This is a genomic window from Corallococcus sp. BB11-1, from assembly GCF_026626625.1.
GTDB classification, from domain to species: domain Bacteria; phylum Myxococcota; class Myxococcia; order Myxococcales; family Myxococcaceae; genus Corallococcus; species Corallococcus soli.
This window is the reverse complement of sequence record NZ_JAPNJY010000007.1, coordinates 522,501-579,669: the sequence shown is the minus strand read 5'-3', so window position 1 is coordinate 579,669 and position 57,169 is coordinate 522,501. Positions and strand designations below refer to the sequence as shown.

48 protein-coding genes and 2 rRNA genes (2 of these 50 only partly in view) are annotated in these 57,169 nt (G+C 68.8%); 18 read left to right on the top strand and 32 right to left on the bottom strand.

Going from position 1 to position 57,169, the window contains the following annotated elements; genetic code table 11:
- On the bottom strand, window positions 1-9 hold the 5' portion of the coding sequence (locus tag OV207_RS09115) for a hypothetical protein (RefSeq protein WP_267554260.1). The gene continues 387 nt to the left of window position 1, outside the view; the window shows 9 of its 396 coding nt (coding positions 1-9); its start codon is at window positions 7-9; its stop codon lies beyond the left edge, outside the window.
- Window positions 6-614 carry an imm11 family protein gene (locus tag OV207_RS09110; protein WP_267554257.1) on the bottom strand — a complete coding sequence of 203 codons (609 nt, stop codon included), beginning with the start codon at window positions 612-614 and terminating at the stop codon, window positions 6-8. The genes OV207_RS09115 and OV207_RS09110 overlap by 4 nt, the downstream gene beginning before the upstream one ends.
- Window positions 615-1,973: 1,359 nt before the next feature.
- On the opposite strand from OV207_RS09110, the gene OV207_RS09105 reads away from it, so the two are divergent.
- Window positions 1,974-2,705 (top strand): NADPH-dependent F420 reductase, encoded by a 732-nt coding sequence (locus tag OV207_RS09105; RefSeq protein WP_267554255.1) that lies wholly within the window; start codon window positions 1,974-1,976, stop codon window positions 2,703-2,705.
- 144 nt (window positions 2,706-2,849) lie between these two features.
- Here the strand turns inward: OV207_RS09105 and OV207_RS09100 are convergent, their stop codons facing one another.
- Both OV207_RS09100 and OV207_RS09095 read right to left on the bottom strand, forming a co-directional pair.
- Window positions 2,850-3,176, bottom strand: coding sequence for a hypothetical protein (locus OV207_RS09100; protein WP_267554253.1), 327 nt, complete (start codon window positions 3,174-3,176; stop codon window positions 2,850-2,852).
- Window positions 3,177-3,545: 369 nt separating this feature from the next.
- Window positions 3,546-3,992, bottom strand: coding sequence for a hypothetical protein (locus OV207_RS09095; RefSeq protein WP_267554251.1), 447 nt, complete (start codon window positions 3,990-3,992; stop codon window positions 3,546-3,548).
- 200 nt (window positions 3,993-4,192) lie between these two features.
- Here OV207_RS09095 and OV207_RS09090 point away from each other — a divergent pair, with 200 nt between their 5' ends.
- Window positions 4,193-4,354, top strand: coding sequence for a hypothetical protein (locus OV207_RS09090; protein WP_267554249.1), 162 nt, complete (start codon window positions 4,193-4,195; stop codon window positions 4,352-4,354).
- 63 nt (window positions 4,355-4,417) lie between these two features.
- On the opposite strand, the gene OV207_RS09085 is transcribed toward OV207_RS09090, so the two are convergent.
- Window positions 4,418-6,184: a malectin domain-containing carbohydrate-binding protein gene (locus tag OV207_RS09085; protein ID WP_267554247.1), complete on the bottom strand. Its 1,767-nt coding sequence runs from the start codon at window positions 6,182-6,184 to the stop codon at window positions 4,418-4,420.
- Between the two features lie 94 nt (window positions 6,185-6,278).
- Here OV207_RS09085 and OV207_RS09080 point away from each other — a divergent pair, with 94 nt between their 5' ends.
- Together OV207_RS09080 and OV207_RS09075 are read left to right on the top strand one after the other, a co-directional pair.
- Window positions 6,279-7,163 (top strand): LysR family transcriptional regulator, encoded by an 885-nt coding sequence (locus tag OV207_RS09080; protein ID WP_267554245.1) that lies wholly within the window; start codon window positions 6,279-6,281, stop codon window positions 7,161-7,163.
- A gap of 343 nt (window positions 7,164-7,506) precedes the next feature.
- On the top strand, window positions 7,507-8,850 hold the full coding sequence (locus OV207_RS09075; protein WP_267554243.1) for a hypothetical protein: 1,344 nt from the start codon (window positions 7,507-7,509) through the stop codon (window positions 8,848-8,850).
- A gap of 125 nt (window positions 8,851-8,975) precedes the next feature.
- Here OV207_RS09075 and OV207_RS09070 read toward each other — a convergent pair whose 3' ends face one another.
- On the bottom strand, window positions 8,976-10,400 hold the full coding sequence (locus OV207_RS09070) for a cytochrome P450 (protein WP_267554241.1): 1,425 nt from the start codon (window positions 10,398-10,400) through the stop codon (window positions 8,976-8,978).
- A 20-nt stretch (window positions 10,401-10,420) separates the two neighbouring features.
- The gene (locus OV207_RS09065; RefSeq protein WP_267554240.1) at window positions 10,421-12,451 is read right to left on the bottom strand and encodes a lipoxygenase family protein; all 2,031 of its coding nucleotides are present in this window, start codon (window positions 12,449-12,451) and stop codon (window positions 10,421-10,423) included.
- A 163-nt stretch (window positions 12,452-12,614) separates the two neighbouring features.
- On the opposite strand from OV207_RS09065, the gene OV207_RS09060 reads away from it, so the two are divergent.
- Window positions 12,615-14,678, top strand: a complete 2,064-nt coding sequence (locus OV207_RS09060) for a lipoxygenase family protein (RefSeq protein WP_267554238.1) — start codon at window positions 12,615-12,617, stop codon at window positions 14,676-14,678.
- Window positions 14,679-14,683: 5 nt separating this feature from the next.
- Here OV207_RS09060 and OV207_RS09055 read toward each other — a convergent pair whose 3' ends face one another.
- Window positions 14,684-15,244: a hypothetical protein gene (locus tag OV207_RS09055; protein WP_267554236.1), complete on the bottom strand. Its 561-nt coding sequence runs from the start codon at window positions 15,242-15,244 to the stop codon at window positions 14,684-14,686.
- 118 nt (window positions 15,245-15,362) lie between these two features.
- Complete coding sequence (locus OV207_RS09050) at window positions 15,363-16,256, bottom strand: 1,4-dihydroxy-2-naphthoyl-CoA synthase (protein WP_193430257.1); 894 nt, start codon at window positions 16,254-16,256, stop codon at window positions 15,363-15,365.
- 88 nt (window positions 16,257-16,344) lie between these two features.
- On the opposite strand from OV207_RS09050, the gene OV207_RS09045 reads away from it, so the two are divergent.
- Genes OV207_RS09045 through nth form a run of 3 tightly spaced genes read left to right on the top strand, consistent with a single transcriptional unit; the run spans window position 16,345 to window position 18,480 of the window.
- Entirely contained in the window at window positions 16,345-16,662 is a 318-nt protein-coding gene (locus OV207_RS09045; protein ID WP_267554235.1) for a putative quinol monooxygenase, read from the top strand.
- A 1-nt stretch (window position 16,663) separates the two neighbouring features.
- Window positions 16,664-17,830 carry an iron-containing alcohol dehydrogenase gene (locus OV207_RS09040; RefSeq protein WP_267554234.1) on the top strand — a complete coding sequence of 389 codons (1,167 nt, stop codon included), beginning with the start codon at window positions 16,664-16,666 and terminating at the stop codon, window positions 17,828-17,830.
- Between the two features lie 8 nt (window positions 17,831-17,838).
- Window positions 17,839-18,480 (top strand): endonuclease III, encoded by a 642-nt coding sequence (gene nth / locus OV207_RS09035; RefSeq protein ID WP_193430254.1) that lies wholly within the window; start codon window positions 17,839-17,841, stop codon window positions 18,478-18,480.
- Between the two features lie 8 nt (window positions 18,481-18,488).
- On the opposite strand, the gene OV207_RS09030 is transcribed toward nth, so the two are convergent.
- The 6 genes from OV207_RS09030 to OV207_RS09005 all read right to left on the bottom strand — a co-directional run bounded on the left by OV207_RS09030 (window position 18,489) and on the right by OV207_RS09005 (window position 23,013).
- Window positions 18,489-19,265 (bottom strand): hypothetical protein, encoded by a 777-nt coding sequence (locus OV207_RS09030; RefSeq protein ID WP_267554232.1) that lies wholly within the window; start codon window positions 19,263-19,265, stop codon window positions 18,489-18,491.
- A 124-nt stretch (window positions 19,266-19,389) separates the two neighbouring features.
- Entirely contained in the window at window positions 19,390-19,740 is a 351-nt protein-coding gene (locus OV207_RS09025) for a hypothetical protein (protein ID WP_267554231.1), read from the bottom strand.
- Window positions 19,741-19,861: 121 nt separating this feature from the next.
- Window positions 19,862-20,878 (bottom strand): AraC family transcriptional regulator, encoded by a 1,017-nt coding sequence (locus tag OV207_RS09020; protein WP_267554230.1) that lies wholly within the window; start codon window positions 20,876-20,878, stop codon window positions 19,862-19,864.
- Window positions 20,879-21,033: 155 nt separating this feature from the next.
- Complete coding sequence (locus OV207_RS09015; RefSeq protein ID WP_267554228.1) at window positions 21,034-21,447, bottom strand: DUSAM domain-containing protein; 414 nt, start codon at window positions 21,445-21,447, stop codon at window positions 21,034-21,036.
- Complete coding sequence (locus tag OV207_RS09010) at window positions 21,444-21,695, bottom strand: hypothetical protein (protein ID WP_267554226.1); 252 nt, start codon at window positions 21,693-21,695, stop codon at window positions 21,444-21,446. Before OV207_RS09010 ends, OV207_RS09015 begins: the two co-directional genes overlap by 4 nt.
- Window positions 21,696-21,954: 259 nt before the next feature.
- Window positions 21,955-23,013 carry a hypothetical protein gene (locus OV207_RS09005; protein ID WP_267554224.1) on the bottom strand — a complete coding sequence of 353 codons (1,059 nt, stop codon included), beginning with the start codon at window positions 23,011-23,013 and terminating at the stop codon, window positions 21,955-21,957.
- 178 nt (window positions 23,014-23,191) lie between these two features.
- Between OV207_RS09005 and OV207_RS09000 the strand changes: the two genes are divergently transcribed.
- Both OV207_RS09000 and OV207_RS08995 read left to right on the top strand, forming a co-directional pair.
- Window positions 23,192-24,856 carry a M14 family metallopeptidase gene (locus tag OV207_RS09000; protein ID WP_227028058.1) on the top strand — a complete coding sequence of 555 codons (1,665 nt, stop codon included), beginning with the start codon at window positions 23,192-23,194 and terminating at the stop codon, window positions 24,854-24,856.
- Between the two features lie 129 nt (window positions 24,857-24,985).
- Window positions 24,986-27,766 (top strand): CHAT domain-containing protein, encoded by a 2,781-nt coding sequence (locus OV207_RS08995; RefSeq protein WP_267554221.1) that lies wholly within the window; start codon window positions 24,986-24,988, stop codon window positions 27,764-27,766.
- Between the two features lie 62 nt (window positions 27,767-27,828).
- Here the strand turns inward: OV207_RS08995 and OV207_RS08990 are convergent, their stop codons facing one another.
- Window positions 27,829-28,722 (bottom strand): hypothetical protein, encoded by an 894-nt coding sequence (locus tag OV207_RS08990; protein WP_267554218.1) that lies wholly within the window; start codon window positions 28,720-28,722, stop codon window positions 27,829-27,831.
- Window positions 28,719-29,627 (bottom strand): cupin-like domain-containing protein, encoded by a 909-nt coding sequence (locus OV207_RS08985; RefSeq protein ID WP_267554216.1) that lies wholly within the window; start codon window positions 29,625-29,627, stop codon window positions 28,719-28,721. Before OV207_RS08985 ends, OV207_RS08990 begins: the two co-directional genes overlap by 4 nt.
- Before the next feature lie 188 nt (window positions 29,628-29,815).
- Between OV207_RS08985 and OV207_RS08980 the strand changes: the two genes are divergently transcribed.
- Complete coding sequence (locus OV207_RS08980) at window positions 29,816-29,986, top strand: hypothetical protein (RefSeq protein ID WP_267554214.1); 171 nt, start codon at window positions 29,816-29,818, stop codon at window positions 29,984-29,986.
- 39 nt (window positions 29,987-30,025) lie between these two features.
- Here the strand turns inward: OV207_RS08980 and OV207_RS08975 are convergent, their stop codons facing one another.
- From OV207_RS08975 to aspS, 3 genes are all read right to left on the bottom strand, one after another.
- On the bottom strand, window positions 30,026-31,015 hold the full coding sequence (locus OV207_RS08975) for a cupin-like domain-containing protein (protein ID WP_267554212.1): 990 nt from the start codon (window positions 31,013-31,015) through the stop codon (window positions 30,026-30,028).
- A gap of 75 nt (window positions 31,016-31,090) precedes the next feature.
- Window positions 31,091-32,344, bottom strand: a complete 1,254-nt coding sequence (locus OV207_RS08970) for a carbohydrate porin (protein ID WP_267554210.1) — start codon at window positions 32,342-32,344, stop codon at window positions 31,091-31,093.
- Between the two features lie 263 nt (window positions 32,345-32,607).
- Window positions 32,608-34,425 (bottom strand): aspartate--tRNA ligase, encoded by a 1,818-nt coding sequence (gene aspS, locus OV207_RS08965; protein ID WP_193430244.1) that lies wholly within the window; start codon window positions 34,423-34,425, stop codon window positions 32,608-32,610.
- A 260-nt stretch (window positions 34,426-34,685) separates the two neighbouring features.
- Between aspS and OV207_RS08960 the strand changes: the two genes are divergently transcribed.
- From OV207_RS08960 to OV207_RS08950, 3 genes are all read left to right on the top strand, one after another.
- Window positions 34,686-35,987: a hypothetical protein gene (locus tag OV207_RS08960; protein WP_267554208.1), complete on the top strand. Its 1,302-nt coding sequence runs from the start codon at window positions 34,686-34,688 to the stop codon at window positions 35,985-35,987.
- Between the two features lie 11 nt (window positions 35,988-35,998).
- Window positions 35,999-36,766, top strand: a complete 768-nt coding sequence (locus OV207_RS08955) for a hypothetical protein (protein ID WP_324291509.1) — start codon at window positions 35,999-36,001, stop codon at window positions 36,764-36,766.
- Window positions 36,767-36,955: 189 nt separating this feature from the next.
- On the top strand, window positions 36,956-37,189 hold the full coding sequence (locus tag OV207_RS08950) for a YHS domain-containing protein (protein ID WP_193430241.1): 234 nt from the start codon (window positions 36,956-36,958) through the stop codon (window positions 37,187-37,189).
- 13 nt (window positions 37,190-37,202) lie between these two features.
- On the opposite strand, the gene recJ is transcribed toward OV207_RS08950, so the two are convergent.
- Window positions 37,203-38,918 (bottom strand): single-stranded-DNA-specific exonuclease RecJ, encoded by a 1,716-nt coding sequence (gene recJ / locus OV207_RS08945; protein ID WP_193430240.1) that lies wholly within the window; start codon window positions 38,916-38,918, stop codon window positions 37,203-37,205.
- 171 nt (window positions 38,919-39,089) lie between these two features.
- Here recJ and OV207_RS08940 point away from each other — a divergent pair, with 171 nt between their 5' ends.
- A complete protein-coding gene (locus OV207_RS08940) occupies window positions 39,090-39,671 on the top strand; it encodes an outer membrane beta-barrel protein (protein ID WP_193430239.1) in 582 nt (193 codons plus the stop codon).
- A gap of 70 nt (window positions 39,672-39,741) precedes the next feature.
- Here OV207_RS08940 and secF read toward each other — a convergent pair whose 3' ends face one another.
- From secF to OV207_RS08910, 6 genes are all read right to left on the bottom strand, one after another.
- Window positions 39,742-40,905, bottom strand: a complete 1,164-nt coding sequence (secF, locus tag OV207_RS08935) for a protein translocase subunit SecF (RefSeq protein ID WP_267554203.1) — start codon at window positions 40,903-40,905, stop codon at window positions 39,742-39,744.
- 27 nt (window positions 40,906-40,932) lie between these two features.
- The gene (secD, locus tag OV207_RS08930; protein WP_267554202.1) at window positions 40,933-42,705 is read right to left on the bottom strand and encodes a protein translocase subunit SecD; all 1,773 of its coding nucleotides are present in this window, start codon (window positions 42,703-42,705) and stop codon (window positions 40,933-40,935) included.
- Window positions 42,706-43,056 carry a preprotein translocase subunit YajC gene (gene yajC, locus OV207_RS08925; RefSeq protein ID WP_267554201.1) on the bottom strand — a complete coding sequence of 117 codons (351 nt, stop codon included), beginning with the start codon at window positions 43,054-43,056 and terminating at the stop codon, window positions 42,706-42,708.
- A 160-nt stretch (window positions 43,057-43,216) separates the two neighbouring features.
- The gene (gene tgt / locus OV207_RS08920; protein ID WP_420715195.1) at window positions 43,217-44,350 is read right to left on the bottom strand and encodes a tRNA guanosine(34) transglycosylase Tgt; all 1,134 of its coding nucleotides are present in this window, start codon (window positions 44,348-44,350) and stop codon (window positions 43,217-43,219) included.
- Between the two features lie 56 nt (window positions 44,351-44,406).
- Window positions 44,407-45,495, bottom strand: coding sequence for a tRNA preQ1(34) S-adenosylmethionine ribosyltransferase-isomerase QueA (gene queA, locus OV207_RS08915; protein ID WP_267554197.1), 1,089 nt, complete (start codon window positions 45,493-45,495; stop codon window positions 44,407-44,409).
- 63 nt (window positions 45,496-45,558) lie between these two features.
- Window positions 45,559-46,665 carry a SpoIID/LytB domain-containing protein gene (locus OV207_RS08910; RefSeq protein WP_267554195.1) on the bottom strand — a complete coding sequence of 369 codons (1,107 nt, stop codon included), beginning with the start codon at window positions 46,663-46,665 and terminating at the stop codon, window positions 45,559-45,561.
- A gap of 238 nt (window positions 46,666-46,903) precedes the next feature.
- Here OV207_RS08910 and OV207_RS08905 point away from each other — a divergent pair, with 238 nt between their 5' ends.
- The 3 genes from OV207_RS08905 (at window position 46,904) to OV207_RS08895 (ending at window position 48,702) form a co-directional block, all read left to right on the top strand.
- On the top strand, window positions 46,904-47,374 hold the full coding sequence (locus OV207_RS08905) for a hypothetical protein (RefSeq protein WP_267554193.1): 471 nt from the start codon (window positions 46,904-46,906) through the stop codon (window positions 47,372-47,374).
- A 350-nt stretch (window positions 47,375-47,724) separates the two neighbouring features.
- Window positions 47,725-48,024 (top strand): hypothetical protein, encoded by a 300-nt coding sequence (locus OV207_RS08900; protein ID WP_324291508.1) that lies wholly within the window; start codon window positions 47,725-47,727, stop codon window positions 48,022-48,024.
- Between the two features lie 96 nt (window positions 48,025-48,120).
- Window positions 48,121-48,702 (top strand): hypothetical protein, encoded by a 582-nt coding sequence (locus tag OV207_RS08895; protein ID WP_227028054.1) that lies wholly within the window; start codon window positions 48,121-48,123, stop codon window positions 48,700-48,702.
- A gap of 63 nt (window positions 48,703-48,765) precedes the next feature.
- On the opposite strand, the gene OV207_RS08890 is transcribed toward OV207_RS08895, so the two are convergent.
- The 5 genes from OV207_RS08890 to OV207_RS08870 form a co-directional block, all read right to left on the bottom strand.
- Complete coding sequence (locus OV207_RS08890; protein WP_193430230.1) at window positions 48,766-49,998, bottom strand: KamA family radical SAM protein; 1,233 nt, start codon at window positions 49,996-49,998, stop codon at window positions 48,766-48,768.
- Complete coding sequence (locus OV207_RS08885; RefSeq protein ID WP_193430229.1) at window positions 49,998-51,368, bottom strand: KamA family radical SAM protein; 1,371 nt, start codon at window positions 51,366-51,368, stop codon at window positions 49,998-50,000. The genes OV207_RS08890 and OV207_RS08885 overlap by 1 nt, the downstream gene beginning before the upstream one ends.
- 116 nt (window positions 51,369-51,484) lie before the next feature.
- Window positions 51,485-54,229, bottom strand: a complete 2,745-nt coding sequence (locus OV207_RS08880; protein ID WP_267554186.1) for a serine/threonine-protein kinase — start codon at window positions 54,227-54,229, stop codon at window positions 51,485-51,487.
- Window positions 54,230-54,853: 624 nt separating this feature from the next.
- A 5S ribosomal RNA gene (gene rrf / locus OV207_RS08875) occupies window positions 54,854-54,970 on the bottom strand.
- A gap of 179 nt (window positions 54,971-55,149) precedes the next feature.
- Window positions 55,150-57,169 (bottom strand): 23S ribosomal RNA (locus OV207_RS08870); it runs 948 nt beyond the window's last position.

The window sequence follows — 57,169 nt, the reverse complement described above, 5'->3', positions numbered from 1 at the left end:
ATGGTTCATAGGGTGATTTCCACCTCCGAACCCACGGGGTACCAGGTGATGCCCGTGATGCCTTCCTGCTCCACCTGCGCCTTGAGGTCCTTGCGGACGATCATCAGCCGGGGAGCCGTGGCGGTGCGGAAGAGCTTCGCCGACGAGTCGAGCCCGTCCTCCTTCAGGACCAGGCGACGCAGGTACATGAAGCGGTCTGGCTTCAGCGCGTCCCGGTCCCCGTCCGACCGGTCCATGTCCACGCAGTCCTGCGTCCCGATGACGTTCGCGAGGTAGCAGTCCTCGCTCGCGACACGGCCGCGATGGTTCAGCAGCACGAACCGGAGGAATTCGATGTCGGCGCCGGAATGCCGCGCCAGGAATTCCTTCATCCGCTTCGACACCATGAAGTAGTTCACGGCGTTCGCGATGACGTCCGCGATCTTCAACCCGGGTTCTTGTTTCGCCATGCGGAACGGCAGCCCGTCCGGGTACTCGCTTCCCATGCGGATGCCGCGCGCGGGCTTGTGGATCTTCGGCATCCCTTCTGGAAGGTTGAAGACGGCGCAATATCCGTCGAGCGCCGCCCACTCCAGGATGAAGTATTCGCTCGTCACCGCCCCAGTCGTCTCCATTTCCAACTCCGCCACCCTGCCTATGTCTTGAAGACGTCGTTGACCTTGGCCGCGACCTTCTGGGAAATCGCAGCCGCTCGTCCGACATTGACGAGAACCCTGTAGGTATTGTCTTCCCAGGTTTCGATACCAGACTGTCCAGGCCGCCGATGATGCAGCGGTCCACCTGCCCGAGGCGGAGCCGCTCGGTGGCATCACGCAAAGCCTCAAAGAGGCCGGCCTCACCGAAGAGCAGGCGCTGGATACGGGGTGGAACACTGGGTTTCAGATGTTTGAGGAGGGTCGGGATCAACTGTGTCGAGTAGACCTCTCTTCGCGCCTCGTGCTCCTCGGGCAGCAGGCCCTGCTCTTCCAGCAGTCGGCGGTGGACGTCGCTCGGAGCGACGACATAGAGCGCGCATCGTGAGAGGTCGGTCAGCTCCACGCTTCGCGCAAGGTCTCGAAGCCCCGCATCCGCCAGCGCGGCGAGCCTGCCGAGTCCGGTGAAGCCCGCAGTCACCCAGGGGATGGAGTGCCCCCGGGCGGGTTGACCTTCGCCACCATCCGGGTCGAACAGCCGGGGCTCGTCGAGCGGAGCAATGCGTACGATGCCCGCCCTGCTGGCCGCGCACCCGTCCACCACACCGCTCCCGAGCGCCGAAACCATCCCGACTCCTGTGACGGCAAGCATTCCGGCTCCTCGACTCGCTATCCCAGGAGGACCCTGCGTGCCCCGGGTGCTCGTCTCGTCCTGGGTGAATGACGCCCGCTGGTGCAAACCGAGGATAGCGCAAGCCCTGCCGTTGGCAGGCAGGTAAGTTTGGGCATACAGGGAGAGGTCATCTCAGCAGTCACACCCGAGCTGCTTTCTGGGAAGGCGTCGGAAGGTCACATCCAGCCAGGGCAGTCGCGGCCGCAAGAAGTTTGGCGAGTAGGCCTGCTCCACGCCCCTTGCCGCCGGCCGCCTGCGCCACTCCTCCTACCCGCTCTCCCCTATTTCTTCCCAGTCATACCCTGCCAGGACACACGCTACTGGCGGCGCCCACGGAATTCTTCAGGTTGGCGCGGGAGCGCCGTGCCGGAAACCCTTGCCGGTTGCTCCGAAGTGCGGCTTCGATTCCCGCCGGCCCCGCGCGGAGCAACCCGCCGCTTCGCGCCCGGAAGAACGGTGCGCACCATTGTGAAGCCTGGCTTCAAGGCCCGTTGCGCCAGTTGCGTCTATTGCCCGGACGGCGCCCGGCGTAGTTCTTCCATACAGCCCCCGGAGAGGTCCACGGGTCCCGCCGGAGCAATGGAGTGCACAGCCCGCCGCCGCGGCTCCGACAGCCCTCGGCGATTTCCCGACGACCGCTTGAAGGTCATCCTGGAAGGTCCACCGTCATGCCGATCTCCCGTCGTTCCATCCTGGGAACCTTCGCCGCCTTGGCCTCGCTCCCGGTCCTGGGTCAGGTGAAGGAGGCGAAGAAGCAGGCGAAACCCATGCGGATCGGCGTCATCGGCGCGGGGTGGCTGGGCGGCGCCGTCGGCCAGGTCTGGGTCCGGGCCGGGCACGAGGTGCTGTTCTCCTCCCGCCATCCTGACGAGCTCGTCTCCATGACCCGCCAGCTCGGTCCCCGCGCGTCGGTGGGCACGCCACGCCAGGCGGCGGAGTTCGGCTCCGTCGTGTTGTTCGCCGTCCCCTATGCCGCGCTTCCGCAGCTTGGGCGCGACCTGCGGAAGGCGCTGCGGGGAAAGGTCGTCCTGGATGCCTGCAATCCCCCTCCAGGCCGCGACGATGCCCTGGCGCGCGAGGCGCTCACCCACGGCGTCGGCCCCACCTCCGCGAAGTACCTGCCAGGCACGCGGCTGGTCCGGGCCTTCAGCGCCGTCGACGCCACGGCCGTCGAAGCCTCCTCGGGCCGGCAGAGCGGGCTGCTGGCGGTTCCCATCGCGGGGGACGACACCCCGGCCGTTCAGGTGGCCGCGCAGTTGGTGCGCGATGCCGGCTGCGAGCCCCTGGTGGTGGGCAACCTGGCAGCGGCCATCCGCTTCCAGCGGGGCGGCCCGGGCTTCCGGGCCAACACGACGCTGCCGGAGCTGCGTCGCCTGCTCGGCCTGCCCGAAAAGGACTGACACCCCACCGCGAGCCGTGGCGCGTCCGGCCGCGCCCCACGGCAGCGGAGGCATCCCGTGGCCGTCATGCGCGGACCTCCGCTTCATGCCAGGTCCAGTGACTCCGGGGCCCAATCCCAGCCAGAAGCGCGGGGCCCCGACGATTCAGTCCTCCTCCAGCGTCACGATCACGGGGGTGATGAAGGGCTCATCATCGTCCGCGCACCGCAGGCGGTAGTTGGCGTTGAGGGTCACTCCGACCTTGCCGTCCGCGGTGTCGCGCCCGCCGGTGCCCTGGGTGATGTCGAGCGTGATGCCGCAGGCGAACTTCCCCTCTGAAGGGGGGATGATCCAGCCGCAGGTGCCGGGGTTCAGGGCGAAGGTGGAGGCGCCCGTCATCGTCGCGGTCAGGTCGCAGTCGAGCGGGGACAGGGAGACGCGCAGGCGGTCCCGCGAACCTCCTTCCGCGGTCAGCTCGAGGGAGGGGTTCAAGGGCGGCGACGCTTCGAGCATCGCCGTGCTGAATATCGTCATCCTGACGGGATGGGTGCCGGTGACGCTGGAGCGCGTGTCCCGGGGTTGAACGTCGGGGCTGTCTTGCTCGTCACCTTCGCCACAGGCGGAGCCGAGCAGGCAGAGAGCAGCGGTAGACGTCAGGGCAAGTGCACGGAACATGGGCGGGCTTCCTTCGCGAGAAAGAGGGCCGTGAGGCGAGCCGCGCCTGGAGACGTTCCACCCCTGGAGATATTCATTCAGCGAGGCGACGGGATGCGCCCGGGAGGAACCGGGGTTCCCTTCCGAGACAGCCGCACCTCACCGGCCCACGGAATCCTGCTCCGGGGGCCGGGAGCATGTTGCGGCTCAGCAGCTGCAGGTGCTGAAGACGTTCTGGTATTGGTATTCCGTGTGCGTGTAGGTGCCGGCCGCGTTGAAGCACACGCGGTAGCTGGACTGCTGGTTGAAGCGGCCGGGGTTGTTGTACCGCTGGGCCGTCTCGCCCTCCGGGCACACCGGGGCGGCGTCCTCGCGCCCTCCCCCGCCGACAAGGGACTCCGGATCGCCCCCCTTGGCCCACGGTTCGCAAACCCAGTAGAAACCACACGAGGGCTGGGGAGCACAGGAACTCTCGCCCGTGTTGCTCCAGCCGGACCAGGTGCCACAGGAGCCCAGCTCAGCCTCGACCGAGGCCAGCGCCGAGGCCTCCTCGGCCGCCGCTTCCTCGGGCGTCATGGCGCCGCCACAGGCCGTCAACGCCAGACTCGTGCACACCAGGGCGACCGCGCGCAGCAATGAGGTTCCAGACTTCATGGACGACTCCTGGGTCGGTCCAGGGCTCCGGAATGAAGCCTGACCTTCCGACGCGCAATCATGGCAGTCAGGACATCCCCGCCAGCGCTGCCCGGGCATGAACCGCCCGCCCGCCCCCCTGAAGTATTGTCCACCCGACGTTCCGGACTCGGGGCATCCGGGCTCCCTGCGCGTCTGGCGTTGGGACTGGAAATCACCGGGTGCCTGGGGTGAGGGAGCGGCTCTGGAGCGAGGGCCGCTACGACGTGGACATCCACGAGACGTGGGAGAGGTGGCTCCAGCCGACCCTGCCCTCGGGGTGGGACCCGATGGTGTGGCAGAGCGCGGCCGACACCTTCATGGACACCGGCCGCATCCCGTAGCACCTGGGACACGCGCCGCGCCGCGTCCTCGAAGACTCGCACCCGCCCTGCGGGCACCGGCACCTATGGGTTCAACACCTGCACATGGGCCACCGACTTGCCCTGGTGCGTCCCCGGCCACGTGAGCAGGGGCAGGCCCCGCTTGTCCGGGGCGAGTGAGAAGTACCCATCCGGCGTGACGGCGACCGGGGTGGCACTCCCGCCCACGGTCGCCCACGTCGTGCCGTTCCACTTGCGCAGGTACAGCGGGTTGCCCGGCGCGCCGGGCGCGCCCGTCATTTCGGCCCACAGCAGCGTCACCCGGCCACTCGAGTCCGCGAACATCCGGGGCTGTTCCACGGCCTTGCGCTGGATGCTCACACCGCCGCCCAGGGCCACCCAGGCGCCATTGTTCCAGCGGGCCACCCGGATTTCGGACCCCTCGTTCGCCGTCCCCGGGGGGTTGTACTGGTTCCAGGCCACGAAGATGACGCCCGCGTTCGACACGTAGACCTTGGGGGCGTCCACCGTGGAGCCGGGGGTGATGGGCAGCCCGGCGTCACTCAGCATCACCCAGTCGCCCCCGGTCCAGTGCGCCACGCGCAGGACCCGGGTGAGGGATGGCTCAAATCCAAACTCCATCCAGGCCAGGACGGGTCCCCCGGCGGGATGGGAGGCCAGACTCAGACTGCTCAGATGGTCGTTCGTGGGCAGGCCCTGGGCGCTGGGATAGGACTCCCAGGCCGACCCCGTCCAATGCCGGACGACGAGGCTGCTGTTCGAGAAGGAGTGGGCGAGGAAGGCGAGGATGGGCTGTCCATCCGAGCCCCGGGCCAGCACCTGGGACGTCTCATCCGCCCACGACCCGTAGCCGTCCGCCTTCTGGGGCGGCCCCAGCGGCTCCCAGGCATTGCCGCTCCAACGTGAGACGTTCAGTGCGTAGGAGGAGAAGAACTCGTCGTGCGCCACGACCGGCGCGCCGCTGCCGTCCACGATGAATGCAAAGGATTGGGTGCGGGTGATGGGCGCGGGGGTGCCGCCCGGCACGTCCAACGCCGTCCAGCTTCCATTCCAGGGAGACGAGGACAGGTCTCCGTCCCAGCGCTCCACCCGAAGGATGTTCTCGTTGCTGTAGAAGCCCGTCCGCTCCAGGTGGGCGACATAGGGACGCATCGTCGTGTCCATGGCCACCTGCGGCAGCGTCACGTCACCGCGGATGTAGAGCTGTCCCCGGGGATCGCCCAGGGGCTGCCAGGACACGGAGCTCACCTCGATGGCGGACAGGAGCGCCAGGCCCTCCAGCGGCAGGAAGTCCATTTCGAGGTTCCCCGAAGGCACCGGCACGTCGAAGACGGCCTGGTAGGCAGTCCGCGTGCCCACCGCCTTCGCGATGTCCACCTGGGGCAGGTAGATCTGCCCGTTCACCTTCACCTGGAAGACGCGCGCGCCCGGGGACTCGGTGGGTTCGACCAGCAGCAGCTTCACCCGGAACACACCCCGATTGCCCCCCAGCCACACCCGATAGTGAGCCATGCCCTCCCGGGCGCTGTTGTAGAGCAGATCCTCCGTCGTGCCCTTCACGTCGCCAGTGAACTGGAGCGTGCGTCCCGCGACGAAGCCCAGGTCCTCGCTCCACGTACGGCCCTGCGCGTCGGTCACGGAGGGGCCTCCAACGTTGATGCGCGCGAGCGACACCTCCGCCAGGGCCTCCTTCTTTTCGGCCAGCACAGGCACGGCCGGGGGTGGCTGGCTTCCCGGCGCATCGAGCGGGGTACAGCCCGACGTCAGCGCCGTGAGGCCCGCGAGCGTCGCGACGAGGGTACGGATGGCGAAGAGGAATGGGGACGGCATGCGTGCTCCGGTGGTGGGGTACGCGAAACAGCCTGCCCGCCTTCACCTCCGGGGCGCATGTCACAAATCGCCGGTCCATCTATAACGGTGGGTGATGATTCAACTCCAGCGGCTCGAAGGCTTCTATTGGGTGGCGCGCATGGGCGGCTACACGCGGGCAGTGCGCGCGTTCCCCTACCCCATCACCCAACCGGGCATCTATCAGCAGGTGAAGCGGCTCACGGAGGAGGTGGGTGTGAAGCTCTTCACCCGCGTGGGCAAGGACCGGATGGCGCTGACGCCCGCGGGGCGGGAGCTGTATGCCTTCGTGGCCCCTTTCCTGGAGGGGCTGCCCCAGGTGGCGCGCTCTCTGAAGACGGGAGAGCGAGGAGGGACGCTGCGCATCCATGCCTCCAACCTTGTGCTGCGACATCTGTTGCCACCGTGGTTGGGCCGGCTGCGCGGCGTGCGTCCCGACATCCAGGTGCGTCTGTTCGAATCCGCGGCGCCGGAGCTGGCACGACTGCGATTGGGAGAAACGGACCTGCTGGTGGACCATCTGCCGGAGCTGCCGCATGACGTGGAGTCGCGCGAGGTGGGCCGGGTGAAGGGCTTCATCGTGCTGCCTCGCGCCCACGCGCTGGCGCGCTCCAGGAGCGTGAACCTCAAGCAGTTGGAGGCGGAGCCCTTCATCGGCTACGGCTCCGACCATCACCTGCTGGACCTCCAGTTGAGGGCCCTGGCCCTGCACGACGTGCATCCCCGGCAGGTGCATTCAGCGGACTCCGCGGAGAGCATCCTCGCCTTCGTGGCCGCGGGGCTGGGCTTCTCCCTGGTGCCGTCGTTCCAGCCCGAGGGGCCGCGCGCGGCCGGCGTGGTGGCCTGGCCGCTGACGCGCCCGCGAGCGGAGTTTCCCATCCATGCCGTCTGGCTCAAGTCCAGGCAACCCGCACCCCTGATGGCGGCGGCGATGGCGCTCGCACCCGTGCTGGAGCGATGAAGGCTCCGCGAGGGAGAGGGCCCTTCCTACGGGCAAGCCCTCTCATGCAGCGAAGGGGGCACCCTCCCCAGCCTGCGCGCGCCCGGGACCTGTGATAGAAACTCATTGCCAATTTCGCGCGGGGCCCTTCGCGCCCTGCCGTGGAAGGAACGGCGCCACGAGAGTCCTTCAACCCACCGGGCCGGCGGGGGACAACTCGCACCGTAAAGAGGTTCACATGCACAGCGTTCTCCACCGAGCAGGTCCGCTCCTGATGGGGGCACGAAAGCTCCTGGGTCTCCTGCTGCTCGGGATGGCAGTGTCCCATTGTCGAGGCACCCCACCAGGGGAAGCGGATGCCGGCGTGCCCGAGGATGCCGGCCGCCCTCCCGCCCAGACCTTGCTGCAGGATGCGGCCCTGCTGGACGTGGACACCCAGCAGCGCTTCCTGGCCGCGGTGGCCCGCGACGGCGGCACGCTCGTCCAGGAGTTGTCGACAGGTATGACGTGGTCCGTCGCCCCCAGGGCCGAGTTCGGAGACTTCTCGCGCGAAGGCGACGTCCTCGTGCTCCAAGGCCCCGCGACGAATGACGTCCGAGCCCTCTGGGTCTGGAAGCCCGGGCAGACCCAGGCGCACGAGATTGGCCAACACTGGTCCTCGGTGGTCGTGCACGAAGGCACCCGGCGCTACCTGGCCTTCACCGAGAAGACCCCTGACGAGGCAGTGGCCGTGCGCATGGTGCCCTTCGAGACCTGCGCGGCCGAGGCCTGTCCGGTTCGCACGCTGTTCCGGATTGAGAATGACGCCTCCTACCCCGTTGCGCGCATCCAGGCGGGCGACCGCTTCATCTGGCTCACCAAGAAGGAGCTTGTCTGGCGCATCGACCTGGAGTCCGGAGAGGTCAAGTCGATGGAACACTCCGCGACCTGGCTGCGCTTCTCTCCTTCGCGCAACCGCTTCGCGGCGCTGACACCAGGGCAGCACATCCGGATGTACGACACGGCCACGGAAGCCTTGCTGTGGGAGACGACCGCGGAGGCCAGCACGTGGGGATTCACCTTCTTCGTCCTCGATGAGGACTCGGTCATCCTCAACGTGAACCAGACCGAAGAGTTCGGCGGGTTCCCTGAGGATCGGAAGTCCTTTCATTGCAGCGCGCAGGGATGCGTGCAGGTGGCCGCCGCGCAATGCGAACTCGAGGCGGGAGACTCGCCACGGCTGTTGGGGTGCATCCGCCGCAACTCCCCCACCCTCAATTACTCCTATGACTCCATGCTGATGCGTACGCCCGGGGTGGTGCTCTCCCAGCGCGCAGATGTCTTCTCGGATTCATACGTGAGTGAAGACACCGAAACGGTCGTGTGGCTGACGGGAAAGCCCTCCGAGCCGGGGCTCAAGCTGGAATGGGAGGGAGTGCAGCCTTCCCAGCCCCTCATCCTTCCGGAGCCCTACTACCTCCGTGGCGGCGTCTTCGTGGAGAACCCCCGGCGGTTCGTCTACAGCGTCGACAAGACGCTCCCAGACGGAGACAAGGAGCGGGTGCTGTCCGCGTGGGACGGGCAGACGGTTCAGGAGCTGTCCCGGATCGACGGCATTCCAGGCCCATTCATCTTGAGGACCCAGCCGGACACGCTCTACATGACAGTGCGCGAATTCAGGGGGGATGGCGGCACCCACCCCATCGTCATCCAGCGCTTCACTCCCTGAAGCCTGACGAAGCACCAAACCAGGCACAGCCGTGGCCGTGAAACGGGGCACCGGCATGGGGGCCCCGGCTAACGCATGAGGCTTTGCGCTTCACCTCGGCCCCGAAGGGCCGAGGGGGAACCCCCTCAGGCCATGCTGGCGCGGACTTCCGAGGACGCCTGCGCAGCTTGCGGCTGACGAGCGACGAGCCTCCCGGTGACGCCCTTGGGCAGGACGACGCCGAAGAAGAACCCCTCTTCGAAGGGCTCCGTCGAATCGACGTGCGCCTTCGCCCGGGCGGCGATGGTCGCGAGCGCCGTGCGCAGGAACACCATCGCGAAGTCGCCACCCACGCACGCGCGCGGCCCCCGTCCAAACGGGAAGAAGTGACCGCTGCCCAGCGGGTCGCGGGCCGCCCCACCGTCCAGCCAGCGCGCGGGGTTGTAGGTCTCCGGCTCCGTCCAGTGGGCCGGGTCCCGGTGCAGGTGCTGGTTGGAGATCATGATCATCGCCCCCGCCGGCAGCGTGACGCCGGCGAGCTGCGCGTCCTTCGACGGCGTGCGGGTGAAGACCCGGACCGCCGGCAGGAGGCGCAGGGATTCAAAGGCGCAGGCCTCCGCCCAGGGCGCCCTGCCCAGCTTCTCGAACGTCAGCGGCCCGTCCCCCAGCGACGCGGCCTCCGCCGCGAGCCGCGCCTCCGCCTGGGGGTACTTCTGGAGCTGGTGGAACGCGCCCACCAGCGTGACGCTGGAGGAGTAAGCGCCGCCGTAGAAGATGCCCCCCAGCAGGTGCGCCAACACCTGGTCATCAATCCCTGGCGTCTCGCGCAGCGTCCACGACATCACGTCCACGCCGTGGGGGTTGGGGTTCTTGCGCGCGGCGCGCACCCGGTCCGCGAACTGGCCGTAGAAGCGCGCCTTCGCCTCGTCGAAGCCCTTGGGCGGTGAGACGAACTTCAACGGCAGCTTCGACTGGATGCGCGCGTCCGCGCCCTTCCCCAGCAGCATGAAGTCGTCGAACACGGAGGTCGGGAGCTTCTCCCCCACCGCCGCGACCGCGAAGGCGTCGAAGGTCAGCTTCCGCATCGCGGTGGTGTAGTCGATGGCGGGCTCCTTCAGCAGGGCCTCCACGGACTCGACGATGGACCGGTGCATCGGCTCCACCTGGGCGGCCAGCCACCGCGGAGACCATGGCTGCTCCATGGGCTCCAGCTTGCGCTTCTGGGCCCAGTCCCCGCTCAACTTCGCGATGAAGACCGTGTCGTCCGTCACCGTGGGCCGGACCTGCTCGCTGATGTTTCCCTTCTCGAACTCCATCCGGCGGGGGGACTCCAGCACCTCCGCGATGACGGCGGGGTCGTTGAGCACCACGCCGGGGCTGGGCCCCATCCAGATGAGCGTGACACCACCGTACTCACGGCCATACCGCGCGCAGACATCCCAGGGCTGGTGCCCCAGGAAGTCGCCTGCGGTGCCGAGCACGCCGGGCTGCGGCCCGGGGAGGGAGGCGAAGGGCTTGCGCCGGGAGCCGAAGAACAGGTTGAACAGGCCACGAGAAAGCAGGTTGGGCATGGGCATCTTCTCCAGGCGTCTCAGACGGTGATGCCGCAGGGGATCCGGTCGGGCTGCAGGACCGTGTAGGGCACTTCGCACTTCTCGTTGCGTGCCTTCACAGCGTCGCGCTGGGCGCGCAGCCGGGCATGGAAGCGGTCGCGGATGGCGAGCACCTCCGGCTCCTGGAAGTACTCCTCGTACCAGCCGCCCTCGTGGAGCAGGTACTCCTCGTCGTCGCCGAAGCTGGACAGCGCGCGGCCGATGGAGACCTGCCAGAGCATCTGGGACTTGGAGGGGATCATGTCCACGATGTCATCCGCGCCGATGAGGCCCTTCTTCGTCGGAGGCGCCTTGCGCATGCACAGCGGCGCGTTGGGTACGAAGGCGTAGTGTTCGTACTGGAGGTAGTTCACCGCCGCGTGCTGGACGCTGACCGTGAAGAGGATGGTGGTGAGGATGTCCACCAGGTCGGAGACGCGCTTCAGCTCCGTGCAGGGCAGCTTCTCCACGGACATGCCGTGGGTGGTGAGGTCGGTCCACCAGCGCTGCATCTCGGCGTCGTTCGCCAGGTCCGCGTCGGACCTGTAGAAGTGCCCGAGCACCCCGCCGACGTACTCCTCGAACGCATCCCACAGGGGCAGCGCGTCGTCCCGGTAGGGGTAGTGCGGCAGCACCGCCGGGTCGAGCACCCCACGGCGCTCGATGTCCTGGCGCGGCCGGTTGTCCGTGAGCCTCCAGCGCTGGTAGCCCTTCTTGCCCAGGAAGACGTGGCCCTTGTCGGGACCGCCGGTGGCGATGATGTCATCGAACACGCCGCCCTCCGCGAGCAGGCCCCTGCGGGCGCCGTCGTTGATGGCGAGCGTGTAGCGGAAGTGCCGGCGCAGCAGCTTGTAGACGGGGTGCGGGTCCGGGAGGTTGCGCATCGTCGCCATGACGAACGGCTCCGCGATGAAGTGCGTCCGCAGCGCGTGCCCCACCATCTGGTGTGTGTTGCCCTCGCTGCACCGGACGTAGATCTTCGCGGCCAGCCAGTCGTATTGACTGTCATTGGGCGTGAACACCGGATGCTGCTCCGGATCCTTCCCGAGCTGGATGGCGATGGGCCGAAGCTGCCGGGTGTCGTCCAGGTACAGGAGGCAACGGGACGCGGGCGACCAGCGCCGCTCCTCGACGCCCTCCTTGTCGACCTTCTTGAACATCGGCACGTCGTCCAGGATTTCGAAGTCGAGCAGGAAGATGCGCTTCGCCGCCAGGGCCTGGGCCAGCGAGGTGCCCGGCGACAACAGGCCGTGCAGCTCGCCATCCGTGAGCGCGAGGCCCGGGGGCAGCGCCGTGATGGACTGGATGTGGACGGGGGTGATGCCCTGGACGGCCTGCCGGGCGAACTCGTAGTCGTCCTTCCAGCGGTTGGCGAGCTGGGGCAGCTCGATGCCCTTGAAGAAGTCGAAGATGTCCACGAGGCCGTTCCAGGCCTTGCTCAGCACGGGCATGTTCAGCTTGATGGCCGCCAGCGTCTTCGCGATGACGACCTCGTAGCTGCCGTCCACGAGCCCCCGGTAGAGCTCGTCCTTCGGGAGCGGCTTCGCCTCGCTGATGTCGAGCGCGCCGGGCAGCCCGGCGGTCGCCTCGGGCGCGCGCCAGCCGTACATCTGGTGCCGGGCCTTGAGCTGCTCCAAGCGGGCAGACGCCGCGCGCTCGTTCTTCACCTGCTGCGGCAGCCGCGCCGTGCCCTCCAGCACCTCGGCGGTCGCCTTGCCCAGCACCCAGCGGTGGTGGGGGAAGAACCAGTGCTTCTCACCGGCCGTGACACGCACATTGTCGAGCAGCCAGTCGCTCGCGACCCCATTCCCGGTGTTCGAGAATCGGAGCAGCAGCAGCTCTCCCAGGTCGTGGGACTGGACCGTGTAGGAGTCCTCCGCGCCGGCCTCGAAGTCGTTGTGGAAGCGCTTGTCCAGCAGGCGTGAGTCGCTTTCACCCTGAGTGCCAACCAGGATGACGGAGATGTTGGCGTTGGTCCCCGCGCCGAGCCGCGAGTTCGTGCGAATCGTTAGCGTGTATTCGACAGTCATGGAATCCCCCTATCACGGGCGCAGGAAGGTACGACGCTGAAAGCGGACCCGGCAAGGCATGGTAGCTTCCGGGTGCGATGACACCCGCCTCGAACCACTCCTGTCCTGAACCTGATTCCGCGATGCCCTCCCGGGCGATGTCTGGGATTGAGGCACCGGGCCGATGAGCACCACCTGGCGCCGCCTGATGTCGTCCCTGGGGCTCAAGTCCCGCGGCACCGAGCCCGACCTGCTGGAGCCGGACGAGCTGGCCCGGTGGTACGCGGGGCTCGACCTGGAGCAGCGGCTGGCCGTCAGCCGGAATCTGGCCGCGAAGGTGCGCGCCCCCCGTGCGCGGAGGGACCCGGCCACCCTGCCCGCCGTGGCCACGGGGCGCCTCGTCTTCGAGCAGGACGGCCCCCAGGGGCCCATCCCGCTGCACCACCTCAAGGTGGAGCTGTGGGACCGGGACTTCGGCACGCCGGACGACTTCCTGGGCGAGGGCTTCACGGATGCGGAAGGGGCCTTCGCGATCCGCTACGACCCGGCGGACGCGGGTGAAGGCGACCTGCCGGACCTGGAGCTGCGCTTCTTCGAACCCCAGCACACGTTCCGCAAGGACGGGCGGGTGGTGGAGACCTGGCGGCGCATCGGTTCGGAGCAGGGCCCGGACGACCACGGCGGGCTCCGGTATGACTTCGGCACGGTGCGGGTGCCCTATTGGGAATACGACCCGGCGTCGCCCCTGGCGCGGTTGCTCGTCGTGGAGGAAGGCACCCCACCCACCGCGTATGCGCCGGGACGTTCCCTGGCGATGCTGAAGGCCGTCGCGCCCATTGAGCTCATCAAGCGTCAGCACCTGCTCCAGGGGCAACTGGGTCAGGCGCCGAGCCTGGAGAAGATCCAGGCGGACTATCCGGAGTCGACCACCGCCCGAATGGAGCGGGAGTCACCGGGCTCCACCCGGAGCGACGCGTATTTTGGCGAACGCCTGCTCAACGGCATGTTCTCCAGCATCCTGGACCGGGACCCGGAAGTGCCCGGCGATGCCCAGGCGTTCCGGCTCTACCTGCCGTGGAATGCGTACGAACAGGACGGCATCCACTGCCTGCCGGACGTGGACGTGCGGCTGCGATTGGTGGAGGGCAAGCTGCTGCCCGTGCGCATCATCCTGGGCCTGCGGGAGCCCGGGGCGACGGCGCCCGGTTCGCCCGTGACACGGCGGACCTTCACGCCCGCGGATGGCAGGGATTGGGAAGCTGCCAAGCGGATGGCGCGGGTGAGCGCGACGCTGGACGTGGAGCTGGGGAACCACCTGGGGCAGTGCCACTTCAACATGGAACAGTATGCCATTGCCGCGCACCGGAACCTGCGACGCAATCCCTTGCGCTGGTTGCTCATGCCCCACCTGCGCGAGGTGGTGTTGATCAACCACTCGGCCAACGGGTTCCTGGTGGGGTCGACCGGATACATCACGCGCGCCAGTGCCCTGACGGAGCAGGGAATCAACAAGCGGCTGGAGCACCTGATGGGCAGCTACGACTGGAAGGGGTTCGCGCCCGCGGCGCCTGTCTGTGAGGGGCACCGGTATGCGCGGGCGGGACAGCTCTTCTGGCGGCTGCTCGGGGAGCACATCGACGCGTTCTTCGCGGAGCATGGGGCGGACATCTCGGCGCAGTGGCACGAGGTGCGCAGGTTCTCGGACGACCTCGTCGCGCATTCAGCGCCGGCCTTCGTGTGTCGCTATCTGCGAGCGAAGGTGCCAGGGAAGGAAGCCACCTGGTTCGTGCGCTCCGAGCGCATGGACCTGGATGTGAAGGCCGCGGAGCCACCTCCGAAGGCGGTCAGCGCGGTGACGCGGACGGATGCGCCCCAGGCCGGCGAGCTGGAGGGGCTCAAGAACCTGTGCCGGTACGTCGTCTTCTTCGCGACCTTCCGGCACGCCTGGGCGAACAACCTCCAGTGGGAGGACGCGGGCGAGGTGCTGTATTCGTGCCTGGGCCTCCGGTGGGGCAAGGACGGCGCCCTGCCGACGGAGGAGGACCTGGACGCGGCGCCAGAGCCGGATGAAGCGACGGAGATGCTGTGGATCTCCTGGATGCTGTCCAAGACGAACTACGGGTTCATCCTCTCCAACGAGGAGGAAGACGTGCATCCCCGGTTGCTGGAGCTGCTCCGGGCCCATGCGGCGGAGTTCTCAGCGCTGGGCCTGGACGTCCGGACGGTCAGCTCACGCATCAACATCTGAGCTGCTCAGGGCTTCACTTTCACAAGCTCGGCTAAAAACAATCGATCATCATCATCCGTCCACATGGGCTCCATTTTGGGCGATTCCAAAAACCCGGCAACAAGAAGCTCCTTTCGCATTTGCGCAAATGCCGACAAATTCGCATTAATAGTTTTAAATGCCCTACAGACAGCGAGCTCAATAAACTTCGCAGGCACCTTTTCCACACTCATTTCAAGCAAACCAAGCTCACACAAAGCGCCACCAATCTGTTCTATATCGCTCTTGGCGCCATGAAATGATTTATTCGAATCGAACATTTCAGCAACACACTCACCGGCAAGGCCACCCGCCTTCAAGGCGATACGCCGAATCAGCTTGAATTTTCGCGAAAGAGGCGCCGTATCCATCCAAATGTCCTCAAGGGCATCAGTCCATCCATGTCGCGTTTGCTTCAAATTGATTCTCGTTGTATGGACCTCAACCCGGCGAACTTGAATTCCACAGGCAAGCGCGACGACAGCATGCCCAGCCTCGTGGGCAGCAACGTGTTCTCGCGAAAACTCAAGCACAGCAGCATCACCCATAAATCCATCCCTTCATCTACTTTATCAATTCAGGTGAGATTTCCCTCCTCATCCAGCCAAAGCTTCACCTCTCATGGGCGACCAATCATTGTCGCTGCGTTTGTCTTGCCTTACTTGATTAGTACGTCCAGGGGAAGCGCTTGAAGTCGCGCTTGCGCTTCTGGACGAACGCGTCCCGGCCTTCCTGCGCCTCCTCCGTGCCGTATCCCAGGCGCGTGGCCTCTCCCGCGAAGAGCTGCTGGCCCACGAGCCCGTCGTCCGGGAGGTTGAAGGCATACTTCAGCATCTTGATGGCCGTGGGGCTCTTGGTGTTGATCTCCGCCGCCCACTCCAGCGCGACCTTCTCCAGGTCCGCGTGCGGCACCGACGCGTTGATGGCGTTCATCTGGAACGCCTCGTCCGCCGTGTAGGACTGACCGAGGAAGAAGATCTCCCGCGCCCGCTTCTGCCCCACCTGACGCGCCAGCAGCGCGGACCCGTAGCCGGCGTCGAAGCTCGCCACGTCCGCGTCCGTCTGCTTGAACATGCCGTGCTCCTTGCTCGCGATCGTCATGTCACAGACGACGTGCAGGCTGTGCCCGCCTCCCGCCGTCCAGCCGGGCACCACGGCAATCACCACCTTGGGCAGGAAGCGGATCTGCCGCTGCACCTCCAGGATGTGCAGCCGCCCGAGCCGCGCCGGATCCCCCGCCTCCTCCCCGGGCTCATACTTGTAGCCGTCCTTGCCCCGGATGCGCTGGTCTCCCCCAGAGCAGAACGCCCACCCGCCGTCCTTCGGCGACGGCCCGTTGCCCGTGAGCAGCACCACGCCTACGTCCGTCATGAACCGCGTGGCCTCCAGCGCCCGGGCCAGCTCGTCCACCGTCTTCGGACGGAACGCGTTGCGCACCTCCGGCCGGTTGAACGCGATGCGCACCGTGCCCTGATCCACCGCGCGGTGGAACGTGATGTCCTTGAACTTGAAGCCTTCCACCGGCTGCCAGCGGGAAGCGTCGAAGAGGTCCGAGACCATGCGCAGTCTTGCTCCGAAATAGGGGGATTGAACGGCGCGGCACCCTACCAGTTTCCCGCTCGAAGACGCCCGCGCTAGCGTGCACGCCATGCCCACGAGCCTGCTCGTCGTCCATGTCCACATCCACGTGCTCCCCCAGCACGTCGACGCCTTCCTCCAGGCCACCCTCGCCAACGCCAGCGCCAGCGTGAAGGAGCCCGGCATCGCCCGCTTCGACGTCTGCCAGGACACCGAGGCCCCCACCCGCTTCGTCCTCGTCGAGGCCTACCGCTCCCCGGACGCGCCCGCCGCTCACAAGGAGACCGCCCACTACCTCACGTGGCGCGACACCGTCGCCCCCATGATGGCCGAGCCCCGCACCGCCCGCCGCTACGCCAACCGCTTCCCCGACGACGCGGGCTGGTGACATGCCCCCCGTCACCTTCGAGTTCGCCACCGCGAACCGCGTCCTCTTCGGCCCCGGCCGCGTCACCGAAGTTCCCGACCTGGTGCGCGCCCTGGGCGGACAGAAGGTCCTGCTCGTCACCGGCACCAGCCCCGCCCGCGCGGAGCCCGTCCGCGCCGCGCTCGAACGCCTGGGCATCACGTCCGCCTCCTTCCGCGTCGCGGGCGAGCCCACCGTCGACACCGCGCGCGAAGGCACCGCCGTCGCCATGGACGCCCGCTGTGACGCCGTCGTCGCCCTGGGCGGTGGCAGCGCGCTCGACGCGGGCAAGGCCATCGCCGCGCTCGCCGCCAATGGGGGCGACCCGCTCGACTACCTGGAGGTCATCGGGCGCGGACAGGCCCTGACGAAGCCGTCGCTGCCGCTCATCGCCGTTCCCACCACCGCCGGCACCGGCTCGGAGGTGACGCGCAACGCGGTGCTGGGCTCGAAGGAGGCCGGCGTGAAGGCCAGCCTCCGCAGCCCGCTGATGCTGCCCCACGTGGCCCTGGTGGACCCCGACCTCCTGGAGCACGCCCCGTCGGACGTGCTCGCGGCGGGCGGCCTGGACGCGCTGTCCCAGCTCATTGAACCGTTCGTGTCCGTCCGCGCGCAGCCGCTCACGGACGCGCTCGCGCGCGAAGGCATGCAGCGCTCGGCGCGCTCGCTGCGCAAGGCGGTGCTCCACGGCCCCGGGCCCTCGGAGCGCGAGGACCTGGCCATCGCCAGCCTCTTTGGCGGCCTCTGCCTGGCCAACGCGGGCCTGGGGGCGGTGCATGGCTTCGCGGCGCCGCTGGGCGGGATGCTCGGCGCGGCCCATGGGGCGCTGTGCGCCGCGCTGCTCGGGGCCACGCTGGAGGTGAACCTGGACGCGCTGCGCACGCGCGCTCCGGAGCACCCCGCCCTCCCCCGCTTCCGCGAAGTGGCGGTGATGCTCACCGGCCAGCCGCAGGCGCGGGCCGAGGACGGCATCGCCTGGGTGAAGGACCTGGTCCAGGCCCTGCGCATCCGGGGCCTGCGCACCATGGGCCTCACGGACGCGGACGTGCCCGGACTCGTGGCGAAGGCACGCGCCGCCAGCAGCATGAAGGGCAATCCGCTGACGCTCAGCGACGCGGAGTTGACGACGGTCGTCCAACGGTCGATGTGAGAACCCCCATGAAACCCGCTGCGATGATCCCCGTGGTGCTCGAACGCCTTCGCGAGAAGTACCCCGACGCGAAGTACGAGCTGAACTGGAACACGCCCTACGAGCTGCTGGTGGCCACCATCCTGGCCGCGCAGTGCACCGACGAGCGCGTCAACCGCGTCACCGCCACGCTGTTCCAGAAGTACCCCGGAGGCCCCCAGGCGCTCGCGGACGCCGACACCGCGGAGCTGGAGGAGGACCTCAAGCCCACCGGCTTCTACAAGCAGAAGACCAAGACGGTGCAGGCGATGAGCCGCGCGCTGCTCGACGACTTCAAGGGCAAGGTGCCCTCCCGCATGGAGGACCTGGTGAAGCTGCCCGGCGTGGCACGCAAGACGGCCAACGTGGTGCTCAACACCGCCTTCCAGCAGGCCTCCGGCATCATCGTGGACACCCACGTGGCCCGCGTCAGCCAGCGGCTGGGCCTGTCCAAGCAGGAGAAGCCAGAAGCCATTGAAGCCGACCTCATGAAGCTCGTGCCGAAAGAAGACTGGACCTTCTTCGGCCCGGCCGTGGTGCTGCACGGCCGCTACACCTGCATCGCCCGGAAGCCGAAGTGCGCGGAGTGCCTGCTCAACGACGTGTGCCCGAAGCTGGGCGTGGCCGCTTAAGGCCCGCGTCACATGTGCGCGAGCACCATCAGCGCCACGATCCAGTCCATTCCGACCTGGAGGACCGTGTACGTGGAGCCGTCGAACGACGTGCCCAGGCCCGCGCCGAAGTGCCCGATGGACCCCGCGAAGACCTTCATCCCCACCTCCGCGCCCACGTTGAGGGGGGCGCGGCGGTTGTCCAGGGAGGGCCCCACGAGCACCCGGGCGTAGGGCGCCGCCCAGTTCGTCAGGAAGTGCTGGTAGCCCACGGTCGCGTTCAGCGACGACTCCGAGCCGAAGGACACGTTGGCCCCCAGGGTCAGCCGGCGCGCGCCCAGCCCCAGGGGCTGCACGTTGACATCCAGCGAGCCGCCCAGCCCCCCCTGCCACGGGATGCGCCAGCCGAGCGCGAACTCCACCGTCGACTTGTCCAGGCCGAGCGACTCCCAGCGCAGCCGCGACGCTCCCGTGACGTCACCGCGCGCTTCCCGGAGGTCCGCGAGCGCCAGCGCGCCCTCCTCCAGGTCCTCCTCGTAGACCTTGCGCAGCGGCGGCTCCGCGCCGTCCAGGTCGCCCTGCGCCATCCGGGACTTGCCCTGGGTCAGGCACGCGGACGTCGACCCCATCGCGCACGCCAGACCGAAGGCCCGGTCCGCCTCCTCCATCCGGTGGTCCACGGTGAGCTGCTGTCCCCAGGCCTCGCACGCCGACGCCCTTCCGCCGTTGCAGTGCTCCTCCAGCGTGGGAACCCGCGTCTGCCCCCCTCCCGTCGTCACGCACGCCACCGTCAACAGGCACGGCAACAGGCACAGCCAACGCCCAGGGAGCGCGAGGGGACCACGGGGGGCTGGAGCCACGTCCATGGTCCACATTCAAACACAACGCGGCGACACCGGGGGTGTCGACACAGCGCGTTTCGCGCGTGTTTCACCGCTCTTCGCGCGGTCCCTCCCCATCGTTGATGCCCCCCGGGTTGCGGCCGATGTCGGGCCCGTCCCCGTTGCGCTCGTCGGCCTCCTGCTCCTCGGAGTTCAGGGCACCCGAGCCGCCCACGCCCTCACGGAAGCCGTCGGCGGCCTCGCGGCTGGACTCGCGCAGACTCTCCGCGGCCTTGCTGGCCCCGTGCTGGACGTCCCGGGCGGCCTCGCCTACCTCCTGTCCCACCTGCCGGGCGTTCTCGTTGGCGGACTGCTGCTGGCGCTCATTGCAGCCCGCCGCGAGGCTCACGGTCCCAATCACCCCCAGCACGACGAGCCCATTGAACCGGCGTGTCCACATGGTGTTCTCCCTGTAGGGGCCCCGCAGGAGGAGCCCGTCCTGTCGTCAGAACCTAGGCACGGACCCTTCCGGGCGGAGTCCCGCTCCCCGCCCTGCATGGCCTTGGGGCGCCGCCTGCCTGTCAGCCCCCTGCCGCCCGGGCCCGGCGGAAGGCTTCCGGGGACGTGCGCCACCAGCGGTTGAAGGCGCGGTGGAAGGCCGCCGGGTCCGCGTACCCCAGGAGGAAGGACACCTCCGCGATGGACATGCGCCGCTGGAGGAAGCCCTGGGACAGCTCGCGGCGCAGGGACTCCACGATGCCCGCGTACGTGTAGCCCTCCGTCGCCAGCTGGCGCTGCAACATCCGGGGCGGCATGCGCAGGGCCCGGGCCACGGCGACGAAGGAGAAGTCGCCGCCTGCCAGCGTCCGGCGCACCTGTTCGCGCACCCGGCCGACCAGGGTGTCCATCACGGGCAGCCGCTCCAGGACACCGCGGGCCGGGTGTTCGAAGACGGCGTGGACCACCGGATCCGCGTGGACGAAGGGCCGGTCCGCGTCCTCGTGGGCGAACTCCAGGTCGCTGACAGGCGCGTCGAACTCCAGCGGACAGCCGAAGACGGCCTCGTGTTCGCGCAGGTCCAGGGGGGCCGCGTGGGTGAAGCGGGCTCGCAGCGGACGCACCGGCGCGCCGGTGAAGACGCTCACGCCCTGGGCCAGCTGCGCCAGGGCCACCTCCGTGAGGTGCCGGTGCGCGGGACGCCAGCAGGGGCCCACGGGGGTGAAGCGCATTCGCACGCCCCGGGGGGTGTCCTCCACGAGGAAGCGCTCGCCGTCCCCCCACACCCGCTGGTAGCGGCAGCCTCGCGCCAGGGCCTCGCGCAGGTTCGCGCTGGTGAGGATGACGAGCGACGCCGGGTCGTCCGCGTCCATGCCCGCCATGTGCAGCCCCAGGTTGTCATCCCCGGAGAGGGCCACGGCCCGCTCCAGGATGTCGTCCAGCACGGTGTAGGGGATGCGCGCTTCGGGGTCCTCCAGGTCTGCCCACCGCAGCCCCGCGTCCTGGCAGAGCCGTTCGGCGGACACGCCCCGCTTCGCCGCCGCGAACAGTCCCTGCCGGGCCAACCGGGCGGAGAGCGAAGGAGGAGCGGAGGGCGCCACGGCCGGGACGCTAGCGACGCGATGGCGCGGACGGCAAGCCGCTGTGTCGCGGACGGACAGTGCACCGGACACGCACGGGCGGCACCCTGACGCACGGCAAGGGCGCGGCCACCTACGTGCTCGGAGTGCCCGTGCGGAGCGAAGGGGTCACTTCGTCAGTCGCTACTGTCATCCTGCGAATCCGTATCGGAGGCATCTTCGGTTTCATCCAGGTGGTCGAGCGCGATCTGAAGCTGTTCCAGATAGAGCGGCACGACCTCCACGGCGGCGACGCCAGTGAGGACCTGGCGCGCAGCACCCAGGTCTCCTGCCATCTTCAACTTGTGAGACTCCACCAGGGCCCGTGAAAGCCGACGCGATCCATCGTGGATGCGTTGATGCACCTCCCGCAGGAGCGCAGCCGCTGTCTCGGGTGAGGCCAGCGCCTGATGTGCATCCTCGGAGGAGAGCGCCACGTCCATTGCTACCCGGGGAAGCAACTCTCGCAGTTCCTCCGTCACCGCCAGCCCACCATTCACCAACAGTTGGCTTCCCAGCTCCCGCACCCGGTCCCAGTCTCCCAGCGTCATCCCTTCCCTCCCTTCCCCTGACGACACATCTCGAACGGCCAGGCGTGCTGTCCCTTGCAACGTTCCATGCAGGCGTTGCAGTCCCCCGTCCAGCGCGGCTTTTTCTGGCTCGCGCAGAGCGTGTACGTGTCAATGCAGTGCTGCTTCCAACCTTCGTCCGGGTCGTCTGCCTCGGTACGCGTCGCCTTCTGGGCCTCATGCAGACTCTGCATCAGCGTGGCGGCCTCCACGGCCTCGGACGCCGTCATCCCGCATGCCTCCGCGCTCCTGAACTTCTTCCAGCAGCACAAGGTGCTTGGCTCTCCTGGACGGCAGGCGTCCGCGGCTTGTGTCAGGGAATCGCGCGCGAGGCTCCGCCCTGCCGCGGACGCAGGGAGGGCGCCCCCGGCAACGAGCCACAACGCGGAGGCCATTCCCATCCGTCGCGATGAACGCCTGTACCGCACGGGGCCTGCTGGGCTCATCGCTCCGAAGTTCATGGGTTCCTCCGCGCCCGGATGAGGCCCGTCAGTGGCCCGTGTCTTCCGGCGAGTCCGAATAGGGCTCGTCCCCGCCGTGGTCGTCCACCGGATCCTGGGGCTCGTCCGGCACGTCGACCACCGCGTCGTTGTTGTCGGGATCCAGCTCCACCTCCCCGTCCGCGTCGACCGCTTCCACGGGCCCGCGGAGGTCCTCCGGCTTGTCGAACTTGAAGCCGGGGTTCACCGCGTCCACCTCGTCCGCGCAGCCGGAGGGGCCCAGGAACAGCCGCAGCGCCTGCACCGTGTCCCAGTGGCTGTCCTTGTCGAAGAGGATCGTATCCGTGACGGTCTCCGACGCTCCCGCCGGCAGGCTGAAGTCCCCCACGGTCGTCTCCTCCAGATGGCAGGAGCACCCGTCCTCGGCATACGCCCGCAGACACGCCGTCCCCGACGCGCGCCGGCCACTGAGATTCTTCACCGTGTACGTGATGAAGTAGTCGCCTGCGGCCCGGTCCTGGCGCAAGCGGACGTCGGACACCTCGAAGTCCGCGGGCTGTGACGTCTCCATGTCCCTGGGCCGTGCGAAGCCCTCCGGCACGGGCCGGCCGGTGGGCAGGGCGTGCAACAGCTCGCTGCTCGCGTCGGGGGTGCGCTGCTGGCAGTACTTGTTCGTCGTGAACAGCCGCACCGACCGGGTCTGCTTCCAGAACGAGGGCGTCACGAGCGCCCGGTCCTCGAACGTGTCGGACGTGCCGCCCTTCACCGTGATGGCGCTCAGCCGCAGCGCTTCGATGACCGCGCCCTTGTCATCGTGCAGCCACAGGCACGCATCCCCGCGTCCCTGCACCGTGCCCGGATTGGTGAGCGTGTAGGTCGCCAACAGGCGGTCGCCGTCGTGCGCGAGCTTCACATCCGAGAACCGCAGCGGCCGGCTCACCTTCGCCGCCACCACAGGGGCCCCGGCATCGGGCACGGCCACCGCCGACGAGACCACACCCGCGTCGAGGGCGGCGGGCACCACGGCCTCCTCCTTCTTGCAGCCCGTCCCCCACCCCACCGCGCACCCCAGCAGCAGCAGCACCCCGACGACACGTCCGCGCCGCATGTCACGCCGAATCATGAAGACCCCCTCACAGCCGTCCGGCCCGGTCTCATATGGGACACCGCCCCGACGCGGCAAGTCAGCCCCCGGCACCGGCAGCGGACGCGAATGCCGGGTCTTCCGCACCCGCGCACGCGCGTGCTTGACGCCGCATGCGGGGGGCGCTCGGATGCGCGCACCTATGCCCATCCCCCAGCTGCGCACCCGCGCGGAAGCCACCGACTACCAGGAAACCTCCCGCAGCGCCGACGTGGTCGCCTTCATCGACACGCTCGTCGGCCAGACGAAGCTCGCGAAGCGCGTGGACTTCGGCCAGAGCGGAGAGGGCCAGCCGCTCATCTCCCTGGTCATCAGCGACCGCAACTGCTTCACGCCGGAGCTGGCGCAGAAGCAGAAGAAGATCATCGTGATGGTGGAGGCCAACATCCACGCCGGTGAGGTGGAGGGCAAGGAGACGCTGCTGGGGCTCGCGCGCGACCTCACCCTCACGCCGCTGGGCAAGAAGCTGCTCGACAGGCTCTGCCTCGTCTTCGTCCCCAACTTCAACCCGGACGGCAATGATCGCATCAGCCCGGGAAACCGCGCGCTCGACCTGAAGAACCTGGAGGGCCAGGTGAACCCGCCGGGCGGCGTGGGCACGCGCTACACGGGCGAGGGCTGGAACCTCAACCGCGACAACATGAAGCAGGAGGCCCCGGAGACGCGCGCGCTGGCGAAGCTGTACCAGGCGTGGTGGCCGCACCTCTTCGTGGACTGCCACACCACCGACGGCAGCATCCACGCCTTCGATCTCACCTTCGACATCCCGCACGGCAACGCGGAGCTGTTCCACATGTCTCGCGACTACAACCGCGAGCTGGCCGAGCGCGTCTCCGCCGCCGTGAAGAAGAAGCACGGCTTCGACAGCTTCTGGTACGGCAACTTCCTCAAGGAAGGCGACCCGCGCTCCGGCTGGCACACCTACCCCGCGCTGCCCCGCTTCGGCAGCCACTACCGGGGCCTGCTGGGCCGCCTGGACGTGCTGCTGGAGACCTACAGCTACATCGACTTCCCCCGCCGCTGCGCCGTCATCCGCGCCTGGGTGCTGGAGCTCATCCGCGACGCCGCCCGCTACGCCAAGGACTACCGCACCGCCACCTCCTTCGAGGAGGCGACCATCATCGCCCGCGGCAAGTCCCCGGACGTGAAGGACCTGGTCGGCATCAACTACGGCGTGGCGCAGCGCGACGCGGAGGGCGCGCTGGTGTTCGACTACCCCGCCTACGTGCTGGGCAAGGACGTCGCCGTCATCAACTCCTTCGACGAGGCCAGCATCGAGGGCCGCCGCTACCCGGGCAAGCGCCGCAAGGTCTACAAGGCGCCGCACTACCGCACCTTCGTGCCCACCCAGGCGGTGAGCACCCCGGCCGCGTACCTGGTGCCCGCGTCGCTGGCGTCCCGCCTGGAAGGCCACGGCATCCGCTTCGAGAAGCTGGCCAGCGCGCAGCGCTTCCAGGTGGACAGCTACCGCATCGCCCGCCGCGAGCAGACCTTCAGCCCGGACGTGGCCGCCAACGTGCCGCCGCCGGGGCAGAACGAGGTCCCGCTCAGCCAGAAGCCCAAGCCCGTGCGCTTCGAGACCATCCTCACCGTGGCCCCCGAGCGCTCCGAGCGCGAGTTCCCCGCCGGCACCCTCAAGGTCCCCACGGACCAGCGCACCGGCACGCTCATCACCTACCTGCTGGAGCCGCACTCGGACGACGGGTTCTGCCGCTGGCAGTTCCTCGACGACAGCCTCACGGTGGGGGAGCTGTACCCCATCCACCGGGTCGTGGAGGCCACGCGCGCCCCCTTGAAGGTGGAGTAACCGTCCGGCCAAGAACGGACGGTCCTTCGCGCCCTTTTCCCCCGGGTCTGTCGGGCCCGGGGGCATTGGCCCTAGACTGTCCTTCGCAGGACCCGCGAGAGACAGGCGGGGGCACGCGGGAGGCCCCGGATGACAGGCATGCAGCGGACGCCCCGGGGCACGCGCCTTCGGGAGGACACCGGCGTGAAGCGCGCGGGACTCGCCGTGGGTCTGGTGCTGTGCGTGGCCGTGGGCTTCGGCGCCATGCGCGCCTGGAGGCAGCACGCCCCCGCGCCCGACAGCCGCGCGCTGTGGCTGTTGGACCTGCCCACCCGGCCGCTGGAAGTGCGCCTGAGCCTTGGCGCCGCGGACGCGCACCGCCCCTATGCGCCGCCCCGGAGTCCGGACACCCTGGCCCGTCCGGTGCCGCTCGGGCCGCTGTCCGCCCTGGAGGAGCAGGGCGACGGGCACGGGGTCGCGGTCAGCTACCTGCTGCATGGCGACACGGAGCAGGCGCTCGCGCACCTGGCGCGCACGGCCCCCTCGCCGGACCGGGACAGCGACCAGGCCGCGGCCCTGCTCCTGCGCGGACGGCATGACGAGGCCCTGACGCTGCTGGATGCCACGCTCGAAGCGGCGCCCGACCATGCGCAGGCGCGCTGGAACCGGGCCGTGCTGACGCGCGACCTGGGCCTGTCGCTCGTCGCCGCCACCACCTTCGAACAACTGGCCGCGAAGGCGGAGCCCGGCTGGAGCGAGGAGGCGCGAGGGCAGGCCCAAAGCCTGCGCGACCGCCTCCAGTCGCGGGCGGAGGCCTGGAAGGCCCTGCGCGATGCGTTCCTCACCCGGCTGCGCACCCCGGACGCGCCGTTGCCGGTGGAGGCCTCCGGACGCTTCCCGGGCCTCGCGCGCGAGCGGTTCTACGACGTGCTGCGGACCTCGCAGGACGCGGCGCGGGTGCGGGAGCTGCTGCCGCTCGCGAAGGTGCTGGACCATGCGTCCGGGGACACCGTGCTGGAGGCCACCGTGCAGCGGGTGGCCGCGCTGGACTTCACCCGCCGGGCGCCGCTCGCGCGGGAGTACGCGAAGCTGGTGCTGGACGAACACCCCGCCCCCGCGGAGCTCATCGAACGTCTCCGGAAGGAGGACTCGGCCCGCGACCTGCTGCTGGAGGCCCTGCTGCGCACGCCGGGCGTGGCGCGCACACAGGAGGAGCTGCAGGCCCTGACGCGCGACGTGACGGACCCATGGATCCTCTCGCGCGTGGCGCAGGAAGGGGCACGGCTGGACGACCTCGCGGGACAGGGAGCGCAGGCGGGAGACCGGCTGCGCGCGGCGCTGTCGGAGTGCCGTGCGCGCAAGCTGCCCCTGCGCTGCGTGGACCTGCTCACGCGGCTGAGCCAGCGCGCGACCGCGTCCAACCGGCTGGTGGAGGGAGAAGAGGCCGCGCGCGCCGCGTGGCAGGAGGCCGCCGCGCTGGGTGAGTGGGAGCGCGAGGGCGCGGCGCTGGTGATGCTGGCCAACGCGACGCGCTTCCAGGTGCGCATCGCGCTGTCGCGTGCGTACCTCATGGAGACCCTGGCCCGGCAGCCGGAGGACTGTCTGGCGCGCACGCAGGCGCACCGCAACCTCGCGTCGTTGGCGCTGATGCGCTTCCGGCCCCGGGAGGCCCGGCAGGAGCTGGAGGACTCGCTGGCCTGCGGGCAGACGCCCGGACTCCAGGGGGCGTGGATCCTCGCGGACCTGGCGCGCCTGGATCCACGGCCGTCCGACGAGGCGCGCCTCCGGGCGGAGCTGGCCCGGGTGACGCCGCTGCGGGAGAACGCGGGCCGGCGCGTGCTGGCCACGCTCATCGCGGGCCGCTTCGCGGTGGACCGCGACTGGCGCGCGGGCCAGAAGGAGCTGCGCCGTGCCATCGCCGATGCGGAGCCCCTCCTGCGAAGCAACGCGGACGCGAAGGACGCCCGGGTGGTGGCCTACCGGACGCTGGCGGTGAGCGCGGGCCATGCGGGGGCCTTCCGCGAAGTCCTGGACGTGGTGGCCGAAAGCCTCCAGGTGCCCCTGCCGGACGGCTGCGTGCTGGCCGCCGCCGTGGAGGACGAGCGCACGGTGACGGTGGCGCGTGGACACCAGGGCCAGCTGAAGGGCCACTACGACGCTTCGCGAACGACCCCGCTGCGCGATGACCTCTCGGGGCTGGTGCCCGGGGAGCTGGTGGACCTGCTGCGCGACTGTCCCAGCGTGTCCGTGCTGGCCGCGCCGCCGCTGGACAGCCGCTCGGGCATCCTGCCGCCGGACCTCGCCTGGAGCTACCGCGTGGGCACGGGCGCGCATGGGCCGCCGACCGCGAGCCCCCCGATGCATGTCGTGGTGTCGGACGTGGAGCCGCCCGCGACCCTGAGGCTGGCGCGCCTGCCCTCCTCCGCGGAGGTGGACCTGGAGGGTGCGCAGCGGCTCTTGCGCCTCAAGGGCTCGCAGGCCACGCCGGAGCGCGTGCTGGAGGCGATGGAGCAGGCCACCGACATCGACATCCACGCGCACGGCGTGGTGGACCGCGCGCTGTCGGACGCCACGGTCATCGCGCTGTCGCCGCAGCAGGACGGCCGCTACGCGCTCACCGCGGAGGAGCTGCGCCGTCGGCGGTTCCTCGGCGCGCCGCTGGTGGTGCTGGGCGCCTGCAGCGCGGCCCACCTCCCGCCGCTGCTGCACCAGACGTCATCGCTGCCGCAGGCCTTCGTCGCCTCGGGCGCGCGCGCCGTCTTCGCGGCCACGGCGGAGATCCCCAACGACGCGGGGGCGTTCTTCCGCGCGGTGCGCGAGCGCATCCTGTCCGGCACGGAGCCCTCGCAGGCCCTGCGCGCCGAACGGCTCGACTGGCACGAGAAGCAGCCCGGAATGCGCTGGGTGGACAAGGTGCTGCTGTACCAGTAGCCCCGCCAGGGCCGGCGCGCGAACCCCAAGGCCTGCTCCACGGGCCCCCGCGGGCAGGCCCTTCAGTCCCGGGGAGGCAGCGGCGACGGCAGCGGCTCCGCGTCGGAGTCCCACGTCACGTTCGGCTCCGGCAGCGCGAACGCCTCGAAGGAGACGGCGACTCCGCCCTCCGGCGCGACGAAGCCGTACCACCAGCCCACGGGCAGCAGCAGCAGCTCCCCGGGCGACAGCTCCACGTCCAGGCTCAACGGTGCCTCCCCGCCCTCCGCAGGCGAGGCCACGCGCCGCAGCTCGAAGGCGGGGATGAGCTGGAGCCGCCGCACCCCGTGCACCTGCGCCAGCAGCACGTTGCGCCGCGAAGCGCGCAGCGGGACCTCCGCGCCCCCAGGCTCCCACCACAGGCGGGGCTCGCACGCGCGCACGTCCGCCAGCGTGAGGCCCCCTGGCGCCGGCAGCTCCCGCGCCAGCGGCTCCAGCCGAGGCTCCCCGAACAGCGGCACGCAGCACGCGTGACGCGCCTCCCGCTCCCCCAGCCGCGCCGCCACGCGCTCCGGGGTCCACTCCCCCGAAGTCAGCGAGGCCGCCCAGCCATCGCGCAGCACCACCGGCAGGTTCTGGAAGTAGTAGCGCTCGAAGAAGGCGGCGGGCGTCAGCGCGGCGTGACGGTCCACCCGGGGCGGCGCCTCCGTCTGCAGGAACAGCTCCGCGTACACGTCCAGCAGCCCCTCCAGCTTGCGCTGCATCCCCACCGCGCGCAGGGCCCCCTCGACGAAGGGCTCCCGCGCTTCCGCCTCCACCGCCTGACGCGCCCGCTCCGCCGTCACGCCCGCCTTCTCCAGCGCCGTCACCAGTTCCCCCCGCGCCGTGCCGCGCAGCAGGTTCTCCACCAACCACCGCCGCCACTCGGGCGCCAGCGGCGCTCCGCCATCCACTCCCACTTCGCGCGAGGGACTCATCGGTGCTCCTCCTGGGGCGTGGCCCCCAGCCAGCCCTCCCGCCAGCAGGTGTTGAGACCGGGGGTCTGCTCGAAGCTCACGAACGTCACGGACAGGCTCGCGTCCAGGGCATGCAGCGCATGCCACCAGCCCACGGGGATGAAGAGCGTGTCTCCCGGCCCCACCTCCACCGTGTGGAGCGCCACGCGAGCGAAGTCCGGGAAGCGCGCGGTGTCCGGCACGAGCACGTCCACCGCGCTGTAGAAACCGCGCTCGTTGGCCATCCACGGCGTCTCCCACGATGGCGCCAGCCACACCCGCTTGCGCCCCCACACCTGGCAGAAGAGGACGTTGAGGTGGTCGTGGTGCAGGTTCGACAGCGTCCCCGCCGGCCCCAGCCACAGGTGCACGCGGTCGGGTTCGCGCAGGTCCGGGTGGATGTAGCCCTCCGGCCCTCGCAGGTCCTCCAGCAGCGGGAGGAAGGCCTCGCGCAACAGCAGGCTGTTGCGCGCCACCAGATACATGTCGTTCGTCGGCGCACCGTCGAAGCGGGCCAGCAGCTCGCGCAGCGGCACCTCCCGGCGCAGCCGGTCCGCGTGGAAGTCAGGCAGGGCCTGGGCCTCGCGTCCCGCCATCACCTCCACCGTCTCATCTCCGAAATGCTCGGCCATCCACGCGGGCGTCCACCGCCGCATCGCCGGCCAGTCCTCCAACAGCCCTTCAATGACCACCGGTCGGTTGCGCCGGTAGTAATGGGTGAAGAACTCCGCTGGAGACAGACGCTGACACCGCTCCACCCGCGCCTCACCCCGCGCTTGTCTTTGCAGCTCCGACCGCGTCGCGAGCAGGGATTCCAGTGAACCCAACCGTGTCGCATGGGTCCGACCGTCGCCCACCGCGGGGTGGTGTTCAGCTTCAAGGACCATTTCCCGGACGACCTCCGGCGCCACTCCCGCCGCCTCCAACAGGGCTCCGAGCCTCGCGGAAGAAACCCCACGCACAAGGTTCTGCGCGAGCCACGTCTTCCATTCAGGGGGGATGATTGATTTCAGCATCGGCCCCCCGTGTCGGGCTGAACCTGTTGGGTTGTCCACATCCACCTTGAGCGGACTCCATGACGCCTCCTTCGAACTCGCACAAGATCGTCCCGAATCCCTCGCCGCCCTTCTCGCCCGGGGAATACGAGAAGGAAGACCCGCGCCGGCGCCCGCCGCCCGAGCCCCCCGCGCCCACGCCGCCACCGCCCACGCCGCCGCTGCCTGAAACAGAAACGCAGCCGGCCTGAAATCTCAACGCGACGCCTGCGAATGCAAGGCACACCTCCTCAACCGGAGGTGTGCCACCGTGCATTGCCGCCCGGCAGGTCCAGGGATTGGAACGTCACCGACACGCTCACGTCGAGCGCATGCACCTGGTGCCACCAGCCCACCGGGATGAAGAGCAGCTCGCCGGGCCCCAGCACCACCTCGCGCACGTGCGCCGTGCCGAAGGCGGGGAAGCGCGCCAGGTCCGGCGCCGACGCGTCCACCGCGCTCCACACGTGCGTGTGGTTGTACACGCGCGCCGTCTCGAACGAGGGAACCAGCCAGAAGCGCTTGCGCCCATGCACCTGGCCGAACATCACCGAGTCCACGTCATGGTGCAGCGCCGTGCGCGTGCCGGCCGGGCCCACCCACAGCTTGATGCCTCCGGGCGCGGGCCGGGGGTGCAGGAAGCCGGGAGGAAAGCGCACGTCGTCCAGCAGCCCGCGCAGCTCCGGCCGCTCCAGCGCGAAGTTGCGCGCGGTGAGGTACAGATCATTGGTGGGCCCGCCGTGCTCCAGCCGGTGGAGGAAGTCCGCCAGCCGCATCACCGTGCGGCACGCATCCGGGGACACGTCATGGTCCAAGCGGGCCTCGCGGCCCGTCATGACCTCCACCTCCACGTCCCCGTGCGTGCGCGCGAGCGCCTCCGGCCGCCAGTGCTCCAGCAGCGGCCAGTCCTCCAGGAAGTCCTCCAGGATGACGGGCTGGTGCGCGCGGTAGTAGCGGTCGCGGAACTCGTCGGCGGACACGCCCCGCCGCCGCTCCACCCCCACCCCTGCCTGTGCATGCAGCGCGGCGCGGACGTCCAGCAGCGACGCCACCTCCGCGCCCAGCGCCACGTGCCGGGCCCCCGCCTCCACCGCCGGGTGGCGGGCCGCGCGCTCCACTTCCCGCCGCGCGTCCTCCGCGTCCACCCCCTCGGAGACCAGCACCCGGGTCAGCGCTTCCGCCGCCACGCCGCGCAGCAGGTTCTCCGACAGCCATGCATGCCACGAGGGTGACAGGGCCATGTCGCCACTCTAGGCCACCCGAGAAGCGGCACGGCAGGGGGGCATCCGCCCACACGCGCGTCCCACTGGAATCCTTCAGAGGCTCAGGGCGCCCTTGAGGCCCAGCACGATGACGTTGCGCGCGTCCTCGTTGGCGCCCGGGCGGATGAGCTGGAGGTTGGGCCGCAGCACCAGCCACGGCGTCGCGCGGAGGCTGTAGAACAGCTCGCCCAGGTACTCCGTGCCGGGGACCCGCGTGGTGGGGTCCTGCAACCGCTTCAGCCGCTGGGACGTGACGTACCGGCCATTGGAGTGCGTGCGGCCCAGCGCGAACCCCACGTCGTCATCCGCCCGGCCGAAGACGCCCGTGTACTCCAGGCCCGCGGTGTACTGGCTGTCCACATTGGAGGTGTTCCGGTCCGTGTGCGTGAGGCGCACGAAGACGTTGAGCCTCTGGGCCTTGTTCGGCGCGTTGGGGACGTGGGTGACCTGCTGGCGCGCCACGAAGTACGCGCCATAGCGCCCGCTGCGCACCTCGCCGTCCAGCAGCACGTCGCTCGCGTTGGATGTGTCGTACCAGGCGCCCAGCTTGTAGAGCCCCTCCAGCGTCCCCCCGAGGAACTTCGGGTTCCACCCCACCTCCAGCGGCAGCATCACCCCCGTCGCCCCGCTGAAGCGCCCCAGGTAGAAGGACGGGTCCAGGTTGCGCGGGTTCACCTCGTACGCGGCGAGCTGCACGTAGCCCCCCTTCGCCACGTCCAGGCGCAGCCGCGTGCCCCACTGGCTCACCGGCCAGTTGAACCAGTAGTTGCCCACGAGGTTGCCGGGCTGCGCGCCGCAGAAGGACAGGTTCTGGAAGTCGCAGGGGAAGTCCGCCGTGTCCTCGCCCATCGTGACGCGGCCCAGCTTCCAGTGCACGCGGCCGTCCCAGAAGCGCTGCTCGTACCAGAGCTGCGTGAGGCGCCCCACGTTGCCGCGGCCGTACACCTCCTGCACCAGTTGGAGGTTCCCCAGCTCCATGTCCGCGCCCAGGTTGTTGCCGTTGCGGTGCGTGAAGGTGAACTGGAAGGTGCCGCCCTTCACCCCCGCCAGCTTCTCCAGGTCCACGCCGAGCCCCACGTCGAGCTGGCCCGCCTGCCGCAGCGCATGCCCCTTGCCGCCGCGCGCGTTGAAGGCCAGCTCCGTCGCGTAGCGGACCTGGAGCGCCACGCCCATCTCGAAGAGCAGCCCGCGCGCGCCGCCCCAGCCGCCGGTGAGCCCCGGGGGCATCTTCGTCTCGGCCGCCAGCCCCGTGCCCGAGCCCAGCAGGGCCCACGCCAACATCCCGCCCACCCAGGCCTGCTTCCGCATCGCCGTCCGGCCCTCCCCCACGCACGCCACCGTTCCTCAATGGCAACGCGTCCGGGGATGTCCAGCCGGCCAGCGGGACCGTCCGTCACCTTCCCGGCACCCATCCCGGCCTCCTGGAGGGGCGTGGGGTGAGGCGAAGGACGAAGGGGCGCCCGGGGTGTCCACCACCGGGCGTCACGGGCCGGGGCCTGGTGCTCACGACAGGACCCCGCGCCGTCCCGCGCGGACACGCGGGACGGGGGGCCTTCGGAAGGCGGTGCTGACTACTTCTGCGGCAGCGGCACGGTGCGCACGTGCAGCTCGCGCAGCTGCTTCTCGTCCACGTCGCCGGGCGCGCCCGTCATCGTGTCGGTGCCCGTCTTCGTCTTGGGGAAGGGGATCACGTCGCGCAGGGACTCCGCGCCCGTCAGCAGCATCACCAGCCGGTCCATGCCCAGCGCGATGCCACCGTGCGGGGGCGCGCCGAACTTGAGCGCGTCCAGCAGGAAGCCGAACTTCGTGCGCGCCTCCTCCTCCTGGATGCCCAGCGCCTGGAACACCTCCGACTGCACCTTCGGATCATGCAGGCGGATGGAGCCGCCGCCGATCTCGAAGCCGTTGAGCACCACGTCGTAGCGGTGGCACTTCACGCGGCCCGGATCCGTCAGCAGGAACGGCACGTCCTCGTCGTGCGGACGGGTGAAGGCGTGGTGCGCCGCCGCCCAGGTGTTCGTGTCCTCGTCGAACTCGAAGAGGGGCGGGTTCACGACCCAGAGGAACTTCCACTGGCCGCCGCTGCCGTACTCGGGGATGAGGCCCAGCTTCTTCGCCACGTGCACGCGCAGGTTCGCCATCACCGTGTGCACCAGCGACTCGCGGCCGAACTGGAACAGCAAGAGGTCGCCCGGCTTCGCGTTGCACGCCTGGTTGATGGCCAGCCGCAGCGCCGGCGTGATGGTCTTGGACAGCGGGGACTGGGTCCACTCGCCGCCCTCGCCCACCTTCGCGCGCGCCAGGCCCTTCGCGCCCGCCTGCTTCGCGAAGTCCTCCAGCTTGTCGCTCTCCGCGCGGGACAGCGCCTTCTCCGCCGGGACGACCATCGCCTTGACGATGCCCTTCTCCTGCACCGCGTCCCACATCATGGGCACGCCGCCCTGGGCGCCATGCTCCCGGATGAGGTCGGTGAGCACGATGTGCTCCAGGCCGAACCGCAGGTCCGGCTTGTCGTTGCCGTACTTCGCCATGGACTCGTAGAAGTCCATCCGCTGGAACGGCGTGGGGATGTCCAGGCCCAGCACCTCGCCCCACAGCTTCTTCAGCAGCCCTTCGATGATGGTGAAGATGTCGTCCTGGGTGACGAAGCTCATCTCCACGTCGATCTGCGTGAACTCCGGCTGCCGGTCCAGGCGCAGGTCCTCGTCGCGGAAGCACTTCACGATCTGGAAGTACCGGTCGAAGCCCGCGACCATGAACAGCTGCTTGTACAGCTGCGGGCTCTCCGCCAGCGCGTAGAACTTGCCCGGGTTCAGCCGGCTGGGCACCAGGAAGTTGCGCGCGCCGCCCGGCGTGTACTTGCCCATGAAGGGCGTCTCCAGCTCCAGGAAGCTGTTCCCGTTCATGTACTGACGGGTGAGCGCGTTCATCTTCGAGCGCGTCATCAGCGTGCGCTGCAGGGGCCCCCGGCGCAGGTCCAGGTAACGGTGCGACAGCCGCTTCTCCTCGGACGTGTCCACGTTGTCCTCGATGAGGAACGGCGTGGGCTCCGAACGGTTGAAGATGGTCAGGTCCGAGGCCTTCACCTCGATCTCCCCCGTCTTCATCTTCGGGTTCACGTTCTTGCCGCGCGACAGCACCTTGCCCTTGATGCCGACGCAGAACTCCAGGCGCAGGCTGCCCGCGATGTCATGGGCCTCCTTGCTGTCCGGCTCGAACACCACCTGCGTCAGCCCCTCGCGGTCCCGCAGGTCGATGAACACCGCGCCGCCGTGGTCGCGGCGGTTGTGCACCCAGCCGAAGAGGACGACCTCTTCGCCGACGTTCGCGGCCGTGAGCTGACCGCAGGTATGGGTACGCTTGACCTCGGAGATGAACGGGACCGCCATGGAGACCGCCTGCGTTTTGTTCGTGAAGGAAGGCCGGGCACCATAGCGGATCGAGGAAACAGCGCGTCAAGGAATCCCACCCGGGGTGGGCCCGCGTGCTGGCCGCCCGCCAGGCGGTGCGCCCGGGGGAGCCCGTCCGGGTGCGTGGGCCTGCCGTGGCCCCCAGCGGGACGGGCCGGAAGACGGACCGGCGGAGCCTCGAGCCTGCTCACACCCGGAGGGGAATACACGTTCTGGGCGGTCCGGAGTAAAACGGAGTCATGCTCCGAACAGTCATCACCGCCGCCGTCGGGCTGGGACTGCTGGCCTCTGGCTGCGCGCCGGACAGCGAGGCGCCCGTCAAGGTCTCCGTCCTCTCCCGCTCCAGCAACGGCCAATACGTCCCCACCCAGGTCGAACTCACCACCATCGAGGACATCGTCGGGCTCAAGGGCTCCGTCGGCGACCTGCAAGGGGGCGCCCGCATCGTCATCGACGTGAATGATCCGGCGCTCGGCAACGCGACGGAGGACACCATCGCGGAGGTGCTGCTCAAGAAGGCCGGCCACGACGTGAAGGCCAGCTACATCACCCAGCCGGACCCCACCACGGGCGAGGACGTCCTGTGGCCCGCGGACTTCCACACCTGGAACATGGCGACCTCGTATTACAACCTCGAGCGCGCCAACGAGTACTTCCGCACCGTCGGGAACGTGAAGGTGGCCGAGTTCGAGCCGGTCCCCACGCTCTACTACTTCCCGGAATTCATCATCGCGCAGACCAGCAAGGAGCCGGCGCGCGACAACGCCATCTTCTACCCCATCCTCCAGTCGTTCCTGGTGCTGCCGTTCGAGCAGATCCAGCGCGCGCCCCTGCCGCTCAACGCGGCCGTGATGGCGCACGAGTACTCGCACCTGGTCTTCAACCGCCTGGCGTACGCCACCCAGTCGCTGCCGGAGGCGTTGATCGTCTGGTCCCAGCAGAGCCCCAGCCTGGGCGCCAACGTGCTCAAGTCCTTCGACGAGGGGCTCGCGGACTACCACGCCTACGGGGCCACCTGCCGCAGCCCCAGCGGGTGTGATCCGCGCTTCCTCTCCACCACCTTCGACAACGGCCCCTTCTCCGCCATCACGGACGAGCGGGACCTGTCGCGCTCGGACCGCTGCATGAGCCAGGATCTCTACAACAGCCTGGTGGGCCAGGACGTGAACACCTTCTCGGCCAGGGGCAACGAGTACAAGGTCGGCACGCTGCTGGCGACCGCGCTCTACCAGGCGGGCCGCGCCTCCGGACAGGAGGCGGTGCTCCAGCGCGCCGTCGTCGCCGCCTACTACGACACGAACGAAAGCAACCCCGGCATCTTCCAGCTCACCCAGCGCTTCCTGCCCAACCAGGAGCGGTTCAGTCTGGCCGTGCCGGCGCTGGCCATCATCGGCCACATCGGGGACCTGGAGCTGCGCAAGGCGGTGTGCAACGAGTTCGTGGACCACCTGCGGATCCCGCGCGAACAACTCATCATCGACAACTACTGCCCGCCCAGCACGGCGGCGGGCTCCACCTGCCCGAGCATCGTCACCGAATGAGGCCCGCTCCCTTGAACACCCTGCTCAAGGCCTGCCTCGCTGGCGGCCTGCTCCTCGCGGCTCCCGCGCTCGCCCAGTCCGACGAGGACGACCCGTACGCCTATCCGGACGACGAAGCCGCCCGCGCCGCGGACAAGGCCCGGCAGGACGATGACGAAGCCTACGAGCGACGTCGCAAGCTGGTGGACGAAACCGACGAGTTCCGCGAGGCCTCCGAGCTCGAGAACGACGACGGCTTCAACAAGCTCTCCCGCCTGGACGACCCCAACCTGGGCGTCGCGGTGGAGCTGGGCGCCGGCATGCTCCTGGTGGACAGCGCCCGCGGTGACTTCTCCGACAACCGGCCCGCGGTGGGCGTGCGCGCCACCTGGGAGTTCGGCCGCTCGCTCGACAATGAACCCCTGCGCGAGGCCCTCTTCGCCGACCTGCGGTGGCTCTACGGCAGCCTCAGTGACGGCACGGATTTCATCAAGGGGGACACGCGGCTTCACTACTTCACCCTCGCGCCCGCCTACCTGTTGCGCTTCGGGCAGTCCGCCTTCGGCATCTACGCGCAGGCCGGCGGCGGCATCGCCTACCAGAACACCGGCATCACCGTGGGCGACACCGAGACGAAGGTGAACGGCCTCAAGCCCGTCATCCAGTACGGCATCGGCCTGCGCGGGCGGCCCGCCCTCTCGCGCAACCTGCACCTCACCCTGCGCATCGAGGCCATGGGCCTGCGCCGGGGCTACGCCAACGACTTCTTCGTGGGCGGCAGCGCTGGCGTCGGCTTCTGAGCGGACCTCCCAGCCCCCCGCCCCCCTTCCCTCCAGGGAGGCCGGAAGCGGGGGCTGAACTTTCTTCCCGCCCCGTCCGCCCCGTCCCACCTCCTTGCTTGGCGTTCCAAGGAGGTGGGCCGCTGGCATGCACCCTGCTTACATCCGCGCCGGGTGGGGGAGTCAGGGGCGTAGGGCTGGAGGTGGAAGATGAAGGGCGTTCAGGAACAGGGGCAGGGCAAGCACTGGGACCCCGTGTGCGGCAGGCAACTGGAGGCCCCGGAGGGCAATCCGTCATCGGAGTACAAGAAGCGCCGGTACTTCTTCTGTTCGGAGGGCTGCCGCACCGCCTTCGAGCGTCAGGCGGAGCGCTTCCGTCTCAACGAGCTGGCGCGGGCCGGCGCGCTGATGTCACCGGGCCGGGTCCGCTGGGGGCTTGCGTAGATGGCAGGCGGCTTCACGCCGCCTGACGCAGGTCCTTGAGGCGCAGCGACAGCTTGCGCTGTCCCCGGAAGGTGTCGAAGCCGGCCTGGAAGGCCAGGTCCACCGGCCCCTCCACCATCGACACGCGATCCGCCATGCCGAAGCCGATGGCGTCCAGCTCCGGCGCGTCCAGCAGCGCGAGCTTGAGGTGCCCGGCGCCGCTGACGCCGGACTTCGCGGGCAGCACGCGCGGGCGCGCCGTCTGGCCCCGCAGCACCAGCACCGGCTCCGGGTTGCCCTGACCGAAGGGCCCCAGCCGCTGGAGCGACTCCACCGCGGAGGCGTCCAGGTCGCGGGGGTTCACCACCGCGTCCACGCGGCAGCGCGGAATCAGGTCCTCGGGCGACAGGCGCTGGAAGGCGATCTTCTCGAAGGCCTCGCGGAAGGCGGGCAGGTTCCCCGCGTCCACGGTGAGGCCGGCGGCGTGCTTGTGCCCGCCGTAGCGAGTGAGCAGGTCCGAACAGCCGGTGAGCGCGTCGTACAGGTGGAACGCCTCGATGCTGCGCGCCGAGCCCTTCCCCACCCCGTCCTTCACGCCCACCATCACCGTGGGCCGGTGGTAGCGCTCCACCACGCGCGACGCGACGATGCCGATGACGCCCGGGTGCCAGCCCTCGTCGTAGAGCACCAGCCCGCGCGCGTCCCGGTGCTCCTCCGCCTGCGCCAGCGCCTGCGTGAGGATGCTGCTCTCGATGCCCTGGCGCTCCGCGTTCGCGCGATCCAGCACCTGCGCCAGCGAGCGCGCCGCCTCCACGGAGTCCGCGCACAGCAGCTGGAGGCCCAGCGACGCGTCGTGCAGGCGTCCGGCGGCGTTGATGCGGGGCCCCAGGCGGAAGCCCACCTGCCCCGCCGTGACGGTGGCGTCCGGCTCCAGCCCGGCCACCTCCTTCAGCGCGCGGATGCCGGGGCGGCGGCCCTGGGACAGCTCCTGGAGGCCGTGCGCCACGAGGATGCGGTTGGCGCCGGTGAGCGGCACCACGTCCGCCACGGTGGCCAGCGCCACCAGGTCCATCAGCGACTTGAGGTTGGGCTCCTTGCGCGTGGCGAAGAAGCCGTCGTCGCGCAGGCGCTTGCGCAGCCCCATGCAGAGGTTGAAGGCCACCCCGGCCGCGCACAGCACCTTCGTGGGGTACTCGCAGCCGGGCTGGTGCGGGTTGAGCACCGCCACCGCGGGCGGCAGCGTGGGCGGCACCGTGTGGTGGTCCACCACGACGACGTCCAAGCCCATCTCCCGCGCGCGGGCAATCTCCGCCACGGACGTGATGCCGCAGTCCAGCGTCACCAGCAGGCGCGTGCCGTCCTGCGCGATGCGCTCCACCGCGCCCAGGTTGAGGCCGTAGCCTTCATCCAGCCGGTGCGGGATGTACGTGGCCGGGGTGGCGCCCAGCTCCTTCAGGAACAGGTACATGAGCGACGTGGAGCTGACGCCGTCCACGTCGTAGTCCCCGTAGAGCGTCACCTTCTCCTTGAGGCGCAGCGCGCGGAGGATGCGCTCCACCGCGCCCGTCATGCCCTTCATCCGGAACGGGTCCGGCAGGTCCGCCAACCGGTCCGACAGGAAGGCCGACGCCGCCTCCGGCGTCCGGTAGCCGCGATGCAGCAACACCCTCGCCGCCAACGGGTGCAGCGAGAGCTCTCCCGCCAGCAACCCGACCTCCTGCTCAACGACGTCTGGAAGCAACCACCGCATGGAGAAGGACAGTACCTCAGACGTCCGACCCTGGCAGGGCAACCCTTCCTCTCACATCTCCCTCCTGTACGGTTGTTCAGACGTGCGCTCGGCCGCCCTCCTGCCTCCAACCTGCACGGCGGGTGCGCGGTGCCCAGCTTGGAAGCACACCACCGGACAGAGAGGTCGCGCATGCTTCGAAGAACCCTCCAGTGCGGCGCCCTGCTCTTCCCGCTGCTGGGCGCGGGGAGCGCGCTCGCGGAGAAGAAGCAGGGGGACGTGAACGTGTTCCTGAAGGGCGGCGTGGGGGACTACACGGGCGCCCTGGGGGAGCTGTCCAGCACGGGCCCGCAGTGGGGCCTGACGCTCAACGTCCAGCCCACCACCTTCCTGGGCCTGGAGGTCGGCTATGAGGGCTCGCAGAACAAGGTGAGCGACACGCGCCTCTTCGACGGACCTTCGCTGGTGCGCAACGGCGGCAGCGCGCTCATCAAGGTGTCGCCGCCCTTCCTGACCGCGGTGCGCCCCTTCGCGGGCGTGGGCCTGGGCCTGTCCTACGTGGACGTGCGCGGCGCGGGCGCGGGCCTCTACGACTCGGACCTGATGGAGGAGGTGCCGCTCGCGGTGGGCCTGGAGTTCAACACCGGGGGCCTCACCGCCGGCGTGCGCGGCACCTACCGCGTGCTCATCGACCAGGACTTCGCGGACGCCGCGGCGAACGACGACGGCGGCGGGCTGATGGACGCGTCGCTCACGCTGGGCGCGCGCTTCTAGCGAAAAAGCGAAGGCCCTCGCTTCCACGGGGGAAGGAGGGCCCTCTCTTGCATCAGGACACCGGGACGGCTCAGGCCGCGTTCGGCTCCTGCTTGGCGCCTGAGTGCGCCTCGCGCTGCGCCGCGCGCTCGTCCAGCCAGATGACCACCGGGCTGGCGATGTACACGGACGAGTACGTGCCCACCAGGATGCCCACCAGCATCGCCATGGCGAAGTCGAAGATCTCCCCCACGCCGAAGATGAGCAGACCGATGAGCGACAGCGCCGTCACGCCGGAGGTGAGGATGGTGCGGCCCAGCGTGTCGTTGACGGCGATGTTGATGATCTCCGGCATGCCCTTGCCCTTGTACTTCACCATGTCCTCGCGGATGCGGTCGTAGATGACGATGGTGTCGTTCACCGAGTAGCCCACGATGGTGAGCAGCGCGGCGATGGACGTGAGGTTGAACTCGCGCTGACTCACCAGGTAGTAGCCCGCGACCATGGTGACGTCGTGGAGCATCGCGAGCAGCGCGCCCGGACCGAACTTGAAGTCGAACCGGAACGCCACGTAGATGAGGATCGCGACCATGGAGTACAGCAGCGCCATGACGCCGCGGTTGCGCAGCTGCTTGCCCACCTGCGGACCCACGTAGTCCACGCGGCGCTGCTCGAAGTCCGGCTTCTCCATGCCGGCGCCCAGCGCGGCGAACACCTTGTCCGCCATGCCGCTCGCGACGACCTGGTAGTCGAAGCCGTTGCCGCCCTGGTTCGCGCCCAGGTCACGCACCTCCTGCACACCGATGCCGGCGCCCTCCACGGCCTTCTTCACCGCTTCGGCGGACATGGGCTGCGCGGAGCGGAAGTTGACGATGCCGTTCGCCATGTCCGCGTAGACGCTGCGCGTCTCGCCCAGGCCCTGGATGGCGACCTTGGCGCGCTCGGCGTTCTCCTCCGTGAGCTGCGTGACGCCGCCCATGCGCAGCAGGAAGGTGTTCTCGTTGGCCGAGCCCACCCGCTGGACGGTCACGTCGTGCAGACCGCCGGCCTGCGCGCGCTCGCGCACCTGCTCCTCGGTGGTGGGCGAGTTGTACTTCAGCTCCACCACCGTGCCGCCGGCGAAGTCCACGCCGAAGTTGAAGCCCACCGTCGCGATGCCCACGAGGATGGCCAGGTTGAGGAGCGTGGAGATGAAGAGCGCCGGCTTGCGCTTGCTGATGAAGTCGAAGTTCGTCTTGTGCTTGAGAATCTGCATGGCGGGTTCCCGTGGCGCCTGCGCCGGTTAGACCGACACCGACTGCGCATTGCGGCCGTGGACGAAGTAGGTCGTGATGACGCGCGTCACGACGATGGACGTGAACAGCGACGCCACCAGACCCACGATGAGCGTGGTGGCGAAGCCGCGGACGGGACCCGTTCCGGTGAAGAACAGGATGAAGCCGGCGATGAGCGTCGTCACGTGCGCGTCGAAGATGGTCCAGAAGGCGCGGTCGTAGCCCTGGTCCACCGCCGCGCGCGCGGTCTTCCCGTTGGCCAGCTCCTCGCGGATGCGCTCGTTGATGAGCACGTTCGCGTCCACCGCGATGCCCAGCGTCAGCACGAACCCCGCGATGCCCGGCAACGTCAGCGTGGCGTTGAAGAAGGCCAGGCCCGCCAGGATGAGCAGGCCGTTGAGCAGCAGCGCCACGTCCGCGATGATGCCGGCCTTGCGGTAGTAGATGGCCATGAAGACGATGACGAGCGCCAGTCCCACCACCGCGGCCAGGCTGCCCTTCTTGATGAGCTCGTCGCCCAGCGTCGCGCCCACCTGACGGATTTCTCCCACCGTCACCGGCGCGGGCAGCGCGCCCGCCTTGAGCACCAGCGCCAGCGTCTGCGCCTCGCCCAGCCACTCCTCGAAGCTGCGAGAGCCCGCGCGGCCCATGGTGATGCGCGCGCGACCGCCGCCAATCTTCTCGTTGATGTTCGGCGCGGTGTGCACGTTGTCGTCCAGCACGATGGCCATGCGCCGGCCCACGCCCGCCTCGGTGAGCTTCTCGAACTCGCGAGCGCCCGCCGGGTCGAAGGAGATGTTCACCTCCGGCTCGTTCATCTGGCTGACGGACGCGTCCGCGCCCGACAGGCTCTCACCGGTCAGCGGCACGTTCTTGTCCACCAGGAAGCTGCGGTACGCGATGCAGTCGTTCTTCTTCACCGGGTTCGCCACGCACTCGGTGAGCACGTCGCGGCCCTCCGGCGCCTTGTCCTTGGCGTACGCCAGCAGCGCCTCGCGGTTGGGCGAGGACAGCTGCGGGAAGCCCCCGTCGTCCACGAGCGTGATCTTGCTCTCCTCCGGGGGCGGGCTCTGGGTGATCATCTGCGCGAACACCTGGGGGTTGGTGTCGTCCACCATCCGGAACTCCAGCTGCGCGGTGGTGCCCACCAGCTCCTTCGCCTGCTCCGGGTTGCTGCGGCCCGGCAGGGAGATCTGGATGGAGTCGGTGCCCAGCTTGCGCACGTCCACTTCCGCCACGCCCCACTTGTCGATGCGGCGGCGGATGACGAGCATCGCCTGGTCCACGGCCTCATCGCGGAAGCGGTTCACCTGGCCCTCGTCCGGCTTGAGCACCAGCGTGCCGCCGTTGCGGGACTCCAGGGTGAAGTCCGTGAAGGTGGCCAGCACCTCCTTCTGGATGGCGTCCATCGTCGCCGGATCCTTGGCCGTCAGCGTGAGCTCCAGCCGCTCCGGATCCGTGTCCGCCGTCACCTCGCCCAGCTTCTTGTCGTTGACGTACGTGGCGATCTGCTGCCCGCGGCGCTCGGTGCGCTTCTGCAGGGCCGTCTTGGTGTCCACGCGCATGACCATGTGGATGCCGCCCTGCAGGTCCAGCCCCAGGTTGAGGCGGTACTTCGCGGGAGGCGCCCACGCGGGCAGCCGCTGCTCCAGCACGGCGATGTTGTTGCGCTCGGCGCGATCCAACACCACCAGCGAGTAGTACGTGGGGACGAGGAACCAGAGCGTTCCCAGCGTCACCGCGACGATCATCCCGAACTTCCAATACCAGCCGCGGTCCATTTACTTCTCCTCCTTCTTCTCGACGGGGGTCGCCGTCGGGGCCGCAGCCACCGGAACGGTCCCCTTCGCGCTGACCGCCGTCTTCAGCACGCGCACGCGCACGCCGCTGGCGATCTCCACGGTCACCGTGCTGTCATCCACCTGGTGGATGCGCCCGAGGATGCCGCCAGACGTCACGACGTCATCCCCCTTCTTCAGCCCCGCCAGCAGGGCCCGGTGCTCCTTGAGCTGCTTCTGCTGGGGACGGATCATCACGAAGTACATGATGGCCACCAGCACGGCGAGGAAGCCGAAGGTCCCCAGGGGGGAACCCGCCCCGGCCTGCGCGAGAATCAGGAAACTGTCAGCCACTCACGGCCTCGTGGTTTGAAGGGAGGATTCGGAAACAGAAAGCCTGTGTGCCCGCCCCCGTCCTGCGGGTGGGGGCAAAACATCCGAAAGGGTGGCCTCTTAGCAAGGGCGCCCCATGTGAGCAAGTGAACGCCGGAAGCGCGGCAATCCCGTTGGTCGCTCACCGACCACGGGTCCGCTCGGCCTCCTGGGCGTGGGCACGGGCCCGGAAGTCCTTCGCGAACGTCGCGAACCGGTCCTCGGTGATGGCGCGGCGCACATCCGCCATCAGGGTGAGGAAGTAGTGCAGGTTGTGCAGCGTGTTGAGGCGCATCGCGAGGATCTCCCCCGCCGCGAACAGGTGCCGCAGGTAGGCCCGGCTGAAGGTCCGGCAGGTGTAGCAGGAGCACGCCGGGTCCACCGGCCGGGGGTCCTTGGCGTAGGCCGCGTTGCGGATGACCAGCTTGCCCTCGGAGGTGAAGAGCAGGCCGTTCCTGGCGCACCGTGTAGGCAGCACACAGTCGAACATGTCCACGCCCTGCTCCACGCACGTCACCAGGTCCAGCGGCGTCCCCACCCCCATCAGGTAGCGCGGACGGTCGCGGGGCAGCAGCGGCGCGGAGTAGGCCACGCCCGCGTGCATCGCCTCCGGGGCCTCCCCCACGGAGTAGCCGCCCAGCGCGTACCCGGGCAGGTCCACCGCGCAGATCTCCTCCGCGTGGCGCTTGCGCAGGTCCTCGTGCAGGCCCCCCTGCACGATGCCGAAGAGCGACGAGCGCTCGCGGCTCCACGCCTTCACGCACCGGTGCAGCCAGCGCGTGGTGCGGGCCAGGGACTTCTCCAGGTAGGGCCGGTCCTCGGTGGACGGGGGGCACTCGTCGAACGCCATGATGACGTCCGCGCCCAGCGTCTCCTGGATGGCGATGGAGCGCTCCGGCGACAGCGAGTGGCGCGAGCCATCCAGGTGCGACTGGAACGCGGCGCCCTCCTCGGTGATCTTCCGCTTCTCCGACAGGCTGAACACCTGGAAGCCGCCGCTGTCGGTGAGCATGGGCCGGTCCCACGAGATGAAGCGGTGCAGGCCGCCCATCTCCTGGATGAGCGGCTCTCCGGGGCGCAGCATCAGGTGGTAGGTGTTGCCCAGGATGATCTGCGCATCCAGGTTGACCAGGTCGTCGGGGCCCACGCCCTTGACGCTGCCCACGGTGCCCACGGGCATGAAGATGGGCGTTTCAATGGGGCCGTGGGGCGTGTGCAGCCGGCCGCGGCGCGCCTTGGTGCCGGTGTCCTCGTGCAACAGCTCGAAGCGCACCAGCCCCGGGGGCACGCGGGTATCGCCCTTCTCCTTGCGCTGCTCGTCGACCACGGCACTCACTCCTTCACCAACATGGCATCGCCGTAACTGAAGAACCGGTAGCCCGCGCGCACGGCCTCCTGGTACGCGGCGAGCGTGCGCTCACGGCCCAGGAGCGCGCTCACCAGCATCACCAGCGTGGAGCGCGGGAGGTGGAAGTTCGTGAGGAGCACGTCCACCTGTTGGAAGACATAGCCGGGGCGGATGAACATCGCCGTCTCGCCGGGCCCGGAGCGCAGCCGGCCCGTCTGGGGGTCGGTGGCGGACTCCAGCGTGCGCACCACGGTGGTGCCCACCGCGACCACCCGGCGCCCCTCCGCCTTCGCGGCGTTCACGGCGGCGGCGGTGGCCTCCGGCACGGTGAAGCGCTCCGGGTGCATGTGGTGCTTGTCCAGCACCTCCTCGCGCACGGGGAGGAAGGTGCCGGGCCCCACGTCGAGCGTCACCTCCACGCGCGAGATGCCCCGGGCCGCGAGGCGCGCGAACACGGCGTCGGTGAAGTGCAGTCCCGCGGTGGGCGCGGCCACGGCGCCGGACGCGCGCGCGTACACGGTCTGATAGCGCTCGGCGTCCGCGGCGGCGGGCTCACGGGTGATGTAGGGCGGCAGGGGCAGCCGGCCGGCCGCGTCCAGCAGCGAGGCCAGCGAGGCGCCCGGGGCCGCCAGGAAGCGCACCCGGTACTCCCCTCCCCCCAGCGCCTCCAGGACCTCGGCGGACAGGCCTCCGGCGAAGGTGAGCCCCTGACCGGGCTTGAGGCCCTTGGAGGCCTGGCCCAGGCAGACCCACTCCAGCGCCTCGGGCGCGCCGCCCAGCGCGGCGGAGGTCAGCGTGGAGGTCGCGGCGGGACGGACGACCAGCAACTCGACGCGGCCTCCGGTGCCGGACTTCTGGCCCAGCAGGCGGGCGGGGATGACGCGCGCGTCGTTGAGGACGAGCAGGTCGCCGTCGCGCAGCAGGTCCACGAGGTCGGTGAAGTGCTGATGGCTCCACGCGCCGGTGGCGCGGCTGACGACCATCAGGCGCGACGCGTCCCGGTGGGGCAGCGGCGCCTGGGCGATCTGCGCCTCGGGGAGCTCGAAATCGTAGTCGGAGAGGAGGGACGACACGGGGGCAGCGCTTGTAGCAGTCCCCGCGCCCACGCGGAACCATGCGGGGCGCGACAACGGAGTTCAGTAGAGCTGCTGGAACTCGGCGCCCGGGTAGTAGTGCGAGAGGATCTCCCGATACCCCTTGCCCTTGTCGGCGAGCGCCTTGGCGCCCCACTGGCAGAGGCCCGCGCCGTGGCCGTAGCCGCGCCCGGTGAACAAGTAGCCCTTGCTGGAGGCCTCCACCTCGAAGTCCAGGCTCTTGAGCCGCGTGTAGCCCAGCCTGCGCCGGAACTGCACGCCGTCCACGGAGGAGCCATCCGCGAGCGTCACGCGCGTGACCCGGCGCGTGGCGGTGCGGCCGGTGACGCGCATGCCATCGGGAGAGGACTTCAGGGCCTTGCGCAGCTCGCCCTCGGAGAGGGTCGCGGACCAGCGGCTGGCGGGCAGCTTGCCGCACGGGCAGTCGACGGGCTTGAGGTAGGGCAGGTTCCGTCCGAGCGCGTCCTGGCCGGATTCGGTGTGGCCGCCGCAGGAGGCGTGGAAGTACGCCTCGATGGGGGCCAGGTCGTACGTCAGCACCTCCCCGCGGGTGGCCTCGACCGCGGCGCGCGTCTTGACGTCCTCGCGATTGACGCCGCCGTACACCTGATGGAGCACGCTGCTGCCCATGTGGAAGGCGGCGCCGTACGCATCCAGCTTCTTCTGCAACGCGTAGGTGCGAGCCGCGACGGCCTGGGCCTTGAGGGCCTCCAGGGGGAAGGACACCGGCATCTCGCTGCCGAGCACCGCCGCCAGGTAGTCCTCCAGGGGGATGACGTTGATGAGCTGGAGGCTGTCGCGGAAGAGGCGGACGACGACGTCGCCGCGCACCTGCGAGTTGCCGGCCTTGAGGGGCTCGTTGCCGGGTCCGCCCGCGTCCAGGGCGGCCAGTCCCCCGCGAAAGCGGACGGCGTCACCCATCACGGGGGCCCCGTTGACCTCCAGCCGCCCGCTCCGACGGCGCACGGTGGCCTGTCCCGCGCCAATGGCCACGAAGGTCCCATCCTCGGCGTCGGGTCCGAAGCCAAGGCCGCGACCGCTCACGCGGACCTCGTTCCCGGGGTCATCCATGGCAATGCGCATCGTCTCCACGGCGAACGCCCGCGACGAGGCGAGCAGGAGCAGCAGCAGTGCCACACGTTGCAACATGGTTGAACAGTGTAGGGGCGTGGCGATCCGCCTCAAGAAATCAACCGACCCAAGGGGCCGCCCGAGGGAACCGCCACCCAGGGGCGAATCGCCCCATCGCCGCCGAGTGGCCGCCGAGGCCCGCGAAAACCCCAGGCGGATGCCGCAGAATGGACGCCGAGTGACCGCCTCCGGACCTGACGCCTCCCGCCTGTCCACCGAAGCCCTCGGCACGGCCCTCCGTGGATTGGAGCCGCGCATGGCCGCCGTGTTGATCCGCCGTCTCGTCGAGCGGCGCTCGCTCGCCGAGTGCGCGACCTGGTATGGAATCACCACGGAAGCCTTCTCGGTGCTGCTGTTGCGCGCTGGCGTGGCGCTGGCCCGACGCGCGGCCCCGCCCGCGAGGGAACCGGAGGGAGCGGAGGAAGCCGCTGCCTGGGAACGCATGCTGGCCGCGGCCCTTGAGAAGGACAGCGCCCCGGTGCCAGTGGCCCTGGCCCCCGTGGCCCAGGTGTGCCGGCGTTTGCAGGAGCTGGGCCCCCAGATGGAGGCCGCGCTGGAGCAGGCCGCGAGGGCGGACGCGGACTCACCTGGAAGGGCCCGGGAGGAGTGGCTGCGGAGGCTGGCCGTGGCCGCGCTCCTCGCCCTGACCGCCTGGCTGTACTGGACCCGTCCTCCGGACCCGGAACCCCGGCCCGAACGCCGCATGCGCTCCCCGGAGCGCCGCTGACCCACCGGGAGCGACAGCCCCAGGGCCACGGCAAGCCAGGGCGTCGACAGGCCCCCCGTGGAAGTCAGGGTGACAAGGAGGGCCCCCACCGCTCCCCCGACCGGATCGTTGCCGGCCGGGCCCAACTGCCGTCTTGCCCCGTACCGGCCCATCCCAACCGCCATGCTCTACACGGGCCCGTTGTCGGACCCGCCCGAGTCTCAGGGGGGCAGGACCTGGCCGGGAGCACCCTGGGGACTCCGAGCCGTGGGTGGGCCCAGCATGAGCGCCCCGGTGGCTGGACGGCGCCGGGAGCGGACGCATATGGGTAGGGCATGCGAGCAACCGGATCGTGGGTGGCAATCCTGGTCGTGGGAATCGGATGGGCGGGCTGCGCGAAGCACGTGGACACCCGGGTGGCCGGGAACGACGACGCGGCCATCGACGGAGCCACGGCGCGATTGGATGAACTCCGGGCCCGCGAGCAGCAGGATGACCTGGACTGCGCGGAGCAGTGCGACGTCTCCACGAAGACCTGTGCCACGGCCGAGCAGCTCTGCGGCCTCGTGGACCGGAACACGGATCGCGACGACCTGCCGCCCCGCTGCGCACAGGCGCGGGAGCAATGCGCGGGCGCGGGAGACGGCTGCGCGCGGTGTCAGGGCGGCTGAGCCCCCGGACGCGATGGAACCGCCCACCGGGAGACGCTCGCCCATGCGTCCCCCGTGGCTCCATGCCTATGATGGGTCCGACTCAGGAGCCTCGCCATGACCACCCGCCTCTCCCTGTTGCTCGCTGCTTCGTCGCTCCTGCTGGCAACGCCCGTCCTCGCGGAAGACGAGGGCCTGTCGCCCGAGAAGGTGGCGGCCATCCGTCGCGACGAAGCCGCGGCACAGACGAAGGTGGAAGCGACCTACGGCAACCGGAAGCCGTCGGAGATGAGCAACGCGGAGCGCGGACAGTCCATCCGCGATCAGCAGGCGGAAGCCGCCAAGGTCATGGAGAAGCACGGCATCTCCGCGAAGGAGTACGCCGGCTACACCGCGAGGATGTCGCCCGAAGACAACGCCCGCGCCGCCAACGAGGACAAGCGCCTCGAGGACAAGGCCAAGGCCGACCAGGAAGCCGAGGAGAAGAAGCGCGCCGCCGGTGACCAGGAGGTCCACATCCAGCAGGGCTTCAGCGACGCGGAGCCCGTGGAGCTGGAATCCGCGGAGGGAGCGGAGGTCTCCGTCGACGTCGACGCCAACCTGGAGTCCGGGCCGCCCGTGGACGTCGGGGGTGCGGCGGCCGCCGCGCCGGCCTCACCTGGCCGGAAGGCGTCGAAGTCCGCCCGTCGCGGTCAGTAGCACGCCCGACGCCTCCTGCTCAGCCCGCGTGAACGAAGCACGCGGGCCAAACAGGCACGGACCTCAGCGGCCCTGCGAAGCCAGCTCCCGCGAACGGGCCTGCCACACCTCGTCGTACGGACAGGAGCAGTCGGTCTCCTCCGGTTCGGGGTAGGCGTACGTCTCGCCCTTGTAGTTGCGGAACAGGGTCTCCCGCTGGCCGCGCTCGATGACGTAGTCGGGCTGAAGGGTGACCTTCCCGCCCCCGCCCGGAAGGTCCACCGCCAGGTGCGGCACGGCCAGCCCGGTGGTGTGCCCGCGAAGCTGCTGGAGGATCTCCAACCCCTTGGCGATGGGCGTGCGCAGGTGCTCGCACCCTTCGGCGACGTCCATCTGGTGCAGGTAGTACGGCCGCACGCGGCTGCGCAGGAGCTTGTGGGACAGCTCCTTGATGATCCGCGCATCCGAATTGAGCTGCCGCATCAACACGGCCTGGTTCTCCACGGGCACGCCATGGTCCACCAGCCGCTCGCACGCCTCCCGGGCCTCGGGAGTCACTTCCTTGGGGTGGTTGAAATGGGTGATGACGTAGACGGGCGCATGGCGGCGAAGCAGGCGCGCGAGCGAATCCGTCACCCGCATGGGCAGCACCACTGGCACCCGCGTCCCGATGCGGATCATCTCCACATGCGGAATCTCACTCAACGGCCCGAGCAGCGACTCCAGTCGCTCCTCCCCCAGCAGGAACGGATCCCCTCCGGAGATGAGCACGTCGCGCACCTCGGGATGATTGCGCACGTAGTCGATGCCCCGGCGCATCTGGTCCTTGGTCAGCTCCGCCTCGCCGCCCTTGGTGATGCGGCGCCGGGTGCAGTGGCGGCAGTAGACCGAACACGTATCGATGGCCAGGAACAGCACCCGGTCCGGATACTTGTGGACGATGCACTCCTCCGGGCGGGTCTTGTCCTCGCCAAGCGGATCCTCCAGCTCACCGGGCCGCACGCGGGCCTCGGCCCGCACGGGGATGGACTGCATGCGCACCGGACATGACGCATGATCCGGATCGATGAGCGACAGGTAGTAGGGGCTGATCCCCACGCGGAACAGGGAGGACGTCTCCTGCACGCCGGCGCGCTCGTCGGGGGTCAAGCGCACGTATCGCTCGAGCTGCTCCAGGTTGCGCACCGCATGCCGCTGCTGCCAGCGCCAATCACCCCACTCCGCATCCGTCGCGGAGGGGAACAACCGGGCCCGCCCTTCGGCACTGACCGAAGGGCGCGCGAACACGGGCGGCGCCGCGCCGACGGAGGAATCCATCACGCGGCCTTCGGCTGCTCCCGCCACCACGCCTGACCGGACTCCGGCAGCGTGTCGATGGGATCGTAGTACTCGTACTTGCGCTCAAGCGCCTCGGCGTCATTCGCTTCGACGCTCGTGCGGTAGTTCTTGGTCCAGTAGGAGATGCCGCGCTCGCGGTCGTACTCGGCCACCTGGTGGATCCAGCGCTTGCCCACGAACGGCACGTCACAGACGATGCGCGGCGTGGCGAAGCCCGGCATGTAGCCCATGATGTCGTGCTGGAGCTTCTGCGCCTGCGCCACCGACAGCCGCCAGTGCTCGCTGTTGGGGATCATGTCGCACATGTAGAAGTAGTACGGCAGGATCTTCGCGTGATCGAGCAGCGTGAAGCACAGGTCCAACAGGGCCTTGGAGCTGTCGTTCACGCCGCGCAGCAACACGCCCTGATTGCGCACGTCCCGGAAGCCCATGTCGAGCAGCTTGCGCACCGCCTTGCCCACCAACGGCGTCAGTTGCTGCGCGTGGTTGACGTGGGTGTGCAACGCCAGGTCCACGCCGCGCTCGACGGCCTTCTTCGCCAGCCGGTCCAGCCCCTGCAGGACGCTGTCCTGGAGGAAGTGCTGCGGCAGGGCCATCAGCCCCTTGCTGGCGAGCCGGATGTCCCGGATGTTCGGGATGTCCATCAGCGCGCTGACGAACGGCTCCAGCGCCTGGATGGGCAGGTTCGCGATGTCGCCGCCGGACACCACCACGTCGCGCACGGTGGGCGTGCGGCGCAGGTAGTCCAGCATCTGCTCGTAGCGCTCCTTCTGGCCTGTCGCGAACTTGTGCTTGGCCACCTGGGGCACGTCGTTGCCGACCAGGTCCATGCGGGTGCAGTGGCCGCAGTACTGCGGGCAGGTGGGCAGCATCTCCGCCAGCACCTTGGTGGGATAGCGGTGCGTCAGGCCCTCGACGACCCACATGTCCGCCTCGTGGAGGCTGTCACGGCTGGCGCGCGGGTGGTTGGCCCAGTCGGTGCGGCGATCCGCGAGCGCCGGCAGCATGTACCGGCGGACGGGGTCCTGCCACAGGTCCTCCAGGCTCATGGTGTTGAGCATCTGGGGAGGGACGAGGATGGACATCGTCGCCCGCTCCTTCTGGTCCAGCTCCATGCTCATCGCCAGGTCATCCGGCAGCAGCGACCCGAGCGTCGCCTTCAGCTCCCGCAGGTTCTTCACGGTGTGCTTGCGCTGCCAGACAGAGCTTTCCCACTCCGCCTGCGTGACGTCCTTGAAGCCCGGGATGCGCCGCCAATCGGGCTCCACGAACTCCTTGCGGAGCGGATAGGTGAATGGCTGCTGCGCGGGGCCAGCGTCGGGCTTGCCTCGAGTGGACGTCGTGTTCATGGACACATCACCTCAACGGATGGAGCGTCTGCGGCGAGGCGTCATAGCCCGCCCCCCAACATCCCTGCTCAACAATCGCAGAGGGCTCAACATGCCCTCTGGTCGGTCGCCCCCGTTCAGCTCACGGGGACGTTGATCAGCTTCGCAACGTTCCCCTCTTCGATGACGACGACCTGGGGCTTGGTCGACTTGCCGTTGAGCTTGAAGACGACCTTGCGCTTGCCCACGGGCAGGCTGAGCGGGTTGCCCAACGGGACGGGACTGACCCGCCCCGTGTTCTTCCCGTCCACCCAGATTTGAGCGCCGGCCGGGGAAGTGCTGCAGGCGAACTTCCCCACCGCGTTGCTCGGCGCCGGCTTGGGAGGCTTCGGCGGCGGTGCGGTGACGACGGGCGTAGGCTTCGGCTGCTTCGGCTGCTTCGGCTGGGCGGGCGTCGTATCAGGAGGCGGCTGCGGCACGGCCTCCAGCTTGACGGCAACCTCCACCTCGGCGTCACCAGAAGACTTGAAGTCACCCGTGAAGGGCTTGAAGCCCTCCCGCTTCGCCGTGAAGGTGTACGTCTTGCCGACCTCCAGGTCGGAGAGCCGAACCCCGGGAACCTTCCCCAGGGCCTTGCCGTCCACGGTGATCTCCGCTCCGTCCTGGCCTTCAAACACGGCGGTGAAGGTCTTCGGGGCTGCCGGGGCGACCGGCTTGTCCGGGGGAGCGTCGGGCGTGGTCGGCGGAGGATTGTTCTCGGCCACGGGCGGCGGCGCCACGGGCGGCGCGGGAGGTGGGGTCGCGACCTTGGGCGTCAGCACCAGGGGGACGACTTTCGCCTCCTGTCCTGCGACGACCTGGACCTGCTGCTCCGTGGGATTGAAGTTCGGGGCGGAGGCGCTGACCTGATGCAGGCCCTCGGAGAGCTCCACCACCTCGTTTGCCTTCACGGGTTGCCCGTCCACCAGGACCGTGGCGTTCGTGGGCCTCACGACGAAGTTGACGTACCCCGTGGAAGAGCCACCAACCGCCATCACCAGGCCACCGACGAGCAGCACGGCCACCAGCGCGGCCGCACCGATGATGGCGGGCTTGGGGATCGGCTTCTTCTCTCCCGTCGCCTGGGGCTTGGGTTTGGGCTTGGCCACGGCCTTGGCGGGCGGAGCCACCTTGGGCGGCTTCGACCCCTTCTGCGGGATGGTGGCCGGACCGTCGGGCTCATCGTCGTAGCGTGGGTCGTCGGAGTCCTGCGCCTCGCTGTCGTAGGCGTCCTGGTCCTGATGCTCGAACTCATCCGCCGGGTCATCGTAGGCGTCGTCCGCCTCGGCCTGCGGGCGCAACCCGTTGTGGCGGGAGCCCACCGGGACGGTGATGTTGCCCGTGGTCTCCTCTTCCTCAGGATCCAACACCGGCGCGGCGGATCCACCGCGAGCACGGGCGGGCGGCGCGGTCGGAGCCGGTCCAATCATCGTGGCGCCGCCGTAGGCCTCGCCGCCCTCATCCCCGATGATGACCTGGGACTTGGGGCCGCTCTTGTTCTTGCCCCGGGGCCCCTCATCGCGCCCGAAAGGTGAAGCGCTGGTGTGGTGTCCTGCCCGGTCAATGGGGTTTTCCGAGCGGCCCGTGATGCTGTCATCCACCACGACGCTGCTGTCGGCGATCCGGGTTTCGGGCGCGCGGAACGTGTGCGTCGAGTCCACGATCTGCGTCTTGTCCGCCGCGCCATCCATCTCCGCCAGCTCCTCGGCGGTAGGCGGGGGAATGTAGCCAGGCGTGGGCTGCGCGGGTGCCGTCGAGGCGCGTCCCGCAGGGGACCCGGCGGACGAAGCCGCGGGGGGCCGCTTCTGCGAAGTCGGCCGGGGCGCCGCTGGAGGCGGGACCGTCACACCGGAGTGTTCGATCTGGTCCGGGCGCTCGACGGAGGCATAGCGCTCCATCTTCTCCGCCTCGCGGAGCATGTCCTCGGCGAAGGCCTCCTTCATGAAGCTGGACAGGTGCTTCGATGAATAGATGGCGTCCCCCGCGAGGAGGAAGCGCATCAGGTCTTCCTGCAGGTCCGACGCCCACTGGTAGCGGTCCTCGGGCTCGCGTGCGAGCGCCTTGAGGACGACCTTCTCCAGCCCCGCGGAGATGTTCGGATTGAACTCGCGAGGCAGCGGAATGTCCGCGTTGCGCACCTTCTCCAGGGTGGAGAAGTCCGACTCGCCGACGAAGAGCTTCTCGCCGGTGAGCATTTCGTACAGCAGCACGCCGACGGCGAAGATGTCGCTGCGGCGGTCGATGGGCATGCCCCGGACCTGCTCCGGGCTCATGTAACCGAACTTCCCCTTGAGGATGCCGGCCTGCGTCTTCTGCGACCGGTTGGCGGCCTTGGCGATGCCAAAGTCGATGATCTTCGTCTCGCCCTCGTAGGACACGAGGATGTTCTGGGGAGAGACGTCACGGTGGATGATGCCCAGGTCCTGGCCACGCGCGTCCTTCTTGCGGTGGGCGTAGTCCAGGCCCTCACACATCTTGGAGACGATGAACACCGCCTGGGCGGTGGGCATGATCTCCTTGCGGCGGCGATAGCGCTCCAAGAGCGTGCGCACATCGCGGCCGGCCACGTACTCCATCGCGATGAAGTAGGTGTCCTCGTGCTTTCCGAGTTCGTGGATGTGCACGATGTTGGCGTGGTTCAGCTGAACGCTGATCCGCGCCTCGTCGATGAACATCGTGATGAACTCGTCATCCTCGGCCATCGTCGGGAGGATCTTCTTGATGGCCAGGATGCGCTCGAAGCCCTCGACGCCGAAGGCCTTCGCAATGAAGACCTCGGCCATGCCGCCGACGTTGATGCGCTCAAGGAGCAGGTACTTCCCAAAGAAGGTCGGCTTCTTCATCTCGCGGGGCTGCCCGGCGCCGGCGAGTACGGACCGCGGCAGGCGGTGCGCAGACCGGGGGGAGAAGAGACTCTAGATCCTGCGGCAACGGCGGTCAAACATCCACGATGACGCGATTCCCCAAGGAATCCGAGAACTTGGCCCCCAAGGGCCACCATCCGCCACAACCCGGCGCCCCAGGGGGGCCACAGGGCCGTCGAACCTGGACGAAACACGATGTCCCTCCCGGCCCGCGACAGGCACTCCGCAGCGGTCCAGCAGCACTCCCGGAGCCTTCCAGGAAGGCAGCCGCGTTGTCCCCAACCCGGCGATACCGCCAAGCGCAGCTCTTCCGATCAGAAGTTCTCTGACGCAGCCAGGGGTGTGGGGAGCCGCAGGACGCACGTGGCGCCCTGATTGGCACCACAGCACGCACGCGGCACGGAAACATTCACCAGCCGCCTCAGTCCCCCCAGCTTCGCGCACGGGGTGGCGGTGCTCCGGGCTTTCCGCCTGGCGTCGCATGCGAGGCCCGCTGGGCCCGCGACGGCCCTTGCGGTGGGCACGCTCGCGCGAGGCAGGGGCAGCCCGCAAAGCGGAAAGCCCCTGGCGCCTTTCGGCACCAGGGGCTTTCCTTGAAAAAGAATCCGGCAGCGACCTACTCTCCCACGCGGTTTCCCGCGGAGTACCATCGGCTCTGGAGGGCTTAACTTCCGTGTTCGGGATGGGAACGGGTGTGACCCCTCCGACATTGCCACCGGAAAAGCGATTGACGGTGCATACGAAGGGTAAGTTGCAAGCTTCTGCTTGAGTGAAGCCTCTTCTTTGAGAAGAAGAGTGAAACAGCTGTTGTCTTCCGGGCGGACGCCTTGCTTCGCGTCCTGGCCTCGGCCTTGGCCCCGAATCCCTTACTCCCCGGTTGGGGCATGCAAGAGAAAGGGGAAAGTAAGCCGCTCGACTTATTAGTACTGGTTAGCTTAACGCGTTACCGCGCTTACACACCCAGCCTATCAACGTGGTAGTCTTCCACGAGTCTTCAGGGGCTTGCGCCCGGGATACCTGGTCTTGAGGTCGGTTTCCCGCTTAGATGCTTTCAGCGGTTATCCAATCGGCACATGGCTACCCAGCGATGCCTCTGGCGAGACAACTGGTACACCAGCGGTGCCTCCAACCCGGTCCTCTCGTACTAAGGTCAGAGCCTCTCAAGTATCCTACGCCCACAGCAGATAGGGACCAAACTGTCTCACGACGTTTTGAACCCAGCTCGCGTACCGCTTTAATTGGCGAACAGCCAAACCCTTGGGACCTGCTCCAGCCCCAGGATGCGATGAGCCGACATCGAGGTGCCAAACCTCCCCGTCGATGTGAACTCTTGGGGGAGATAAGCCTGTTATCCCCGGAGTACCTTTTATCCGTTGAGCGATGGCCCTTCCATTCAGGACCACCGGATCACTATGACCTGCTTTCGCACCTGCTCGACCTGTCGGTCTCGCAGTCAAGCTCCCTTATGCCATTGCACTCGACGCCCGGTTTCCAATCGGGCTGAGGGAACCATCGCGCGCCTCCGTTACTTTTTGGGAGGCGACCGCCCCAGTCAAACTACCCACCAGACAGTGTCCCAGTCCCGGCTGACGAGACATGGTTAGACACCAGAAATCAGCAGGGTGGTATTTCACCGTTGCCTCCACCGAACCTAGCGGCCCGGCTTCAAAGGCTCCCACCTATCCTACACAGCCAATCCCTAGTGTCACTGTCAAGTTGTAGTAAAGGTTCACGGGGTCTTTCCGTCTTGCTGCGGGTAAACTGCATCGGCACAGCTATTTCAATTTCGCTGAGTCCCTCTCCGAGACAGTGCGGAAGTCGTTACTCCATTCGTGCAGGTCGGAACTTACCCGACAAGGAATTTCGCTACCTTAGGACCGTTATAGTTACGGCCGCCGTTTACTGGGGCTTCGGATCATCGCTTCACCTTGCGGCTGACGAATCCCCTTAACCTTCCAGCACCGGGCAGGAGTCAGACCCTATACGTCGGCTTGTCGCCTTCGCAGAGTCCTGTGTTTTTGGTAAACAGTCGCTACCGCCATTTCTCTGCAACCTCTCTCGGCTTCGGCTGTACGCCTACACCTACCAGAGGCCCACCTTCTTCCGAAGTTACGGTGGAAATTTGCCTAGTTCCTTGGAGGAGAGTTCTCTCAAGCGCCTTAGGATTTTCTCCTCACCCACCTGTGTCGGTTTGCGGTACGGACACCCTGCAGACTCCCTGCGGGACTTTTCTTGGAAGCAGAGCATCAGCGACTTACCCCTTGCGGGGCGCCATGGGATCTCGGGGATAGCTGCCGCGCCTTTATTCGTACGCGACACCCCTACGTCTTTAGACTGACACAACCACCGGTCAGCTCGCCTAGCTTTCTCCGTCCTCCCTCAGTTCAACGTCTGCAAGATGGCGCAGGAATATTAACCTGCTTGCCATCACCTACGCCTTTCGGCCTCGGCTTAGGACCCGGCTAACCCTGGGAAGATTAACTTGACCCAGGAAACCTTGGGTTTACGGCGAGGGGGTTTCTCACCCCCTTTATCGCTACTCATTTCGGCATCAGCACTCCCAGTCGCTCCAGCAGCCTTTTCAGTCTACCTTCGCTGCAACTGGGACGCTCCCCTACCGCCATACGCGCCTGACGCGCATGACCCGAAGCTTCGGCACTAGTCTTGAGCCCCGTTACATTTTCGGCGCGGCCTGTCTTGACCAGTGAGCTATTACGCTTTCTTTAAAGGATGGCTGCTTCTAAGCCAACCTCCTGGTTGTCAATGACCTGCCACATCCTTTCTAGTGTTCACTTAGACTAGATTTGGGGGCCTTAGCTGTCGGTCTGGGTTATTCCCCTCTTGCCAATGGACGTTATCACCCACTGACTGCGTCCCGGGATAACAATTGCCGGCATTCGGAGTTTGGTACGGTTTGGT

Coding starts and splice junctions, on each gene's coding strand:
- OV207_RS08985 (WP_267554216.1), bottom strand. CDS start 29,627: ATGGTCCTTGAAGCTGAACACCACCCCGCGGTGGGCGACGGTCGGACC.
- OV207_RS09060 (WP_267554238.1), top strand. CDS start 12,615: ATGAGCACCACCTGGCGCCGCCTGATGTCGTCCCTGGGGCTCAAGTCC.
- OV207_RS08880 (WP_267554186.1), bottom strand. CDS start 54,229: ATGAAGAAGCCGACCTTCTTTGGGAAGTACCTGCTCCTTGAGCGCATC.
- OV207_RS09085 (WP_267554247.1), bottom strand. CDS start 6,184: ATGCCGTCCCCATTCCTCTTCGCCATCCGTACCCTCGTCGCGACGCTC.
- nth (WP_193430254.1), top strand. CDS start 17,839: ATGAAACCCGCTGCGATGATCCCCGTGGTGCTCGAACGCCTTCGCGAG.
- OV207_RS09110 (WP_267554257.1), bottom strand. CDS start 614: ATGGAGACGACTGGGGCGGTGACGAGCGAATACTTCATCCTGGAGTGG.
- OV207_RS09065 (WP_267554240.1), bottom strand. CDS start 12,451: ATGACTGTCGAATACACGCTAACGATTCGCACGAACTCGCGGCTCGGC.
- OV207_RS08885 (WP_193430229.1), bottom strand. CDS start 51,368: ATGAACACGACGTCCACTCGAGGCAAGCCCGACGCTGGCCCCGCGCAG.
- OV207_RS09015 (WP_267554228.1), bottom strand. CDS start 21,447: ATGACGCTGGGAGACTGGGACCGGGTGCGGGAGCTGGGAAGCCAACTG.
- OV207_RS08970 (WP_267554210.1), bottom strand. CDS start 32,344: ATGCGGAAGCAGGCCTGGGTGGGCGGGATGTTGGCGTGGGCCCTGCTG.
- secF (WP_267554203.1), bottom strand. CDS start 40,905: ATGCAGATTCTCAAGCACAAGACGAACTTCGACTTCATCAGCAAGCGC.
- OV207_RS09050 (WP_193430257.1), bottom strand. CDS start 16,256: ATGGTCTCGGACCTCTTCGACGCTTCCCGCTGGCAGCCGGTGGAAGGC.
- OV207_RS08960 (WP_267554208.1), top strand. CDS start 34,686: ATGCTCCGAACAGTCATCACCGCCGCCGTCGGGCTGGGACTGCTGGCC.
- OV207_RS08980 (WP_267554214.1), top strand. CDS start 29,816: ATGACGCCTCCTTCGAACTCGCACAAGATCGTCCCGAATCCCTCGCCG.
- OV207_RS09095 (WP_267554251.1), bottom strand. CDS start 3,992: ATGAAGTCTGGAACCTCATTGCTGCGCGCGGTCGCCCTGGTGTGCACG.
- OV207_RS08890 (WP_193430230.1), bottom strand. CDS start 49,998: ATGGATTCCTCCGTCGGCGCGGCGCCGCCCGTGTTCGCGCGCCCTTCG.
- OV207_RS08995 (WP_267554221.1), top strand. CDS start 24,986: ATGACAGGCATGCAGCGGACGCCCCGGGGCACGCGCCTTCGGGAGGAC.
- OV207_RS08905 (WP_267554193.1), top strand. CDS start 46,904: ATGGCCGCCGTGTTGATCCGCCGTCTCGTCGAGCGGCGCTCGCTCGCC.
- OV207_RS09040 (WP_267554234.1), top strand. CDS start 16,664: ATGCCCCCCGTCACCTTCGAGTTCGCCACCGCGAACCGCGTCCTCTTC.
- OV207_RS08950 (WP_193430241.1), top strand. CDS start 36,956: ATGAAGGGCGTTCAGGAACAGGGGCAGGGCAAGCACTGGGACCCCGTG.
- OV207_RS09010 (WP_267554226.1), bottom strand. CDS start 21,695: ATGACGGCGTCCGAGGCCGTGGAGGCCGCCACGCTGATGCAGAGTCTG.
- aspS (WP_193430244.1), bottom strand. CDS start 34,425: ATGGCGGTCCCGTTCATCTCCGAGGTCAAGCGTACCCATACCTGCGGT.
- OV207_RS09105 (WP_267554255.1), top strand. CDS start 1,974: ATGCCGATCTCCCGTCGTTCCATCCTGGGAACCTTCGCCGCCTTGGCC.
- OV207_RS08975 (WP_267554212.1), bottom strand. CDS start 31,015: ATGGCCCTGTCACCCTCGTGGCATGCATGGCTGTCGGAGAACCTGCTG.
- recJ (WP_193430240.1), bottom strand. CDS start 38,918: ATGCGGTGGTTGCTTCCAGACGTCGTTGAGCAGGAGGTCGGGTTGCTG.
- OV207_RS08990 (WP_267554218.1), bottom strand. CDS start 28,722: ATGAGTCCCTCGCGCGAAGTGGGAGTGGATGGCGGAGCGCCGCTGGCG.
- OV207_RS09025 (WP_267554231.1), bottom strand. CDS start 19,740: ATGTGGACACGCCGGTTCAATGGGCTCGTCGTGCTGGGGGTGATTGGG.
- OV207_RS09045 (WP_267554235.1), top strand. CDS start 16,345: ATGCCCACGAGCCTGCTCGTCGTCCATGTCCACATCCACGTGCTCCCC.
- OV207_RS08910 (WP_267554195.1), bottom strand. CDS start 46,665: ATGTTGCAACGTGTGGCACTGCTGCTGCTCCTGCTCGCCTCGTCGCGG.
- secD (WP_267554202.1), bottom strand. CDS start 42,705: ATGGACCGCGGCTGGTATTGGAAGTTCGGGATGATCGTCGCGGTGACG.
- OV207_RS08895 (WP_227028054.1), top strand. CDS start 48,121: ATGACCACCCGCCTCTCCCTGTTGCTCGCTGCTTCGTCGCTCCTGCTG.
- OV207_RS08940 (WP_193430239.1), top strand. CDS start 39,090: ATGCTTCGAAGAACCCTCCAGTGCGGCGCCCTGCTCTTCCCGCTGCTG.
- OV207_RS09055 (WP_267554236.1), bottom strand. CDS start 15,244: ATGGGTGATGCTGCTGTGCTTGAGTTTTCGCGAGAACACGTTGCTGCC.
- OV207_RS09000 (WP_227028058.1), top strand. CDS start 23,192: ATGCCCATCCCCCAGCTGCGCACCCGCGCGGAAGCCACCGACTACCAG.
- OV207_RS09080 (WP_267554245.1), top strand. CDS start 6,279: ATGATTCAACTCCAGCGGCTCGAAGGCTTCTATTGGGTGGCGCGCATG.
- OV207_RS09005 (WP_267554224.1), bottom strand. CDS start 23,013: ATGCGGCGCGGACGTGTCGTCGGGGTGCTGCTGCTGCTGGGGTGCGCG.
- OV207_RS09070 (WP_267554241.1), bottom strand. CDS start 10,400: ATGCCCAACCTGCTTTCTCGTGGCCTGTTCAACCTGTTCTTCGGCTCC.